The sequence below is a fragment of the Microcoleus sp. MON1_C5 genome (assembly GCF_036701875.1).
GTDB lineage: Bacteria > Cyanobacteriota > Cyanobacteriia > Cyanobacteriales > Microcoleaceae > Microcoleus.
Genome location: NZ_JAUBRN010000022.1, coordinates 1 through 57,671 on the forward strand (window position 1 = coordinate 1; position 57,671 = coordinate 57,671).

Here is a 57,671-nt window from a genome sequence, read left to right on the forward strand (position 1 = left end):
GAGACATAGCAGCTCCCGGGCATGAGTACGATACTTTACTACTATATCCACTACTCAAATAGAATGAAATAGCCCTGTGATAAAGTTGGGGAATTCTCTTAAGTAATATTGGGGATGAGCAATCGCGAGGTTGCTTATATAACACAAAAAGAATTCAATCGCAAGTGTAATGAAACTGAAATATTAAGAGCGGGATTTTTGATATATATGTGCGATCCGGTTCCGCCGTTCGTTTCAACCCCTGGCGGACTTTCGGGCAAGGGTGGGAGCGGGTTTACGAGATAATTGGTTTTAGGCAATTATTTCTCGTAAAACAGCCCCTACAAGTTATTCGTTAGAATCTTTAAGGGCGATTCCCTACGGGATAGCTTCGCTTCACGTACTTACTTCAAACTCTCACAGAAGAAGTGCTTGAATTCAAATCGCTCTCAGAGCAATGCGAATTTAACCGCACTAATATTGCTAGCAGAAACTCCCGCCAGAGAAGCTAAAATCTCCCCTGTTTGGGCAAACCGGATTAAAGTTGAACCGCTATCTTCGGCAATTGCCAATTGCGAGAAACTCAACCCATTACCCAATACTAATAAGTCTTGACCGACTTCAAAGTCAGCAACAGTATCAGTACCGGAATAGGTAGAGAGTAAGAATTTATCATTGCCTACCTCCCCTACTAAGGTATCATCGCCCAAATCGCCACTGAGGAAATCGTTACCCTGACCTCCTAGCAGAATATCATTGCCTTGACCGCCGTAGAGGGTATCGTCGCCCTTTTCACCAATTACGATGTCTTCACCTCGATTGCCAGAAATAAAGTCACTGCTGGCACCACCAGTCAAAGTATCAAAACCCTTTCCGCCATAAAGCGTATCGTCCCCAATTCCACCATCTGTTAAGTCGTTCCCCTGATTGCCATTCATCCAATCATTGCCATCAAGGCTAAACAGCAAGTCATTTCCTTTTTTACCGCGCAATATATCATCGCTAGCACTGCCCGTCAGGGTATCATCGCCATCCGTGCTGTCGCTAGTATTTTCCCCATCTTTAACGAATTCAATACCGCTGCTGGGGAAGGGTTCATCGGGCGTAGATGGTGCGCTAGAGTCATCAGTATCTAAGGTATTGCGGACTGTTGGGTTGTTAGCTGTCGCAGCCTGAATTTTGGTATTTAGAGATCCACCAGTATTTTCGGAAATCGCCGACTGAATCGTCTTATTTCCGGCTGCGACTTGCAGTAAATCTTGGGCTACTTCTCCTTGTGCGACTTTTTGTATGCGGGCGATTTCTGTCGCGGCATCTGAGGGCGAGGAATTGCTGGATGCGATCGCACCAATTCGCTGATTTCCCTCGGCAATAATAGAGGCAGCATCCGAAGCAATACTAGATACTTGCGGTACTTGCAGTTGACTCGTCGCCGACTGAATAATCGCCTGCAATTGCGTTGAATTGCTTAAATCGACAGTGCCAGATTTAATTTGATCGGCAACGGCGGAAATTACGCTAGAGGCAATCTCATTTTTCGCGGTATTTGAAGCACCGCTAATTAAATCAGTTATCAAAACAATGGTATTTTGCACCTGAGCGTGTGCTGCATAAACCGCCAAAGCGTTCGGGTCGTTTTGAGTAATTGCCTGTAGCGGATCGTAGCTAGTCAAGTCAATTGCTGACGACAGTCCCAGTGCAGATTTTACCTGAATTTGCGCCTGATTTTGGTCAGTCCCTTGCTCGACCAACTCGGTCATTAGGGTAGTTAACGGAGTGACGACAATAGCATCAGGTGTGGCAAAGAGGGGCGTTTGCTGCGGCAAATAAGTAGAGGTATTGATGCCGTCTCTAAGTACAATTTTGCCTTCATCCGGTTCGAGGTCGCCACTGTTATTTGTGTCGAACTTGTCAAGAGAGACATCTAAGTCAAAGCTGCCATCCGCGTTAGTAATTGAGAACGGTTCGCTGTCATCTTTGATTCCATTAAAGTTGGCATCGAAGAAGACAGTCGCCCCGGCCATGTAACCGTTAATTGCTCTGCCCCTAGTGCTAGAACTCGGCCCCAAACTAAAGCTAGCTAACTCAAATGTGGCCAAGTTATTATCGTAGACTGTTTTGTAATCAAATCCACAAGGATAAGGTATGTTGATTTCAGGGGTGATCTTTTTGCGACCCCAGGGCGTCCAAACTTTTACTGCGGGAATGGTTTTCTCACAGAATTTAACTGAAATTACCTTAGCTTCAGCAGCCAAGAAAGCATTAACTTGTCCTGCTACATCAAACAGTTCTGAGGGCTGGCTGATGCGGGAAGTAATTTCCGATGTTCTGATTTTGCCGTCGCCGCCTTGTTTGGGCTGGAATTCTCCAATATCTATCAAATCGATGCCGACTTTTCCTTGAATTCCACCTTTGACATAACCCTCGACAATTTTCGCATCTATCCCAGCACCCACCGCAATACTAGCGTCCAGACTGAGTTCGTCAACATCTGGCCCTGTACCGTCAGCATTTTCGCGATCGCTCACATAAAATCCATCCAAAACTTTGTCAGCAGAACCCGCATCAAAATTTGAGTTTTTCCACTCATTTAATCCGTAGGTATCGTACCCAAATCCTAGATGAGCTGAAGCACTAAAATTCCCTTCCAGTAAACCCTCGATCGGCCCCCAGATTGGAAATTTTTGATCGATATTAAAGTCAAATCCCAGTTTGGGCATCTGATAGCTGAAGACCGGAACATCCGGTTTACCTATCAACAATTGAATTGCGGTTTCTGGTTTGGTCAATAGTGGCAAATCAAAGCCATCAATATCTTGTAAAGCATTTAAGAAGTCCTTGACCGTGGCGCTTGTTTTGGAGTTAATTTGTTGCTTTGCGGTTTGCTGTACAGCATTTGTTGGAACGGGTAAAGCATTCTGAAGATTAGCACTTGGGTCGGCAACATCTATATTACCCAGAGTGTAGGAACCCAAGTCGATTTTATCTGGAGAATTTGCTATTTGGTTTGCCAAATCCACAACTTTATCAACCTTGGCCACCGCATCTAAAAAGCGAGTATCGATATCGCGACCAGATATTTTTGCTGCCAGCTCTAGTACACTGACTATGCCATCCCCATTTTTATCAAAGGGCCCCGCTAGACCGATTTTAGACAGTAACTTGGTGTCGGCATTGAGGAAGTTGATAACTGGTCGAAATGGTTTAATGACATCGGAAATTTTACCGATAATTGGTTTGGCAAAATTATTGACAAATGTTCCCAAATCTAGTTGCATATTGTTAAATGCAACTGCGGGCTTTTGCGGCCCGGTGAATTGACCGTTAGCGTAATTTAGGATGGGCCAATCAACTGCTAAGTCGAAGTTATAGGAGGGGAATGCAGCATTGCCGTTGATGCTGGTTTTTGCTGTGAGACCGAGATTAGCATTGCTCGTTAAGTTGGCATTGAATAAGTCTTTAAACTGATAGTTGCCTTGCAGTTCTGGCAAGGTGAGGCGAGATCCATCATTGGGGCCGCCGAGATTGTCTAAGTCATTGAGCTTAACTTCGAGGTTGGCATCGACTTTAGTAGGGTTGTTGGTATCGTTTGCCAGGTCAACTTGGAAAAAGCCTAAGTTCCCTTTAGCCTTGAATTGGTCATCTAGGTTCAAGTCAATGTTGGCGGTTAACTTGGTTTTGTCAGTATCTATGTAGCAGCCCAAATCTTTACTAACACCAACTCCTAGGGACAAGTTGTAGTTGTATTTTGATTTGGCTTTTCCATCTACATCTAAGCTTAATGCCGGTACTCCTAAATTTTGCGAGAGATTGATCTCGGGAAACTGATATTGCTTGCTAAGAGTAATTAGCAAGGTACTTTCATCAGCACTAGAATTCTCAGTTAGAGCAACATTGAAGTCAGAGCCCAGTGCAGTGCGGAGGCTACGTTCTAACTGACTCAGACTTTGATTTCCATGATTTTTAATAGTATCGACTAACTTAGTCTTGAAGTTGCCAATAAAATCTGGGGAAATGTCCTTGAGGGGGCCGACAATCGGTAGGTTAACTGCCTGTAATTGGTCGTCAAGAATTTTCTCAAGTTTATCCAATCCAGCTTCTACGCCGCACCAATTCTTCTGTGTGTCGATGGTACCAACAGGCGTTGGCGGTGTCGGAGTGACTGGTGTCGGTGTCGGTGTCGGAGTGACTGGTGTCGGTGTCGGTGTCGGAGTGACTGGTGTCGGTGTCGGAGTGACTGGTGTCGGTGTCGGAGTGACTGGTGTCGGTGTCGGCGTCGGAGTGACTGGTGTCGGCGTCGGCGTCGGAGTGACTGGTGTCGGCGTCGGCGTTGGAGTGACTGGTGTCGGTGTCGGCGTCGGCGGTTCTGGTGTCGGTGTCGGCGGTTCTGGTGTCGGTGTCGGCGGTTCTGGTGTCGGTGTGGGTGTAGTGTCGTTATCCGCGATCGCCACTGTCACCCCTGGAACCACAATCCCACTATTATACTTAGCATCCGTGCTAGTCACAGTGTGAGTGATATTAACGCTCTGCGCCCCTTCCACCACCGTATCGTCAACAGCTTTCACTGTAACGGTTTGAGCCTTATTCCAATTATCCGCCGTGAAAGTCAGAGGCGCGATCGCCTGAATCTGCTCACCTGTTGTGAGAGTGATCGTTACAGGGGCGATCGGCTGCGAGGTTAATTTGATCCCATAACTGCCATTCGCACCGCCTTCTGTAGCAGTTGTTTGCGTGGGAGTAACAGAAATACCAGCGGTATCATTGTCCTTATTGGTAATGCTAACATCCGCTACATCTCGGTTGTTATAATTCACATCTGTACTAACAGCAGCAGCCGTGACTATTTTGTAGTCAATATCCCCGTCAACAATGCTATCGTTAACCCCTGTTACTGTCAACGGCTGCGGTGTATTCCAGTTAGCCGGAGTGAAAGTTAAACTATTAGTCGAAACAGTTCCCTCGGCAACATTATCCGTGTTCAAACCGATAGTAACATCAGCGAGCGGCTGAGTATTCAGAACCACAGCAAAGTTAGCTTTGGTGCCATCTTCACCAGTAGTTAATCCCGCCGTCGGATTAATTGTAATTCCCGGAGAGTCATTGTCAGTGTTGGTGACGGTGACATCATCAGGATCGAGGTTATTGTAATTAGCATCGGTACTCACAGCAGCAGCCGTGACAATTTTGTAAGGTAGAGGGCCATCAGCTACTAAATCGTCAACACCACTCACTGTTATTGTTTGCGGTTGATTGTAGTTAGCCGGAGTGAAAGTTAAGCTATTAGTTGAAACTGTTCCTTCTGCAACAGTGTCACTCCTCAAACCGATGGTAACGTCAGCAGTTGGTTGAGCGTTGAGTTTGACAGTGAAGGTAGCAGTGCCACCAACTTCACTTGTAGTTAATCCCGATATTGGGTTAACTGTGAAACCGGCTTTGTCATCATTAGTAATAGTTGTGGTAGCGGTAGCAGTGGTAATTGTCGGTGTGGAGCCCGAGCTTGTGGGACTTGAAAGGGTGACGGCAATGGTTTCGTCGGGTTCAACTAGGGTGTCGCCTAATACATCCAGAGTAATAGTTTTGGATGTTTCATTGGCGGCAAAATTAATGGTGCCAGTAACAGCAGTTGCGCCAGAAAAGCCGCCGATGTTGTTGTAATCGCTGACGTTTGTAGCTGTTCCTCCAATGGTATAATTGACGCTACTTGCCCCGCCTGTGTTGCCGCTGCGAGTCGCAGTGAAAGTCAGAGGTTTTGTGCCGGTATTACCTTCGTCCATGCTTGCAATATCGGCGGCAATGGCATAAGAAACAGTACCGTTAGCAGCAATAGTTAATGTTGTTTGTTTGGTTGTACCTGCAACGCTACTGGTGATTGTGCCAAAGTTGAGAATTGCGGTTTCGGCGTTTTCAGGGAGATTGTCAGGTTTGATAGTAACTGCAACATTCTGAGTGAGAGTAGTAGTGCCGGCGGGGAAAGTAACAGTAGTAGGCGAAAAGGTGTAGTCTGAATTTTCGGTGGCTGTGCTAGTGGGGTCGATGACAATTGGGACTGTTACAGCAGCGTCAGGAGTAGCGCTGATAGTAACGCGAATATTGACTACTGTATCCGCAGTTCCTTCAGTGCCACTGTAAGTTGCAGCACCGAAATTTACCGCCGGGGATGTATTCAGCAGAATCGAGGTGTTTTGAGAGGCAAAGTTCGCCGTAGCTAAATCGGATAAGCCATCTTTGTTAAAATCGCCTACAACAATACCTTGGGGACTGGCTGCCACAAGAAAAGTAGTGGCAGTCCCAAAGCTGCCATTGCCACTTCCAAACAAGACGGAGACATCGCCCGCTCCATTGTCGGCTGTAGCTAAATCGACTTTTCCATCGGCATTGAAGTCACCACTAGCAATAGCAAGGGGTTGTGTTCCAACGCTAAAGTTGTTAGCTGCACTAAAGCTTCCTGTGCCATTTCCTAACAGTATTGATACGTTGCTTGAGATTTGATTGCTGGTTGCTAAGTCAGGATTGTTGTCCCCATTAAAGTCTCCTAAAGCAATGTAATTAGGGCTATTTCCAACGGTAAAGTTAGCGGCGGCGCCGAAAGTGCCATCGCCATTCCCTAACAGGATGGATACGCTGTTAGAACCAAAGTTCGCTGTCGCTAAGTCGGGCTTGCCATCTTTGTTAAAGTCGCCGACAAGCACAAAATAGGGAGTTGACCCCACGCTCAAAGTAGTAGCTGTGCCAAAAGTACCATTACCATTACCCGGCAAGATGGAGACGTTGTTAGAGGTTTGATTGGCTGTAGCTAAATCTGAATTGCCGTCCCCGTTGAAGTCTCCCACAGCGACGGTATAGGGCCTTGACCCCACACCAAAGTAGGTGGCTGCACCAAAAGTGCCATCGCCATTCCCTAACAGGAGAGAAACGTTGTTAGTCGCATTATTAGCCGTAACCAGGTCAGAATTACCGTCTTTGTTAAAGTCGCCTACAGCGACAGAGTAGGTAGAGAGATCGCTTGGCGGGCTGGTGTTAAGATTAGTGGCAGCGCCAAATTTGCCAGTGCCATCTCCCAGTGCGATCGAGACGTTGCGAGCCTCTCCAGTGGTTGCAAAGGCTAGGTCAAGATTGCCGTCTTTGTTAAAATCGCCAGTGGCAACTTTACGGAGACTGTATGTTATGGGAAAATTAGTCGCAGCACCAAAACTATTCAAAACATACTCGTAAGCTGCTAATACTTCGGCTTCAAATACCAGCGGCGTTTCAATTTTCCCGGTTCTGACTTCGAGTTCCCAGTCGCCGCCCTTTGCTACACTTCCCGTGAGGTTTTGGGAGGCCGCAACTCTTGCCCCGGTTAACTCACTCAAACGTTTGACAAATGCTTTACCGGTCTCGCCTGCTGCTACACAGCACCCGTACAAGAGGATATTAGGTCGAGTGTCGCTGATTGAGTCGGTTAGTGGCGAAAACCACTGCTGTAGATCCTGCCGATCGCACTCTATATCATCTAAACTCAAGCGAACGTCGCCGAGTTGCAAGCTGCCCGGAGCACCGTGAGAAACAATGTGAATGCTGTCAATATTGGTACGATGACCTAAAATTTCAGTAATTTGGTCGATCGCATCCCGGTTCCCATCCAAAACGACTACTTCCGTACCCGGTTTTACCCCGGCAATCAAACTTTGATAATCTTCAACTTGAGTGTCGATAAAGGCGATCGACCTTACTGAAACTGGAATATTTAAATTGGGCATAATCCACCTGACTGGGGTTTCAAAAAAATACAAAAATTCCGCAATTTCGTGACTGGCGTCCGAAACCATCTATCAATTTTTATTTAGACTGACACACCCTTTCTCCGTAAAAACCCGGTGAGTCCTCATCTTTTGTCCTAAAAATAACAGTTTTTTTACAGAAAATATGTAAATTTTTCTTAAAAAATACCTAGTTAATTAAATTTTTGGTAAAAATGGGGAAAATACTTAAGTATTATTACTGCAACGAATGCGAGATTAATTTATCACAAATATTTATGAAACGTAAGTGCAATTGTACAGAAATTTCAAACTCCGCAAATTTGATACATACTTTAGGGTGCGTAAGCAATTAGTCGTGCAGAAAATACAGTCTTCTAACGCACCCTACTAAACTTTTGATTACTTCAAACCCCCATCTATCCCCGCTAAAATCTGCTCGGCTTGCCCGCACAAAGCAGCGTGACAGCAACCGTTACTCGCCAACAATCCCCCCCACTGACTCACATCTCCCCGGTTATATTGCAAAGTAGAACCGTCAAAACGAGTAAATTGACCGCCCGCTTCAGTCAAAATTAATTCCGGTGCCGCTAAATCCCAATCTTTCGGTGCAGACTTTCCCGAAAGCGCAATATAAACATCAGCCTTTTGTTCGACAATTGTCGCAATTTTACAGCCGATACTGCCGACAGCTATTTGATTTTGACAAGGCAGTTTTTGTAACAATTGATTAAAGCGATCGCCCCGGTGACTGCGGCTAGTTACTATAGATAAATCTGCTACTATATTTCGCGCCGAAACCTGCAATTTGACTGCAGAACCGTCCCGACTTTCCATAAAAGCACCCGCATCGCGGATTGCGTAATAAATCTTTTGCTGTTGAGGCCAAGCCACAACTGCCAATACCGGTCTTCCCTCGAAGGCTAAAGCAATGTGAACCGCAAATTCACCTGTCCTGTCAATAAAATCTCGCGTTCCATCCAAAGGGTCAATAATCCAAACCCAACTTTGAGGTAAGGGAATTTGACCGTTTTTTTCTAAATAAGATTTGTAAGTTTCTTCGCTGAGATAGCCAAATTCTGCATTTCCTAAAGCCGACTGCAATTCGTCGAGAATGTAAGAATTGACTGCGACATCGGCGGCGGTGACGGGGCCATCTTTTTTTTCTTGGATGTCGAGGTTAGGAGTGTTGGAATCCTGGCGATAATAGGATTGTAGGATATCTGATGCACTCCAGGCGATCGATCGGGCAATTTCGCTGATTTCTTCGAGATTTTTCATCCTCAAATTTCCCCTATATTAGCTTGATAATACTCGTTCCCAGGCTCTGCCTGGGAATGCCTACTCGGAGGCTCTGCCTCCTGCTTCCTGTTCCTAGAATCAGCCGCAGAGCGTTCCTTTTCCTATTAGTAAATCGGAGGCAGAGCCTATGGATATGCGTTACCAGGCAGAGCCTAGTAACGAGAGAGCGAAACATCTTTTATTCTCTTAGTCCGCGTACGCGGACTTTGTATGTGTAGCAGCGAATTATATTCGCCCGGTTGATAATTACCAATTAATATGAGGATATTTCCATTCATAATAATTGGGAAACACAAAATTAGTAAACGAAACCGAAATACTAACCTCCAAGGATTTTACATGATGCCACCAACCGACAGGAATAAAGATAGCTTCTCCCGGTTCCAAAATCACTTCAATAATTTTTGCATCTCTGTAAAGCGGGTATTTGTCATAATCGGGATTTTCGCCGTCCACCTTGCTGAAAACTCCGACGTGATTGTAAAGCAGAGGTGTTTGTTGCGGAGAAATCAATTTAATTAGTTTGCGACCCGACACTTGAGCTAAAATTAAATTAACTGGGTCATGGTGCAGCGGTGTAATCGTGCCTTTGGGACCGAACCAAAAGAAAACTCTGCCTTTTGTGTCCGTTGGATTTAGGTATTCTGGGAAAATTTCAATGTCATCGAAGAGGGGTTTAAATTCCTCTCTTTCCAGAGTTTGGTTGTTAGCAACCATGTAGTAGTCGTTGCTAGGCCCGCCCTTGACCACCATCTCTACATATTTGCGGAACAAAACAATTTTTTTGTGATTTTCTATCTTAATTTCGTAATTCGGGTCGGAATTGCGGTTAGCTTGAATTTGTACCTCTGCATCGCCATATTTTTGCTGCAAATACTCCGGCGTCCACAACTGCAACGCTTTCCAGTTGTGCATAATATTGGTAATAATTACTGGAGTATTTTTGGCGTAGTAATTTTCGAGAAAATACTCTCTAGAAAGGCTGCTTTTGCGTTCGATTGTGCCAAACTTGGAAGACAATGCAGCTAATTGATTGCTAATCCTGAGATGCGATTCTAATTTCTGCAATAACTGCACGTACTGACTACCTGCTTGAAAGTAAGGATGAGATGATATTTCCCTAACTTCTGCGGTGGCTGTTTCCGCATCTATGCCGGTATTTATTAGTGCTTGAATGATTTCTGCATCGGGTTGATTTAATAACTTGTTAGCCGCCACCCACTGTTTCATATTGTCTGGGACTTCTTGTTTGCTTGGGGTGAGGAGATTGGGCAAGTTTTGTGTCAGCCATTCTAGGTTAACTTGCTGTTGTTCTGTGAGGGTAATCCGCAAAGGGGGAAGGGTGATACTTAGAGGTTGGGTGTCAGGCATGATTCGGGTATGTTGTTTTGGGAGTGTTTTGTGTGACTTTAACTTGTCTTACTAATATAGCAATTTTGTTAACGAACCGCGAAGGCGCTAAGGGCGCGAAGGAAGAGAAGAGGGAAGTTCACAAATTTTGACGAGGTTGCTGTCAGGATTTTAACTCAACAAGTGTTGCCAGTTCAAGTTTTCTAGCTGTGAGCGGTTTTAACCGGATAGTTGGGTTAATTTTAATTTTAAATTAACCCTTATTCATCCAGGCGCGGGTTCCGAAGTTTTTGCAGGAATGGGAAGCGATTTTAGCCGCTGCGGTGAGAGTATCGGTAAAGTTATTTTGCAAAATGTAGTGACAGAAAGCCCCGTGAAAAATGTCGCCAGCGCCTAAAGTGTCTGTGGCTTGAATTTGAGGTACTTCTATAGTGCCATAAATGCCATTGCTGAGGTATAAAATTGATTTTTCGCCGCGAGTGATGGCAATATGGGAAATTCCGGCTGCTGACAGGTAAGTAAAGACTTGTTCTGAATTGTCGCAGTCTGGCGGATGAAAGTTATCCGAACATACGGCCCATTCTATAAAAGGCAATATTTCCTCTAATCCGGGTTTCCAACTGCCACCGTCGAGGAGAAGGGGAATGTTTTTTGACTTGGCAAGTTGAGCAATTTCTTTGCTGGCTGCGATTTGATGTCCGTCAACAAGTACAATACTAACTGATGTTAAAATATCCTCGTTAATGGTTTGACTGTCAACTTGCGATTTCGTAGCATTGATGGAAATTACCGATCGATCGCCCGTTGCTTCAGTTACAATAATTGAGGAAACTGGCGGCGAGTGCGATCGCCCGGGTTCTAAATCGATTATCCTGACATTATACTCCGCTAAGTCTGCACGAATTAATTGGGCGATCGCGTGAGTACCCAAAACCCCAGCCCATACCGCCGCATTCCCCAAATAGCTAAAAGTTACCGCCGCATTAGCCGCGGGCCCGCCCGCAGCAATGGTACAATCAGAAGCAACAACTTTCTGATTTTCACCCGGAGGCTTCTGGGCCAAATAAATTAAATCTAAAGTCGCTAATCCCAAAAACAATCCGGTTTTCATATCTTCTTAAATATGTGGCATGGGCGTATGGCATGGGTGTCCCGCCCGTGTCCCATCTGCGGTTAAAAACTTCAAAATATCAAAATGCAGCCAAATCCCAATACAGGAACACTTTACATCGTAGGAACCCCGATCGGCAACCTCGAAGACATGACATTTCGCGGCATCCGAATCTTACAAACAGTAGACTTCATCGCCGCCGAAGATACCCGCCATACCGGCAAACTTTTGCACCACTTTCAAATCCAAACGCCCCAAATCAGCTATCACGAACACAACCAACACCAGCGACTTCCCGAACTCATCGACAAACTGCATTTAGGCAAAGATATCGCCCTCGTCACCGATGCCGGAATGCCGGGAATTTCTGACCCCGGATACGAGTTAGTCAAAGCTTGCGCCGATGCTAATATTAACATTATTCCGATTCCCGGCCCGACCGCCTGCATTGTTGGCATAACTGCATCAGGATTACCCACAGAAAGATTTGTATTTGAAGGTTTCTTACCCGTGAAAGGTCAAGAACGACAACAAAGTTTACAAGCTTTGCAAATAGAATCCCGCACTATAATATTATACGAATCTCCGCACCGATTGCGGCAAACTTTACAAGATTTAGCAAATACTTTGGGAAGCGACAGACAGATTGTTCTGGCGAGAGAGTTAACTAAAATGCACGAAGAGTTTTGGCGTGGTAGTATGGAAAGTGCGATCGAGCTTTACACCAATCGCGAACCCCAGGGAGAATTTACCCTCGTAATTGCCGGCATCCAAACAGCAGCCCCAATATTTTCCGAAGACGCCATTAAAGCAGAATTGCAAACATTAATTTCCGAAGGCATAAGTCGTTCCCAAGCCAGCCGCCAGCTAGCGCAACAAACATCCCTCCCCCGCCGCCAAATCTACCAACTCGCCCTCACAATTGGCGACAATGAATCGCTAGAACAACCCTTAGATGACTTGTGAATATCTCTCTTCTCTTCTCCTCTGCGCCCTCTGCGGCCTCTGCGGTTAAATAAAAAAAGCTAGATACTCACACTCAGAATTATATGGTACGCGGAAACTACGATCGACAAAAACCATATTTACGCAACCCCCACATCAACAAACCAATCGCCGAAATTTATGCAGACTTAGACGCCTTTAGCTGGGAGATATTTGAAGACCAACCCCACCGCTTCGATACCGTCAGTTTCTACGTCTTGCTTCCCCCACTGTTTTACGAAGGGCGTTTCATCAAAGGAATTTACTTCAGCGAAGCAGTCGAACTCATCAACAAACTATTTCCCCAACTTTCCTCAGTATTTTTCTCCTTCGCCTATTCCCCCGGAATCTCCTACTCCTGGGCCCCCATAGCTGACGCCTACTCTAGTTTATACAAAAACCCGCAGCGGGATAAATGGTTTCGCGAAACTTATCCCGATCGCGCTCACAAACCAATCATACCACTGCAAGACACCGACTTCATCAACGAATACTTAATTTCCCCGCGCAACGTCCCCGCCAAAGACATAGACTTGCTAGCCGTCGCCCGAATTTCCGAAGAAAAAAATTTGCCAATCATAGCCAAAGCCTTACAAGTTTACCGCCAAAAATATCCGCAAAAACCGATAAAATTAACAGTAGTCACGGGTCACGAATTTGATGCTAGCAACCTGAAAACTCTCGACCAGTACGCCTTAAAAGAATGGCAACAAATAGAGACAATTTTAACCAATCCCTCCGACTACATTAACTTAGTGCCGAGAGTTGACTACTACAGCGAAATCCCCACATATTATTCGCGAGCCCAAGCATTCGTCCTCGGTTCCCTCCTCGAAGGAAAAAACCGGGGAATTACCGAAGCCATGAGTTGCAACGTACCAGTAATTTGTTTTGAAGAATTCAACCAATACGCCAGAGGCCACTCGCCAGTTTTCCCGGAAGGTGCGGGTCTTTACGCCAAGTTTGACCCGGAATCTCTCGCTGATACTATATATACAGTATTGGAAAATCAAACAGAATTTAAACCGCGATACCAGTATTTAAAGCATTGCGGGCGCAAGAACTTTTTCAATACTTGCATAGACAGTTTTCCTTACTATCAGCACAACATTCCCGACTACAAGCCCGGAGATGCGATTAACAATTTGTGGCTGGATTTAGCAGTTCAGCAAAATTATCAAGTTAGTTTGAATAGCTTTTTGTACGGAGGTTCTCCCTTGTCTCATATTCGCGGGACAAATGCGATTCAGCACAACCTCGGCCAGTTAACAAAATTTCAATGACAGATAATTCGGAATGATGAAACCACAGAGGGCACAGAGGACACAGAGGAAGAGAAGAGAGAGATGAATAATTCTGATGTCAACGGATTTGAGATTAGTCTTCATAGCGAGGAGTTTCGCTAAAAGTCCCGTGGAATTCATTTTCTAGCGACTGGTAGATGGTCGGTTTCAGTTGACACCAATGCCCTATTCCCTATGCCCTATGACAATATCCTCAAAAATCTTACTTGCCAAAACTCTTGCTAAATTCACAGGAACAGCATTGCCGACCATTTTGTATCCATCAGCAATATACTTGTACTTAAAAATAAACTCATCCGGGAAAGTCTGAACTCTCGCGCACTCTCGCACAGAAAGCCGACGGTAAGGCAGAGGCGAATTGGGGTCAAAAATGCGTTTGTCTTTGCCAACCAAAATCATTTTACTAGCTTGAGGATGTAGAGGCGCGTGTCTGCCGCTTGCCTGAATTGTAAAAGAAGGTTCTGACCAACTTCGCACTCGATTGCGCGACATATAAATGCTGGAAAACCCCAAATCCGCACATTCGTGATTTGGGACAGAATCGTGATAATTATCTAATTTAGCCTTAACTGACATAGGGGCGGCCTGCAAATCAAAAATCGCATCTTTCAGCGTCAAAACATCGGTTCCAGGTTCGGGAAACTCAAAACCAAAACCCAGAGTTTCCCGATAGCCAACAACAATCACCCTTTGCCTATCTTGCGGAACACCAAAATTTCTAGCATTCAACAACTTGTACGAAACCCGATACCCGATGTCCTCAAACTGCGATAATATATAAGTGAAAGCATCCTTGTTTCTGGGAGCTAAGATTCCGCTAACATTCTCAGCTAAAAAAAACAAAGGCTGCTTGTCCCGCACAATTCTGATATACTCCCAGAAAAGTTGACCCCGACTGTCATCAATTCCGCGTTTCGCCCCCGCTTCACTCCAACTCTGACAAGGAGGGCCGCCGATTATCCCAATACACTTGGGAATTTCATCCGATTTGATTTTTCTGATATCTCTGCGATCTAAAATAGTTTCAGGATGGTTAAACTCGTAGGTATCCCAAATAGACTTATCATATTCATTCGCCCAAACCGGATTAAACCCAGCCAAGCGAAAACCCAAATCCAACCCGCCACAACCCGAAAACAGAGAAATAATATTCATACCTATCGACATCTATCTCCTCTCTTCCTTCGCGCCCTTCGCGCCTTCGCGGTTCGTTAAAAAATCCAATAATCCTCAATGAATGCACAATCCATCCTTCAATCTTACCAACACTTCGGCGTCCACCTCGGCTTAGAAAGAATTCACCAACTTCTCGAAAAACTAGACAACCCTCACAAACAAGTACCCATTATCCACGTTGCCGGCACAAATGGTAAAGGTTCCGTTTGCGCTTATCTCTCTTCCGTACTAGCAGAAGCAGGCTATCGAGTTGGGCGCTACACATCCCCGCACCTAATCGATTGGACAGAAAGAATTTGCATCAACCAACAACCGATTTCCCCAACAGAATTGCAACAGTGTCTCGAACGAGTTGTCGCCGCCACCGAAAACAACACCGAAACCCCTACTCAATTTGAAATAATCACCGCCGCAGCTTGGCTGTATTTCGCCGAACAAAAAAGCGAGATCGCAGTCATAGAAACGGGATTGGGCGGTAGATTAGACGCGACTAACGTTTGCGAAACACCTCTCGCTAGCGTCATCACTTCTATCAGTCTCGAACACTGGCAAATACTCGGCCCCACGGTGGCCGATATTGCTGGAGAAAAAGCGGGAATTCTCAAAGCAAAATGTCCGGCAGTGATCGGAGAATTGCCAGAATCAGCTAGAATAGTAGTAGATAAACGCATTCAAGAATTAGACTGTCCGGCAACTTGGGTAAAACCAGCAATAGATTTAGGACAAGGATTCGCAGAATATCAGTTAAATCAAAATGCGGTTAAAATAAAATATCAATTGCCGCTGCTGGGAAAAATTCAATTAATGAATTCAGCAATTGCGATCGCAACTTTGCAAACTCTCCAAAACCAAAAATGGCAAATTTCCCCAACCGCCATCGAAAACGGTATCGCCAAAACCCAATGGCCCGGAAGACTTCAGCAAACAACTTGGAAAAACCGCAATATATTAATTGACGGCGCGCACAACCCCGCCGCAGCGCTCGCCCTGCGCGAATATGTCGATAATCTTAACAGTTCCCAACCGATTAACTGGGTAATTGGGATTCTGGCTACCAAAGACTGCGACGATATTTTGAAAGCATTACTCAAAAAGGGCGATCGACTTTACTTAGTACCCGTACCAGATCAAAACTCATCATCCCCCGCAGAATTAGCCACCCTAGCTCAAATTATCTGCCCCGAATTAACTCTCTGTCAAGCCTTCCCCGACTTAACCACAGCTTTAGATGCTGCTGTTACAGGTGACAACCTAACAATCCTTTGCGGTTCTCTTTATCTCGTCGGCTATTTTCTGCAACAACAACAATCCCAAGCTTAAACGCATCAGAATTGTGTTTCTTCCTCCGTAAAGATAGGAGGCCACAATTCCGAAACGGGCAATTCCCAACCCGGAAAAAGTTCTGCTACTGTTAAGATATCGCCATTTCCTAAAACAGTCGGTTCACCTGTAGAGCGATAAATAGTCACTGTCTCTTCATCAGGATCGATCAGTATTCCGACGCTCGCACCCAATTCAATAAACTTCAAAACCTTGGTTTCTATAGGCTTAATGCGATCGCTCTGAGATTTAATCTCAACCACCAAATCGGGGACAAGTTCTCCAAAATAACGCGGACTTTGGCGCAAGCGGGCGGCGCGCACAAAAGAAACATCCGGTGCTTTGACATTCGTATCCGGCATGATGAAACCGCCTGCGGAGTCAAAGACTCTCCCCAAGCGACGGGGATTTATCCAAGCGAAAAGAAAGGCGATGAGACGGCTACTGATTTCACTGGATACGATGTCTGATGGCCCCATAACTGAAATTATCCCGTCTTCTAGTTCAATTTGGTAATCTAAACCCGCTTCGGAAAAAAGGGTTTGAACTTGGTTTAAATCTTTGAGTGTCATCGCTGGCATAAGAATTTTCTCCTATTCCGATCTGAGCTTGGATTTTAACACGAGTCAAATTTCTGAATATTTGAGGAATTCAGGCTATATTCCTACAACTCATCAATCAAGCTGAATTGAGAAAGGCGATCGCACGCGAGCAATAAACCCGGTTTCTGGGATGAGCGATCGTTCTTATCAACAAACATTTCCCTCTAAAATAGTCGAGTTTGACTTATCCAGAGTTTTCCTCCGACTCCGCCTTGTTAAGAGGCGGTAATTTCATCATTGGATAATAACTTAAAAGCTTATATAGGGGTTTATATATGGCGGCACAGATTCCCATTATTTAATAATACGTCAAATCACCGAAAAAAGCAAGGGGCGATCTCAAATAAAATTCCGCCCCTGCTGCAATTAAAAACTACCTTTGATCCCAAGCCTTAGCCGCATCAGCCACAGCCTGTTCTACCGATTTCTCCTCCAACATTGCAGCCTGCAAATTGTCATAAATCGCCTTTTGCAACTTCTTAACATCCTTGAGAGGCGGAATCAATAGCTCGGCGGAACTCAAGCCAGAAGCACTAACAACCCGAGCTCGATCGGCAGCAGGAGCATCAGCGGGAACGCTCTTAAAATAACCGTCCTGTAAAGCCTCAACCGTAGAAGGCAAAACATTAGCAGCCTTAGCAAAAGCCAACTGATTTTGAGAATTAGTCACGTACAAAGCAAACTTGACAGCATCATCAGGGCGCTTGCTGTCGCGGGGCACAACCAAATTCATCACCGCCACAGTCTTCTTGCCTGTTTCCCCCGTAATTTGAGGCGCAGCAGCCGAAACAGCACCAATACTCGGAGCATTCTCAGCAATCGCTTTCAAAAACTGAGGCCCCGAAGCTAACAAAGTAGTTTCCCCAGCTTGATAAAGCTCGATCGCCCTGCGATGTCCCTGCACCAAAACATCCTGCGGCAAAAGTCCGTTTTTGTACAAATCTACCCAATACTGAAAAACAGCTTTGCCCTTAGCAGTATTAAAAGCCGCCTTGCCTTTAGCGTCAACCAAAGGCACACCCATCTGCACGAAAGATTGCAAAACCTCCGCCGAATCTTCCGGCACAAAAGTCACAAAAAAAGCAAACTTACCAGTCTTTTCCTTCACCTGCTTGGCAACAGTTGCCAACTCGGCATAGGTAGCCGGAGGCTTAGCAATTCCAGCCTTCTTCAACAACTCCGTATTGTAAATAGTTACCCCAGTCGTGAGATACCAAGGAATGCCAAAACTCTTGCCGTCGAGTACGCCAGCTTTCCAGATATTTGGCAGATAGGTCGATCGAACTTGCTGCGGAATCCGAGAATCCAAATCCAGCCAAGCATTGCGTCCCGCCAACAGGGAAGCAAAATCGGGATTTAGGTTCACTACATCCGGCGCAGTTTTAGCCGAAACCGCCCCCAAAATCTTGCTTTCCATCGCCGACCAAGGAACGTCCACCCAGCGCACCTTCACCCCCGGATTTTCCGCTTCAAAACCGGCGATCGTCTTGTTGAAATACTCAGTAAACTGAGGTTGAAGCTGCATAGTCCAGAACTCGATTTCCTGCGTATTATTTGCCTGGGAATTAACAGCAGGCTTGCCGCAACTCACCACTGCAGCCAGCAGCAGCCCCACCAGTCCAAAAACAGCAAACAGTTGCCAAGATTTACGTTTCATAGAATAAAATTTGAGAGTTATGGGAACCGTCAGACAAAAAAGCGTGAAACGAAGCTATCCCGTTCCCCGCAGGGGTTCCCGAAGGGTAGGGAATCGCCCCAATCAAGCGCGATCGAGTCAGTAACAGAGTTTTGTACCTGGGCCTAGGAGCGAGATAGTCTGTTTTTGTGCAGAATCGGCAGGTTTTCGGTCGATCGAGCTGGAATTTATTGACATTCGCAGCAGAATAGCTATTGTCAAGTAAATTGGATAGCATAAAATCGGAACTAGCGATCGCGCAACACAGACAGAGCGGCGTAGCTACGGCGGGATACCGAGATTACAGCACTCTTTCGGCAGTTGGAAACCAACCCTCCAACACCGGGCGCGCTTAATCAGGCTGGCCAACTACAAAAGAAAAAAATAGCAATTACCGGCGACCCAATCACATGGTTAACTTTTTCAAAGGTCTACTTTCCCAACGCCAGCCAGGAATCGGGATCGAAATAGCCCCAGACCGCATCAACATCATTCAGCTCGAAAAGAAAGCTCAGACATTAAAATTAGCCACCCTAGCCTCAATAGAAGTTCCCGAAGACATAGTACAAGAAGGACAAATAGTCGATCCGCCAGGAATGGCAGAACTCATACGCGCCGTCCTTGCCGACAACAAAATTAAAGCCAAGCGAGTAGCCACAGCCATTCCCGGCCGCGAAGCTGTCATCCGCTTAATCCCTGTTCCCGCAGAACTCAACGAAGAAGAACTGCGGGATTACATGAACGCAGAAGCAGGACTGTACTTGCCGTTTCCCAGAGAAGACGCCGACGTAGACTATCAAAAAATAGGCCTATTTGTAGATGACGACGGAGTAGAAAAAGTGCAAGTTGTGTTAGTAGCCACCCGCAGAGAAGTTACCGACACATACATCGAAACCTTCAAAGAAGCCGGACTGATTATAGACGTACTAGAAGTAACCAGCTTTGCCCTGATCCGCACCCTCAAAGACCAACTGCAACAATTTTCCTCCCAAGAAGCCGCCGTCCTGACCGCCATAGAATTTGACAGTACCGAGTTAGCTATAGTAGTGGACGGTATACCTCAGTTCAACCGTACCATCCCGATCGGCACCTACCAAATCCAGACCGCCCTCAACCAAGCCATGAACCTGCCGCCAACCAGAGACACCAGCGAACTGCAAGGCATGACCCTGCCAGTCACAGATACAATGGGCGCATCGGGAGACGCCAATCCGGGAACAAATGCGATGATAAAAGTATTGGGAGAACTAGCAGACGAACTGCGCCGCTCAGTAGACTTTTACCTCAACCAGAGCGAAGAACTCGAAGTAGCGCAACTGCTGCTAGCGGGTCCAGGGGCTGCGATCGGCAAACTAGACGAATTTTTTATGCAAAGATTAAGCTTGCCCGCATCTCAAGTCGATCCCATCGAAACCCTAGGACTCGAAATCAGCCAAGAAATTACCCCAGAACAGCGAGCAGGTTTAGGAGTCGCCCTAGGTTTAGGACTGAGGGAGGTTATGTGAACTAACAGTTTTAGATGAGAGAAAAACCGATTTGAGAATTTTAGGTAAAAACCCCTTCCAAAAGAAGAAGGCAGAAAGCAGAAGGTAGAATATTGGAGGTAGAAGGTAGAAGGTAAAAGGTAGAATATATCTGAGGTAGAAGCAGCCCCTTCCTTCAGTAGAAGGCAGAAAGTTGTTTCTTTCTTCCCTAAATAAATCCTTCACTTGTACCAGCAATCTTGGGTTCTGTCTAAAATCTAAAATTTCAAATTTAAATCTATAGCAACAGCCAAGACTGTTAGGACCTTCTTAATTGCTGAAACATAAGCGCTAGATCACTTTTTCCTTCTACCTTCTACCTTCTACCTCGTGCCTTCTACCTTGTGCCTTCTACCTTCTTCCTTCTGCTATAAAATCGAGTGAAGCCATGTACAGCCTAGATATTAATTTTCTCAACGACCGTCCGGACTACAAACCCGTTGCAGCAGCCAAAAGCTCAACTAAAAAAAGTTCCGGTGGAGCCAAAGACCAACTGCCCATATATGGGGCGGTACTGTTTGCCTTTGGGATCAACGCCGCAGTCATGGGCGCCTGGTGGTGGGCGACTAACGAAAATACCAACTTGGCCGCACAACAAGCCACCATCGACCAAGAACTGGCAACGTTAAACACTCAAGCCAACGTCATAAAAGCCATCAATGCCGAAACCGACCAAGTTACCGCCGAATACAAAGCATTAGCCGGAGTATTCGACCAAATTAAACCTTGGTCGGCGATGCTGCAAGACCTAAGTGCCCGTACTCCGGCGGGAGTGCAAATTGGCAAAATCGAGCAAATAGACCCGAGTCCCTCCCCCGTTGCAGCAGCACCCCCACCCCCCGCAGCCACCCCCGCAGCTAGCCCGTCCCCAGGGGCGAGTCCGTCCCCAGCCAGCCCCCCCCCGGCAGCAGCTCCCCCCCCCGTCGTCCCGCAGCAGGCAGCAAAAGTACAAATTTCAGGGATAGCCAGTACCTTTGCCCAAGTTAACGACTTTATGCTGCTAGTCCAGCGCTCTCCTTTCTTCCTCAACACCGATACCAAACTGGTAGCGGCCACATTAAAGAACAACCCCGCACAATTACAAGTACGCAACCAAAACGCAGCACCACCAGAACTTCCTAAACTGCGACCGGTGGTGGAATATAAAATTGAAACGACGCTCAGCCCGACGGGGGCCTCCGAGTTGCTCCCCGAGCTCCGCAGCAAGCAAGCAGACGGGCTAGCAATACGGATAGAAACACTTCAAGAAAAAGGAGTGCTAGAACCACAAAAACCAGAGGTGAAAAAACAATGACAGCAAATCAGTTTATTCCCAGCGGCGCACAAGCCGAAGAGACAGGGGCTCAGGAAATATTCGGCATTAAGCTGACACCCCAAGTCCAAGCAATCGGCATCGCCGTTCTCGGCCTCCTCATTGCCGGTGGCCTCGGCTACCAGTTCGTACTTCCCGAATTCCAAAAAAGCGGCGAATTCAAGCAAAAACTTAGCGAAAGCCAGCAAACGCAACTGCAATTGCAAACTCAAATTCAAAAAAAGGCAGAAGCAGAAGCAAAGCAAGAAGAAGCAAAACAGCGTCGGGCAAACGTGACGGCAATGTTTGCCAGCGACGCCAGCGCCAACACGCTTTTGCTTGACATGACCCAACTGGTTAATAGAATCAACGCCGGCGTGCAAGGAGATGACCTCAAGGCTAAAATTACCAAATTTGAGCCGGATATGCCCCCAGCGGCAGCAACCGCCGCGCCCGGAGCTCCAGACCCTGATATTCTGGCGGATACCTCCTTCGGGCCGTCCCTGGCTGGCAAGCTCAGACGCAAAAAATTTAAGGTAGAGTTTGAAGGCACTTTCGCTCAAACCCGCAATTTTATGCGTAACTTAGAGTTGATGCAGTCGCTGTTGGTAGTTAGGAATTTGAAATCTGAATTGCTAGCATCAAATCAGCCAATTGAAGTTGATTTTTTGAAAGGGAAAATAGTTCCTGTGGAGCAGCCACCAACTAAAATTAAAACGGCTTTTGACTTGCACGCGCTGCTACCGTTAAAGCAAGAAGAAAAACCGCCAACTCCGGCTCCAAGTCCTGGTGCTAAGTAGCTGTAGTTGGGCGGAGATTAGCTATTGTTCCAAACTCGCTCTTTCACAAGAAGGGAGAAGGCAGAAGGTTGAAATTGGATGATTGAAGGTAGAAGTCAAAAAAATATGAATGCCAAAAAATTATTTTTATATGGCAATCAACAATTTGCTCTAAAACCTAATTTCTTCTAATACCAGTTTCAAAAAGTAATGGAACTGTATAGCAATCCTTGCAGGAGTCGTAAATTTTTTACCCCACCCCAACCCTCCGCTTACAAAGGGGAGGGAGTAAGAAATTCACAAATGATGCGAGGATTGCTGTAGGATAGCTTCTAACCCTGATGTCATCAGTTATTCCCAATCAAAAATCGCAAATCGAAAAGGGCATAACTTCTTCCTTAAAAAAGGCTCGAAGCGAGAATATTTTAGTCAGTTTAGCAGCTAGCGACAAAAGACTGCGAACAACAAATAACACAGTGTAGTTGAGGAGAGAACATGAAACAGCATCTACGGTTAAGTGGAGGACTCTTATGCAGCGCTGCAGGAGTTCTGATCGCCCAAGCCCCCGTCTGGGCAGCGCCGACTCAAGTCACAGGAGTGCAAGTAAGTCAAGGCAATAATGGCGTAAATATTGTGCTGGCGACAGAAAAGGGCGATCGCCCGCAAGTTTTCGCCATCAATAACGGCAATACTTACCAAGCCACAATTGTTAACACCCAGCTTCGCTTGCCACAAGGCAACAGCTTCCGTCAAGATAACCCCGCTCCGGGAATTTCTTCAGTAGAAATCAGCCAGGTAGAGGCTAACAGCATCCGCGTTGTGGTAGCCGGCACCAACGGAGTTCCCAACGGACAAATTGTGCCGGGACAAGGCCAAAGCATCGTCCTCAGCGTTGCCGGACAGGGCGGTACAGTACAGTCTGCCCAAACAGCACCTCCGCCGCCTCCAGGCCTGCCACTGAGCCAAACAGCTCCCCCGCCGGCTCCCCAAGTCCGCACCTCGCAAACCCCAGGCGTGCTGCTGCCAAATCCCGAAGTTACTGTTACCAGGAACGATCGCCCGCCCCTCCCCAGCGAAATTCAATCCCAGAGCAATCAGGCTGCGCCTTTCCAACCCAGGGCAGTTGCTCCGCCCTTGGGAGATATCGCAGTGTCTAACATCGCCCCGGGCGCGGGAAATATTGAACTGAGTTCGGGAGAACGCATCCCCCGCTTGGTGCTGCGGGATGCCCCAGTCCGGGACGTTTTGGCTCTGCTGGCTCGCGCTGCGGGCTTGAACATTGCTTTTACAGGCGGCGGTGCCCCTGCTCAACCGGGCCAGCCCGCAGTGCCTGGTCAGCCGGGAGCCACCGGTTCAGATGAAGGGCCAAAGATTTCTTTGGACATCGAAAATGAGTCGGTGCAAGATGTCTTTAATTACGTGCTGCGGCTCAGCGGGTTGCAAGCTAACCGCCAGGGGCGGACGATTTTTGTAGGGACTAGCTTGCCGATCGACTCGCGCAATATTATCATTCGGACTTTGCGGCTCAATCAAGTTCGCTCTACGGATGCGGCTAACTTTTTGAGCGCTCAAGGTGCGGAAAGTCAACTGCCGATTACTCGGGTGACGATTCAAAGCGTAGGCCAGGGAAATGCGGCGCGGGATGTGGAAATTAGGGAACCGGACATTAAGGCGATCGGCGCTACCCAAGGCACCGGGCCGCTCTTGCTGAGGGGACTGTCGGTGCTGGCGGATGCGAGGCTCAATTCCATCACTTTGGTGGGCGACCCGCGCAAAGTTGACATGGCTGTGGCTTTCTTGACGCAGCTAGATTTGCGGCGCCGTCAAGTCGCTGTCAACGTCAAGGTGATCGATATCAACTTGTTGGGAGACAACAGAACCAACAGCAGTTTCTCTTTTGGAATTAATAACAATTTCTTCGTCAATGACGGCGGGGTGGCCAGTCTCAATTTTGGTGGCATCAATCCGCCCGCTGGCCTTGGAGATCCCATCGCTAGACCCATCATCGGCAACCCCCTAGGAACCCCAGATGTTTTCTACGATGCGAACGGCCGGCTTATCGTGCCGTCTACAGGTCAAGCTCTAGGTCCAGGTCTCCCCCCCACCAAAGGTGTGTTCCTCCAGCCGACAGCCCCTGTTACTAATGACCCCACGCGAGTTGGAATTACGGATTACGAGCCAGGCTCGGCGACCGCCTCAGGAAGTGCAACTTTCGGCCTGTTCCCGCTGTTCCAGTATCCGAGGAGATTCCTGTCGGCGTTGCAGGCAACTATTCAGAGCCAGAATGCCAAAATCCTGACCGATCCGACTCTGGTGGTTCAAGAAGGAGAAACGGCGAATGTGAATATTACTGATGAGGTGATCACTAACATCACGTCCCAAACCCAGAGTACCGGCAATACAAGTACCACAACGGTGACGGCCGTCAAAGACAGGGCTGGTTTGCAGTTGGGGGTGGCGATCGACCGGATTGACGATAATGGCTTTGTGTCTCTACGGGTGAACCCGATTATCAGGACACCTGGCGGCGAGCAAAACCTGGCCACAGGCGCGAACACCAATACTATCAGGCTGCTGGGCGAGCGATCCTTGCAATCGGGCCTAATTCGCCTGCGGGACGGTCAGACTTTGATTGTTTCGGGGATTATCCGCGATGAAGAACGGGTTACAGCGAACAAGATTCCGATCTTGGGAGATTTGCCGATTATCGGTTCGCTGTTCAGGAGAACCAGTAAGGCCAACCAGCGGGCGGAGTTGATTGTATTGCTGACTCCGCAGATTTTGGATGATAGCGATCGATCGAACTTTGGCTACCAAAACAGCATCAGTCCCGACGCGCGCCAACTGTTGCAGCGCAGTCAGCCAGTCCAGCCGAGACAGTAGGAAGTAAGGAAAAATTCCTTGCTGTCAACTTTCCACGCTCTTTACCCTGAGTCCCACAGTCCGACAGGGGTTGAAACCCCTGCCTCAAAGCTAAAGTCCTCTAAAAGAAGACTAAAAATTAGTATTTGAGTCGGTTTTAACCGACTTCAGCTATGAGACAGGGACTTCAGTCCCTGGCGGGTTTCGGGAGAATGAAACAGCCCTGCCCCACGGGAGAAAGAAAGAAGGTAGAAGGAAAAAAGTTTTCCTTTAGCCCTTGACAAATGACATTTTATTCCTTCTATTTCTCCTTTTTTTCTGCTCAGAAATCCACCGAGGCGAGAAATCTTGTCTCCAAGGTGGTATTTTTTTACCTAAATTTTGGGATTAATTAAAAAAATTGTCCAAATCCATATAAATTAAAGGTTCCACCGATCCATAACGGTCGGCAAGACTTTAGAATAATGCAGTGAAAATTAGATGCTGTGGGGTTTTCAGCAATTAGAAACAAAAATTCCTTTTCTGACCAATTACCCTAGGGTAATTAGTATTCAGCAGGAGTTGTGATTCGGGGAAGCGGACGGGAGCAATCGGGAACCACCCAAACCTCCCAAGCCACACCTCAATCCAGTTGATAACTCACGGCTAATAGTTGAACTAACTCTGTTTAACGTAATTTTGCAAATCCAGAAGGAGTTCGCAATGAACAAAGGTGAATTGGTTGATGCAGTCGCGGAAAAGGCTAGCGTGACGAAAAAACAGGCAGATGCTGTTTTGAGTGCCGCCCTTGAAGCAATCATGGAAGCTGTCTCCGATGGCGACAAAGTGACGCTGGTCGGTTTTGGCTCGTTTGAGTCGCGGGAACGCAAGGCCCGCGAGGGTCGCAATCCCAAAACTGGCGACAAGATGGAAATCCCGGCAACCAGAGTTCCTGCATTTTCCGCAGGGAAGTTGTTTAAGGACAGAGTTGCACCCCCGAAAAACGCGGAATAGCTGGCGAACTGAGTCTTGATTAGACCTGTACACGGTGGGAATTTAGCTTGGGCAGCCGCACTGGCAGGCTGCCCTGCCTCTGCTATTCTCGATTTTTCTGCGAGTATCAGTCCTTTGGGCCCTCCTGAGTCGGCCCTGGCTGCGATTCAAGCACACTTGAGCAGTCTGACGGCTTACCCCGATCCGGATTATGGGGAGCTCAGGACTGCTTTGGGGGAGGCTTTGAATGTTGACCGAGATTGGATTTTGCCGGGGAATGGTTCGGCGGAATTGTTGACTTGGGCGGCTTGGGATTTGTCGAAGCTGGAGGCGACTTATGTGGTGACTCCGGCTTTTGGCGATTACTCGCGGGCTCTTTCGGCTTTCGGCGCGCAGGTGCTGAAATGCCCTTTGGAACTCCAATCGTTGGACGCGGAGGCTGGAAGCCGGTTAGTAACGGATGATTTGTCGGTTTCTAACCGTTCCCTTGTCTCCCCTTCTCTCTGTCTCCCAGTTCCTCTTGCTATCGATGCCCATCGACGAGGTTTGCTCCTGAACAATCCGCACAATCCTACGGGTTTGCTGTTTGGTAGAGAGGCGATTTTGCCTTATGTGAAGCAGTTAGGTATGGTGGTGGTGGATGAGGCCTTTATGGACTTTCTACCGCCTTCTGAGCAGGAAACTTTGATCGATGCTGTTGAGGAGTTTCCCAATTTGGTGATTTTACGATCGCTCACTAAATTCTATTCTCTGCCGGGACTGCGCTTGGGCTGTGCGATCGCCCATCCCGATATTCTCCGCCGGTGGCAGTTGCAGCGCGATCCTTGGCCTGTGAATGCTTTGGCTGCTGCTGCTGCTGCTGCTGTGGTGCGAGATACTGTGTTTGAGCAGCAAACTTGGGATTGGCTGCCTGTTGCTCGCCGAGAGCTATTTGAGGGTTTGGCTAATTTACCGGGTTTGCAGCCTTTTGCAGGGGCGGCTAATTTCTTATTGGTTGAGTCGTCGATGTCGGTTTCTTCTATTCAAAAAAGTCTGTTGGAACGACACCGGATTTTGATTCGGGATTGTTTAAGTTTTCCTGAGTTGGGCGATAGATTTTTTCGGGTGGCTGTGCGCTCAAGGGCGGACAATCTGCAGCTAATTGCTGGACTTTCCGAAGTTATTCGTCAGTTGACGGTTGTCAGTTGACTGTTGACTGTTAACAACCAATAAAAGTTGACAAACCGATTTTATTGGTCGTTTGAGCGGACATCCCCAAGAAACCCGGTTTCTCTGATAAATATTGGGTTTTGCAGCGAAGTATCTAGGAAGAAACCGGGTTTCTGACCGGGCGCGCGGATCGTCCTAAACTAATGACTAATGACTACTGACTTTTTTATTTATGCTTGACTATGATTTAGTGATTATTGGTGGAACTCCGGCCGGACGTTATGCTGCTTTGACTGCAACTAATTTCCCGGCTCGCGTTGCTTTGGTGGAACCGCTAAGTAATTCGCAAGATTTGCCGACAAGGGGTAAAGAGTCGATCGACCTTGGTTTGAGATACAGCCAAACTTTGAGGGAGGCTGCTCGTTTTGCCCAGCAGATAACCCGCCAGCAGTTGGGGGTTCGCTGGGAAGTCGCTAATTCCTCTATGCCGATAAAATTGGGGTTTGACGGGGTTCTAAAGTGGGCCGAGGGTGTTGTTTCTAATTTGTCAGAAATTGATGATCTCGGCGTTTTGGCTGCTCGCGGGGTCGATGTTATTTTTGGCAGCGGCGAGTTTGTGGCGAAACCGGATTTGGCTTTTGTCGCGGGCGATAGGAAATTGCGATCGCTCTGTTATTTGCTGGCTTGTCCTACTCTGCCGACGATTCCCAATATAGAAGGACTTTCATCTGCTGGCTTTTTTACTTCCGAAACTGTCGGGGAATTAGCAAAACTTCCACAGTTGCCTAAAAGTTTAGCTGTAATCGGCGCCGATCCCAGCGGTGTCGAAGTAGCTCAGACTTTTGCTCGGCTGGGGGTTGCTGTCACTTTGGTGGTGAAAAGTTCGCACATTTTGGCTAAAGAAGACCGGGAGGCTGCTGGTTTGGTTCAAGCTGCAATGGAAGCTGAAGGAGTGCGAATTCTGACTGCTACTGAGGTGACTCAAGCGAGGGTGATTGAGGGTAAAAAGTGGATTCAAGCTGGGCCAAGGGCGATCGAAGCTGAGGAGATTTTTCTGGCCACGGGCCGCCAGCATCATTTTGCATGGTTAAATCTCGAAGCCGCTGGGGTTAAATTCAGCGATCGGGGGGTGATTTTAAATGAAAAGCTGCAAACAACTAATCGCCGCATTTACGCGATCGGCGATCTTGCTGGGGGTTATCCGTTCCCTCACATCGCTAATTGCGAAGCTGCGGTTGCTGTGAAAAATGCTTTGTTTTTGCCGATGTTTCAAATTGATTATCGCGGGATTCCTTGGGCGATTTTTTCTGATCCGCAATTGGCGAGGGTTGGCTTGACTGAAGCGCAAGCAAGGCGCCGTTTTGGAGACGATCTCATTATTGGTCGGGAATATTTCAAGAATGTTGAAAGAGCTCAAATGTCCGGCGATACAACTGGTTTTTGTAAGATTGTCGGGCATCGCAACGGGGAGATTTTGGGAGCGAGTATTGTGGGGCCACAAGCTGCTGAGTTGATTCACGCGATCGCCTTGGCTGTGCGTCACGGGATGAAGGTTGAGGCGATCGCCGAACTTCCTTATATTTGGTCGAGTTTTTCGGCAATTAACGGTCAAACTGCCTCTCTTTGGGAGTCGCAGCGCTTGGGCAGCAATACTTTTATCCAGAATTTGTGGGAGAATTTGTTTCACTGGCGCAGGTATTGGAATAAGTAAAGAAATCCAATGTTTGTAGTAGGATTTTTTGAAATTTTTATGATGAGCGCAGAGTTAAAAAGTAACTTGCTAATAAGCTCACTCAGCATTAAAATTGTATGTCACTAAATAATCAAACCATAAGTGTGTAGTTGCTCGGGCGCCGCCAGAAATATGCAATTTTAATGTACCACAACTTAACTAATAACTGATGACTACTCACTGATAACTAATGACTACTGATATCGTTTCCGGTTGCATCGGAATAATAAAATCGAGTCAACAGTTAACACTCAACCATGCAGTTTTTCGACCCGCCCGTCAACAGTCAACAATCATGTATGGGTGCAACCGGAATTGATATGACTAATTATTGCTGGCGAGAGTGCAATGCTGGATTTGACGATCGCCGGTACAATGCGATCGCAAGCCATTCTCGCCCCAGAAAGGTTTCTTGCGACTGGCCCCACTTGCAGCGCTGCTAAACCACCGGTCAAAAATAATTCGCATCCGGGCCAACGCAGGTGTTTGTCTAAGACTGGCAAACCTTTAACTATTTCAATGGGATGCGTTTCTAGCATTTCTTTGAACATGGGCTCGGCTGCAATGTCTAGTTTGGTGCCGGTTGCTAGCCAAATTCGATCGACCAATAACGTCTCCCCACTGCTGCAATCAACAGTCCATCTGTTATTTTCCCACCGAACGCCAACAACTTCGCACTGTTCGTGAAATGTCAGTTTTTCGCTGCGGGAGAACCTCCGCAACTGTGTCATAATTTCCGGTGTCATCGAGCCGCCGTTGCGGGCTTGTTGAATGATTTCCCACCGCGAATGCCAATCTGGTTCGGCGGCGAATCCTTTGAGGTATTTTGGCCCCAACCAACCGGGTTCGGCATCAAATAGTTTTTCTTGGAAATAGCGCCTAGTCATTAACAGGACTTTTGCTCCTCTGGCGGTTGCTCCTACTGCTAAATGTCCGCTGGTTAGTCCGCCGCCGACAATTAATATTTGTTCTCCTTGCAATTGCAAATTTCGCAAATCTATTTGATGGGAGTGGCGAATTCTTTCGGCGGGATGCTGTGTTTGAATTTGATTTGCCCACGCTGGTAAATGCGGTTTTCCACTTCCGGCGGCGACAATTACTCGGCGGGCGATCGCACTTTTTCCGTCTTCAAACCACAGGCGGAAACGGCCAGATTTCGGCTGAATGCGGGTAACTTTTGCTTTGATAACTCGATCGCCCAATTCCCACCTTTTTATTGTGTCCCCGCAAAATTCCTCAAATAACCGACTTCCAGGCAAATCGTAGGGGGGAAACAATTCGCAGGAGCGATTTTGGGCAAACCTCCGCAATTCGTAAGGGTTGGGATCTGGGTGGTGCACTGCGGGCGATCGCAAATGCCCAATTTCTAAAGCGGCAAATTGCCTCCGCCACTGGGTCAGCCATTCGCCGCTCGGATCGAATGCTAAAACTTTATCCCGGATGCTGTTGCGTTTTTTCAATATGTGTGGTATTAGAGTCAGAGCGTGGGGCCCAGCGCCGATTACAGCTAAATCAATTTGGGGCGGCGTGGCTTCTGAGTTCGCTTGCATGAGAAGTGAAATTTGCGAATGATAACAATTCTCATTTTAGGTTAATCGAGCATCAAGTTTACGCCTTTCGAGAGCAAGGAGGATGGATGTTCCGCAGAAAGAGACAGGATACGCAAAAGCTCAGAAACCGGTTTTCTGAGAGATTTCTGCCCATCCTGAGCGCCCTGGGGCGCTCAGAAACCGAGTTTTTTAGCCCACCGGAATGAAAACCGATCTCGGAAAGCGTCGGGACGATCGTCGGTGGGCGTTACGATAAAAGTAAAAAAAACTTGTAAAAAAAACTTAGCCGACTGCCTGTGGCGCTGCCTCAATTGCCAGAGCCGGCAAGCATCGCTGACGGGCGCTAATTTCTGCTTGGAGTGCCTGATTGACTTGGGCTAGTTTCATTCTCCGCTTCGGAACTTTGGCATTTAATACGTGATTCACTTCTGAGAATTGGGCAGCTTGTTATTGAATCTTGACAAATAATTCAGCTTGCGATCCGATGACTCCTAAGTGATCGGCAATTTTCTGGCGCACAAACTCGATTTCCTCTGCTTCCTGCTGTAAATGCAGAATCGCTCGAATTGTAATGATGAGATTAAATTATGAGCTAAACTAGACATTAGATTGAATAGGCGATCGCATTCCAGCATCGGTTTCAAAAATACTATTAAGTATCTGATTAGCCTCTTAAATTCCTCTTCTATCAACTGCTGTCGTTTAATCAGCCTTAACCTTCTTCATTTTCTACTTAGTCTTAACTCAAGTATAAACAGCTCTTACATAAAATCTTCCACTATTGTTTTAAACTGGCACTTTCATAAGTTGAGCCACAAAGTATATTAAGAAAAATGTACTTGACTGAATAGCACAGCAGAGCGAGCGAAAATAGTAGATAGTAACTCTAAGAAGCTTCGGGCTTGACAGAAGCCGTAGGAATACGTAGATATGATTAACCTTACAAAACTTTTCCTAGGATATCACATTAACGAGGAAATTTACGCAGGCAATCGAACTCTAGTTTATCGCGGCATTCGCTCTTCAAATGGGCAACCCGTCGCGATCAAACTGCTGCGAAATGAGTTTCCCAGCTTCAACGAACTCGTTCACTTCCGCAACCAATACGTCATTGCTAAAAACTTAAATATCCCCGGCACTGTCAAGGTATACAGCCTGGAGAGCTATCATAACCGCTATGCTCTGGTGATGGAAGACTTTGGCGGAATTTCCTTAAGTAACTACCTTGCTAGTCTAGCATCCGATAGCAACGAAACCCCAGAAGGCTTGCCCGTTAACGAGTTTCTTCCTATGGCGATTCAAATTGCCAACGCCCTTGACGGACTTCATCGCCACCACGTCATCCATAAAGACCTCAAGCCCGCCAATATTCTAATTAACCCCACCAGCAAAGAAGTGAAGGTGATTGACTTCAGCATCGCTTCCATGCTGCCGCGCGAAACCCAAGAAATTCAAAATCCCAACGTCCTTGAAGGCACTTTACCTTATATATCTCCCGAACAAACGGGGCGAATGAATCGAGGCATTGATTACCGCACAGATTTCTACTCGCTAGGAGTAACATTCTACGAATTACTAACAGGAAAGTTACCATTCCAAACGGATGACCCCATGGATTTGGTACACTGCCACCTCGCCAAACAGCCGCTCCCAGTCTCAAGTGTCAACAAAAGCGTTCCATGGGTGCTGTCGGAGATTGTCAGCAAACTGATGGCGAAGAATGCTGAAGCTCGCTATCAAAGTGCCCTAGGACTCAAGTTTGATTGGGAAACTTGTTTATCCCAGTCGCAAGGGACAGGGGCGCTGACTAAATTTACCATAGGGGAGCGAGATTTGTGCGATCGCTTTACTATCCCCGAAAAATTGTACGGTCGAGAAAGCGAAGTATTTTCGTTGCTAGCCGCCTTTGACCGGGTGAGTGCAGGTAGCACTGAAATGATGCTCGTTTCGGGTTTTTCTGGTATTGGTAAAACCGCTGTCGTCAACGAAGTTCACAAACCTATTGTCCGGCAGCGTGGCTACTTTATTAAAGGCAAATTTGACCAATTCCAACGCAACCTTCCCTTTAGTGCCTTTGTCCAAGCTTTTCGCGACTTTATGGGACAATTGCTATCTGAAACAGATGCGAAAGTTGAACAATGGAAATCGGAAATTTTGACTGCTTTGGGCGATAGTGCTGGGGCGATAGTTGAAATCATTCCCGAACTAGAACGTATTATCGGGCCGCAACTGCCAGTCCCCGAACTTTCTGGCAGTGCCGCGCAAAATCGCTTTAACTTGTTGTTTGAAAAATTCATTCAAATCTTCACCACAAAAGAACATCCTTTAGTAATTTTCTTGGACGATTTGCAATGGGCCGACTCAGCATCATTGAAATTGATGCAACTGCTGATGAGCGACCTGGATAACTGCTATCTATTTTTAATTGGAGCTTATCGAGATAACGAAGTTTTTCCAGCGCATCCCTTGATGCTGACTTTATCGGAAATTGAAAAGGCGGGAGCAAAGAAGCATACTATTACTTTAGCTCCTTTACAACAGTCACATATTAATTATCTGATTGCAGATACTTTAGTTTGCTCGACAGAGTTAGCAACACCTTTGACACAATTGGTGTATCAAAAAACGCAAGGTAATCCCTTCTTTAGCACTCAATTTCTCAAGTCATTATATGAAGATGGACTGATTGAGTTTAATTTTGAGGTTCGTTATTGGCAGTGCGATATCTCTAGAGTGCGATCGCTAGCCATCACCGATGATGTAGTAGAATTCATGGCGCTTCAGTTGCAAAAGTTGCCAAGTCAAACCCAAGAAGTTTTGAAGTTCGCAGCCTGTATTGGCAATCAGTTCGATTTAGGGACTTTAGCAATTGTTGATGAAAATTCGCCAGTAGAAACCGCAACATCTTTATGGAAGGCACTACAAGACGGGCTAATTTTACCCGTTACCGAAGTTTATAAGTTTTATCAATCACAGGGAGATAGCGAATCGGTAATCGGTAATGGAAAGGAATCTCAGCAATTATCAATTACCCCTGACCAATTACCCAAATATAAGTTTTTACACGATCGCATTCAACAAGCTGCTTATTCCCTCATTCCTGACAACCAAAAGCGTTCGACTCACTTAAAAATCGGTCAACTGTTATTACAGAATACGTCAGAAGCCGAACGAGAAGAAAGAATATTTGATATTGTCAACCACTTAAATGTGGGAGTTGAACTAATTACCCAAGAGGCAGAACGGGAGCAATTAGCACGGTTAAATCTGGTTGCCGGAAAGAAAGCCAAAGCTGCGACTGCCTATTCTGCTGCGGTTGAATATTTCAATATTGGCAGAGAATTACTGGCAGCAAATAGTTGGCATAATCAATACGAACTAACATTAGCGCTGTATACAGAAGCAGCAGAGGTGGCATATCTAAGCGGTGACTTTGACCAGAGGGAAAAATTAGCATCTGTCGTGGAAAACTGCGCCAAAACGCTACTGGACAAAGTGAAGCTATATGAAGTCCAGATGCAAGCTTATATAACGCAAAATAAGCTACAGGAAGCTGTGAATACGGGACTACAAGTTTTAAAGCAGTTGGGGGTAGAGTTTCCTTCCGAACCCAATCCGGCTGATATTGGACAGGCATTAGGGGAAACAGCGTCTATTTTGAGCGGCAAGCCAACTGAGGACTTAATCGATCTCCCTCAAATGACAGATCCTCATCAACTGGCCACTATAAAGATGCTGTTAAGTGTATTTGTTTCTGCCTACATAGTGCTGCCGCCACTGGTGCCTTTAATAGTGAGCAAACAGGTCAATTTATCCGTCCAACATGGGAATGCTTCTGTGTCTCCCTATGCTTATACCTTATATGCTTTTTTTCTGTGCGGAGCGGGAGATATTGAGCGGGGCTATCAGTTCGGTCAACTGGCTTTACGTCTATTGTCAAAGTTGAATGCCAAAGAAATCCAAGCCAAGACATCCGCAATGGTGCATTCTAGTATTCAACCTTGGAAAGAACACATCAGAAATACTTTAAAACCTTTGCTGTCTGATTATTCTTGTGGGCTGGAAACCGGAGAGTTAGAATTTGCTGGTTATGCTATCTTTCAATACAGTTGTTACGCGTATTTTGTGGGCAAGCAACTAACGCATCTCGAACGAGAAATGGCAACCTACGCAGATGCGATTAGTAAAATTAACCAACAAGCAGCACTTAATTATCAGAAAATCTATTGGCAAGCTGTCTTAAACTTGATAGGAAGAAGCGAAAACCCATGCCATTTAAAAGGAGAAGTCTACGACGCAGACACAATGCTGCCACTGTATCAGCAAACCAAGAATTACGTGGGAATTTTTTACGTATACCTAAACAAACTTTTGCTTTGTTATGTATTTGAAAATTACCCAGAAGCGTTGAAAAGTATCACTGAAATAGAAACTTATTTGAGCGCAGGTACAGGGCAGATAATTATTGCCATCTTCTATTTTTACGATTCTCTAGTGCGGCTAGCCGTGTATGCCGATACTCCACAGTCTGAGCAACAGGAACTTCTCGACCGAGTACAAGCTAATCAAGAAAAAATGCACAAATGGGCGGATCATGCCCCAATGAATTTTTTGCACAAATTATACCTAGTTGAGGCAGAAAAAAATCGGGTTTTAAACCAAAAAGTAGCAGCGATCGAGATGTACGACAAAGCGATTGCCCTCGCCCAAGAAAACGAATACATTAACGAAGAAGCACTAGCTCACGAACTCGCTGCCAAATTCTATTTGGAATGGGGGAAAGAAAAACTCGCAAAACCCTATCTAATTGATGCTTACTATGCCTACGCTCGTTGGGGAGCAAAAGCAAAGATTGATTATCTAGAACAGCGCTATCCCCAATTGCTTGCTCCTATCCTGCAACAGGCTCGAAGTCGCCAGTATCCGAGCGAAACAATTCACACCTCCACCAATAGTGAATCCTCCCTATCTAACAGCAATAGAACAATTATCGGTAGCACCAGCAGCAGTTCGGAATTAGTAGATTTGCCGACAGTTATCAAAGCTTCTCAAGCTCTCTCCAGTGAAATAGAACTAGAGCAATTGTTGACTACTTTGATGGAAGTAGCAGTTCAAAATGCCGGAGCACAAAGCGGAGCATTAATTTTGGATGAAGCGGGAAAGTGGAGAGTTGCCGTACAGTGTATAAATCGCCACGATTGTCATTTGGAAGCGCTTCTAGTTGAAGAAAGCAAAGCAATTCCTCTGAGCATAATTAACTACGTCAAACGTACAAAAGAAATTCTGGTATTCGATCGGGCCAGCACTCAAACTACGTGGGCTGGCGATCCTTACATCATTGAGCAGCAACCCAAGAGCGTTTTATGCACTCCGATTCTCCATCAAGGCAAAGTAATGGGGATTCTGTATTTAGAGAATAATCTCACAACGGGGGCGTTTACGCGCGATCGCGTCGCCATCCTCAACATCCTCTGCTCCCAAGCTGCCATTTCCTTACAGAACGCCCGACTGTATCAACAATCTCAGGAATATGCCCAAAAACTAGAGCAATCTATCCAGGATCTCAAACAGATGCAACTGCAATTGGTGCAAGGTGAGAAGATGTCTGCTCTCGGAAATTTAGTCGCAGGGGTAGCCCACGAAATTAACAATCCCGTAGGCTTTATAGCCGGCAACTTGCAACCCGCTCAAGAATACGTCGGGGATTTATTCAACTTGATTGATTTGTATCAAGAAAGATTTCCCAATCCGGGAGGGGAAATTGAAACAGAAATTGAGGATATAGACTTGGAGTATTTGCGAGAAGATTTGCCCAAATTGATTGGCTCGATGAAGGAGGGAGTTGAGCGCATTCGCAATATCAGTACGAGTTTGAGAACGTTTTCCAGAGCAGATAGCGATCGACCCGTTTCTTTCAATATTCACGATGGGCTCGAAAGCACTCTGCTAATTCTCAAGCACCGTTTAAAAGCCAGCGAGTTCCGCCCTGCCATTGAAGTTGTGAAAGAGTATGGTAACTTGCCCCTAGTGAAATGCTTTCCCGGACAGTTAAACCAGGTATTTATGAACGTACTGGCAAATGCCATTGACGCTCTGGAGGAGTCAAATAAGGAGCGCACTTTTAAGGAAATTAAAGCCAGACCTAATCAAATAACGGTTGAAACTGCTCTGAGCGAATCCAAAAATCACGTTTTGATTCGCATTAAGGATAATGGAGTGGGGATGTCGAACGAAGTCAAGGAAAACATCTTTAACCACTTATTCACAACTAAGTCTGTGGGTCAAGGAACTGGATTAGGATTGTCTATAGCCCACCAAATTGTTGGGGAAAAACATGGAGGTACATTAGTGGTGAATTCCTCCCTCGGTCAGGGTTCGGAGTTTGTGATTTCTATTCCGGTGTGAGCAGTTCGTAGTAGGTCTTTAGCGCAATTAGCAGCGCCACCTCGCAATTATCAAGCCCCCTTATTAGAAGAAAGAGGGAAGGGAGAGCGGGGAACGAGCAACAGGCTAAGGGTTCTTTTGCTAGGAACTAGCGACCTACGGACTAAGGAAAGAAAGAATCTAGACTAATTCCCCCATCCTCCGCCCGCATTTTATTCGTGATTGAGACAGCGGTTTGGAATCGCCCGCTTTACCAATACTCTTCCCTTTTTTTGTGCCCTGTTTTGAGTTAAGAGTTTCCTTGAGATTTTAAGCCTCTACCTTCCCGAAATGAAAGCAGCTATCATGCTACTGAGATTGTGGAGTTAAATTTCATAAATTTCATAATATGATAAGGCGCGCACCCTAGGTTAATAAGGTGCGCGCTTGACGCTTGACGCTGAGATGTACGGAGAGGGTGGGATTTGAACCCACGTTAGAGTTACCCCTAAAGTAGATTTCGAGTCTACCGCATTCAACCGCTCTGCCACCTCTCCAATTGATTTGAGATGTGAGCTAAAAGTATTTTACCGCACAGTGCGCCAGATTGTAAATCTTTATAAAAAAGAAGTTTGATTTTCTTCAGATTCCAAAGTGGTCTTAAATCCCCCTGCTGGGGTCCACTGGAGGGCTCCGTCGCGCCCTGTCCAGAATATCTGAGTTTTGCTTTGGCGCAGTTGGGCTGCGGTTTCTGGGTCGATTTCGTCAGCAGATGCGATCGCCACTTGCGGCCCCACTGCGCCCAATAACTCGGCCGTCAAGGCTTTTCCTGACCACCACAGCACTTGAGCCGGCTTCAAGGTTCCCGTTGCTGCCAATTTTTTTTGCGCTTCCGGTGTCATGTCACCGACGAGCAACCAAGTTCGATTTCCCACCAGGAATTCTACCACCGGAATCTCCGCATTCACCAACTGCAACCGCGTCGAACCCAGATCAACTGTACTGTTAGTTTCTAAAGGAAAGTAAACGCCTTGGCGAGATTGCACAGCCGTCATAAATTCCTGACTGTTGCCACGGTGAATTTGTTTCGGAGCATTATTATCATAAAATGTTTTAATTGGCAAGCGTTGTAGTAATTTTCCCCAACCACTGCTCAAACCTAAATGACCGTGAGTGGCGATCGCAAAATTCACAGAATTAACTCCTTGCTGCTGCAAAAAAGGCAACACTGTAAACCTTACGGTATTTTCATCACCGCTATTAATTAGCGCCACTTTTCCCCTATCTTGAATTACTAAAACTGGATCGCCAGATGTCGCCAGCAAAGTAACTTGAAATAAAGATGATTGAACCTGCCAAGCTGGCAAAACTATGATACTTATTCCCGCCACAAGCGCCAGCGGTAAAATCCAAGCCGATGAAAAACTCGGCAGCGAAATAACTCTACTTTTCCCCTTCTTCTTTCTTCCTTCTTCCTTCTTCCTTCTTCCCTCTTCCTTCTTCCTTCTTCCCTCTTCCTTCTTCCTTCTTTCCCCGATCCAAACCCAGCAAATTAAACTGTAAAGCGCTATTAGCTGAAAGACCGATACTTGACCGACAGCTACCGAATTACCCGGTAATTGCGAGAAATATTGGGCGATCGCAATTAACCCCTTTGCCGGATAATCGAGCAGTTGCGCTAAAACACTGCCAGCGGGCGGAAAAATCAATCCAGCTAAAGCGCTAACCATCCCCCCAATACTCAAAATCCACAGCAAAGGAGCCGCAATAATATTAACTAAAATGCTGTAAGGTGATACCACACTAAAAACATAAAGTAACAGCGGCAGCACCCAAACTGAAGCGGCGATCGGAACCACAACAATCGAAGCGATCGCGGGAGGCATCCAGTCCAACTTTGCCATCAGCGGGGGCGTTGTCACGATTAACCCCAAAGTCGCCAAAAAACTCAGTTGAAAACCTAAATCCCAAATCCACAAAGGGTTAACCAGCAGTAAAATAGTAGCAGCGATTAACAGCAACCCCAGCGGCTTAACTTGGCGGTTCAGCACCAAAGCAAATAAGGTTCCAAATCCCATCAAAGCAGCGCGGCATACTGAAGCTTCAAAGCCAGTTAACGCCACTAGCAAAAATAAAGCACCGACGCCAAAACTAAATTGTAATTGTTTGGAAAAACGTCTGGTTAAACCTAGAACTAAAGCCAAAACCATTGAAACTTGAGTGCCGGAAGCTGCGATCGCGTGGGCCAATCCAGCCTGCACAAAATAGTCGCGGATATTGTAAGGTAAATCTACTGCTTGTTTGCCGAGGGCGATCGCACTGATCAGCGGCCCTTCGGGAACATTTAACTGCGATAGTTGCGATCGCACGATCCGTTGCCGCATCGCTTGAATTTTCGATGGCTGCATCCCGCTGGGCTCCAAGAAAGCAGCCGTTTGGCTGTTAACTCGATTTACATCCGCAATCGCCTTTTCTCTCGTCCAGTCAATTTGACGACCTTTGAGTCCGACAAAAGCCCCTTCTCTGGCTAAATATGCTTGAAAATCAAAAGCCCCTGGATTCGACGGCGGCTGCGGTTTGTACAAGGAACCCACAACTGCGATCGTATTGTCGGCGTACAAACCCGTTGCTTGCAGCAGGGGAACTGTAACGTAGAGTTTGCCGGATACTGGGCGGTTGACGACTGCTCCTCCCTCGCCGCCGTTGATTTCGCTAACTAAATCTGTTTCTAGCCAAAATTGCGATCGGCCCGATCGAGTCAATCGAGGCGTACTGACAACTCTACCGCGAACTGTCACTGCCACTTCTTGAGTGTTCCCGCCAGCCGGAATCAGTTTGCTGATGTCATCTACTGCCGGTTGGGGCGATCGAACTGCAAAATAAACGCTCGCTAGAAATGCCACCAAACCCGCAACTGCCCACACCCATTTCGCTCTCGGCAGCATCTCCAACAAACTCAATTCTTCCCTCGTATCTAAGGGTTCTTCAAGAGCATTTTCTTTTTGCCGGGTGCGTCTTTTCTTGGTGACTTTGACAGAATTTTTAGTAAATTTTCGCAACAATTTTGGCATGGCGATCGCCACCGCTATTCCCAAAGCAAGTATCCCGTATCTACCCCAAGAAACCGCTGTAGAAATCAATCCCAAAATGTAGGCAAGACAGAAAATGGCACCCGTTGCTTGATTCATTAATTAGTAATTTAGAGGGGGAATATTTCAGGTAAACCGATGCAAGAATTATGCACTCCTTACCAAATAAACCGGGTTTTTCAATCGGAGTAAAAAGCTAAACGCCGTGTATTTAGATAAAAAACCCAGTTTCTGGCTACCCCTGCGTAAGTTATGGGAAAATTTCTTTCCTTACATTCTTTCCCTTCCCCTTCCCCTTCCTCTTCCTCTTCTAAATAGACAGCCCCAATTTTAAACCGAAAGCCGCGTGCAGCACCATAAGTGCAAGGGCTGTCGTGCCTAAATAAGCGTGAACCGCGCGCAGTGCCAGCTTATTGCCCCCAAAACCAGTTAGCGAAATCAAGCTGCCAACAGCCAGTAAAACCAGCACTGCCGAACCTGTCCAAAAATGCGGACTTTCCATAACTGGCTGGTGCTGCATCACCAGCGACAGCAAGCCGCCTGTATAGCCCAAAGCTAGAAACAGAAACATCCACGGTGCAAGCTTGCGGTGATCCGAGCGACTTTTGAGTGCGACATCTTTATCGGCGGCCAAACGTCCCTGCCATCCCGTATACCCGACAAAACTGCCCATCGCCACCACCACTATCCCCATCATTACAGGGTGTCCCCAATGGGTAATTGGTTCGGGAATTCCCATACTGCGAAATTGACTGGCGATGGGTTCTAGTAGTTCGCTGAGATTTATCATTTGCTTGAGATTCCTAACTTTGCGATCGCTAATTTTGATTTAACCAACAACTTGCTCTAAATAGCAATATATCGATCGCGATTTTCAATCACTGTTTCCAGCCAGAAGTCTGTATAAAATAAAAGAGCCGGACACAGGAGAAGTGTATTCCCTAGCCTCAGCCGGGGAGCGGCCATTTCAGTTAATTTGAGGTGAGCAGTATCCAGTTTTTTGTCCCCACACCCGTAAGAGGATGCTATTGCAGACGGCGCTATGATTAAGCCTTACCGATTTTTGCAGCGAATTGCTCAACTGCTCGCCTACGCTTACTCAGCACTGATTGTCAGCTACCTGATTCTGAGACTGATCTTTTGGGACAGGCTGTGGCCGATTGCCTTGATGGGGGATTTTGTTCCTTGGATTTTCTTGCCAATCTTCCTGCTGCCAATTCTAGGGTTTTTTATCATAAAGAAACGCTGGTTCGCGATTGTTTCCTCTGTCGCTGGCATCTGTTTGCTGGGTTGGCTGCACGTCACCTACTTTTCTCCCCAGTCGGCGAACATCAGTGACTCCCAGCCAACCCTCAAGATTTTTTCTCTCAACCTCGGCTGGCATCACAAATCCCCACAAGCTTTGGTCAACCTAATTGAGGAAGAAAAACCAGACCTCATTTGTTTGCAAGAAATTAAGGAGGATTACGCCAAAGAAGTATTCTCTAAATTGGCGGCATTATACCCGCACCACTTGGGGCGCGGATACCATGTGATTCTCAGCAGATATCCCATTCGCTCTTTTCAAAAGTTAAAGCTAGCCGGTGGGAACGAACCACAGGAACGAGCTATTATCGGAATGAACCAGCAAGATGTAGTTCTTTATAACATTTCAACAACCCCACCTTGGTTTCGCCAGCATAAAATTTTGCCTTTCCTCAAAATCCCAGTTTACGAGTACGGCGACCGACCGGCACAAATTCAAGATTTAGTGCGGCGACTCCAGAAAGAAACGCTGCCGACTATTGCTGCCGGGGACTTTAATCTGACTGACCAGTCTCAAGACTACTATTATTTGAGAGCGGTTATGCAAGATGCTTTCCGAACAGCAGGACTGGGTTTTGGCTTTACTTTTCCTCACGGGTGGGATCTGAATTTACTGGTTAAACAGTTAAACTGGAAATTAACTTTTCCCCTGGTGAGGCTTGACTATGTTTGGTATTCTCAGCACTGGGGGGCGAAATCAGCCAAGGTTTTACCGCCAATTGGTTCAGAGCATCTGCCGCTGTCGGTCCAACTGCGGATGCAACCGGAATTGGGACGAGTGTAGGGGGTACGCAACACTTTGGTGGGGCTACCACAATGGAATGGGTGTCAATTAAAGCTCCGGGCGAAGATCCTGATGCTGTTGGCGAATCCGTGAAGCGTGACACCCCACATTTGCTCCCGTCGCACCCCTGTTAGATCATTTCCGGTAATTACCCGCAATTAATTTTTATTTCCCTGTTTCTCTTTCTTCTTTCTTCTTGGCGTACTTGCCATCTTGGCAGCTCATTATTAAACCCCCCAAGGAAACAAAGTATTGATTCGCCAACAGTCTCATGGAATTCGCGGCTATCCAAACAAGGAATTTTAGACAAATGAAGATGTTTTCCATCAAGCACACACTAATTGCTCGAATTAAGCCTTACCGACTTTGCAGTTGACTGCTGAATCGCCCCTAGGCGATAGCCCCCGGTATGCGCTTCACCCAATCTTCACAGCCTCATCCTCACTCTGGATGTTAAATTCTACCTGCCTGCTCAAAGTTAATTTCAATTCCTTGACTTTGTGAATGCCAAAGGGAGAAATATTAACTTCGCAGCCGACGAGCACTCGCACTTCTACATTTTGCTAATCGCTCTCAAGGGAGAATCAACTTCTGGAAAAAAAACTAGAGGTTCCAAGTTTGAGACTTCTGGCATAAGGTATGCCGTCTGCCCAGGCTCACTTCGATCGACTGAGCGCTAACCCGTCTAGAAGGCACCCTGATAGCACCCTTGTCTGTTGAGCAGCCATCGGTGTGCACCTAAATGAACCCTCTCAACTAACTCGCTGGGGATTCGGTTTTAGCAGACAAGCACCCACTTTCTTGCGTCGCCTTCCTCGGAACCGTGCAATCGCTAAAATCACTGCGCCGTCGCTAAAGTAGCTTCCGAAGGTTGGATTTGATACTTTACGAGATTTGCCAGTTCTTGTAACTGACTAATAGCTTCTGCACCTTCTAGTTTCATGAGTTCGCGGTCGTCCCGCATCTCAGTCCAAGTGATACCGTAATCTGACACTAAAAATCGAATCAGATGGTTGTCCGTCAAACTGACCATAAATGAGGCACTGTTCATCTGACCCCCGCAAGTGTAGCAGGATGCCAGATAACCCCGATGCTCTAGCACGATCGCTAAAGCTTGGAGGTTCATTACCAGATCTTGAACGAATTTACGGTGTTGTTCTGCAAGTCTCAGAAACACAGTTCTCCTCCTATCACCACACCGTGTATTTTACATCCCATTTAATAATTTCTTAATAAATGGGTATTTAGGTGCTGGTTCAGTATACGTTTAGTATGCTCAAAAAAAATCGGATTAGCGACCTCTTCAGCCTACCTATACTAGATTAACCGAGTTGTGGTCGAAACGAAGTATCAGCAGCGACATTCAGCCAAAACAGGCTCTCGCGGGGGACTCCAGCCGGAAAATTTGCCTGCTGTCAGGGCTGATTCAGCCGTCGGAGAACCCAAAGATACAAATAACTAATGATAGTGATGAAATTAGTTAAGCATAAGAGTTCAATCGCCTTGGGGATACTCGTCCCAAAGCGTCGTCGTCTGCCGCAAGCTCCGAAAATCGCCATTCCCCAAAATCAAGTGATCCAGCAGCGGAATCGACAAAAACTGCGCTCCCGCCAGCAACTGTCGCGTCAAAGCAATATCCTCCGGGCTTGGCTCCACAATCCCCGAGGGGTGATTGTGCGAGATAATCGCCCGCGTCGCCCCCTGGCGGATCACCTCGCGAAAAATATCCCGTGGGTGAGCCAAAGTTTCCGTTGCTGTGCCGATCGTAATTACCTGAGTACCCAGCAGGCGATTTTTCACATCCAGCAGCACCACAGCAAAACGTTCCTGAGACTGCCACATCAAATCCTGACTCAGGGCGTCCGCCGCCGCTTGGGGAGAGTCAACCACAGCCATTTCCGGTGGCCGCGACTGAAACACCCGCTTCCCCAACTCCACCGCAGCCAAAATCGAAGTTGCCTTGGCAGGGCCAATCCCGTGAATCTGCGTCAACTCCTGAACGCTAATAGTGCGTAGCACAGCCAGAGGATCGCGGTGGTGCAAACTCAACTGATTTAAAATATACTGTCCGAGCCCGACGGCGGAAAGTTTGCCTTGTCCCTGACCAGTACCCAGGAGAATCGCAATCAATTCTGCAGTCGCCAAACTTTTCGGGCCACCCGCCATCAACCGTTCCCGTGGCCGTTCACTCGTTGGCAAATCGACAATTCTCAAGCTGTAAGTCATAGCTGCACCCGCACCGCAAGCTCAACAATTGCACCATTTTAGCCGATCGATTTGCGTTCTTCAATTCGTACAATCACCCAAAAAAGCCTCGATCGTTAACCGAGGCTGTTGGCAGAGTAAATCTAACCTAGCGTTTCGCAAGCGATCGAGTCTCGATCTCGATCGAGCTTAAACGGATCGCCCGGATATGCCTCTAACACTCGCTGCGCTTCGGCTTGACTCGCAAAGTCAGAACAGTCGCAATCCGAGTTAACGCAACTCGGAAAATCGGCACTTTTAACCTTCTGTTTAGAAGACTCGTAAATAACTTTCTTGGTATCTCCCTTTGGCTGCTTTGCATCAATAGCAATCTCTGCGGTTCGCTCAACAGATTTGACTGAAGATGGCAATTTGCGATCGGGCCCTGGTTTGGCAAGTGCAGGTACCTTCGCAGAAATGGCAGGTTTCGGTGTTGGTGTCGGCGTTTTCACAGTCTCCGGCTTGGGTGTCGAAAGCAGTGACGGCTTAGCGGTTTGAGATGATACTAGCGGATCGCTTGGGGCCGTAAGCGCCACTGAAACTTCCTGAGACGGAGGGGGTGCGGTGACGCCAGCAAGCACAAACGAAGCCGCCATCAACCCGCCGTACATCGCGATCGATCGCTTGCGGGTTGGTGCGCCCACCCATTTCGGATTAACAATACCCAGAAACAAGGCAGGGATAGACAAGAGAAAGCTTAAGACGAAAAAATTAAACATAGCGATTTTTAGCAGTAAAAAAGAGAAGTCATCCAGGACGCAGAAACCGGGTTTCTTTTACCCAAATCCGAGGTGAAGCACGAAGGATATCTGTTTAAACCACCTGAGTTCTTTAATCCCTGTGCGTAAGTCCTGAGAAGTTAACTTGCTTATTTATCTACCGATCAACTCAAAAATCCCTATGATTTACGAAGTAAACTAGAACGTTGGACACCTGACCCTAGTGCAACCCCGTTTCTGAGTCAGTCCTGGACGCACTCAAAGACCAAAAACCCGGTTTCTGCGTCAATATTTATCGAAAAAGCGACGAGTTGTGGAATAAACCGGGTTTTTTGCGTAAGTCCTGTTAGGGTATTTCTCCTTACTAAAGCCCCGATTTTTCCCTACAGTTGGCGATCGCACTCCGACGCCTATAAACCGGGGTTTTTAATTGCAGTAAATGAGTAGAACCAAGTATTTTTCTTAAAAAACTACGTTTTTGGCCCCAACCGGCCGTAAGTCCTGGTAAAATTTCTTGTAATGCTGCCAAAAAAGTGAAATGCATACCCAGCTACCTTCAGCGCAAAGGTGCGCTTACCCTAAATTCTAGCGATTCAGTTGAGGCCAGCAGCCCCGATGAAACTGGTTGTGGCGCCTTGGGTGCTGTAACCCCAAGCAAAACGAACGAAACTGCCATCAAGCCGCCGTACAAGGCACTCGATCGCTTGCGAGTTGCCAGTCCCACCCATTGAGGATTTAGCAGACCCAGACAAAAAGCCGGTGTGGAAAACATGAAAGTTAATACAAACAAGCTGGACATCACGCACCTCCGACTACCGAATTGCAGCGATTAATTACTTTTCTCTCCAATTAATAGCTCACAAATCCGCTTAAAAAAGTGGTAATTTAGGATTTATAACTTGAGAATTATTCATGTTTATCAAACAATAATATTTTTTTTTAAATCTCTTACTTTAGGTAGTGGCTAAAAAAATAAGAGCTTTCTAAAGAGGTCAAAATTTTAGCTTAAAATAGAAACTAAATTCCTTACTCAAAATATGAAAGTCCGCTTTAACGTAGTGCGCCAAAATCAAAACGAGGCTCCTCGGGTTCACACTTACACCCTAGATGTGGAAGAGAGCAATACCATCCTAGACTGCCTCAACAGTATTAAGTGGGAACACGACGGCACTTTAGCTTTTCGCAAAAATTGTCGCAATACAATTTGCGGCAGTTGTTCTATGCGAATTAACGGTCGCTCAGCATTAGCTTGCAAAGAAAATGTAGCCAGCGAACTGGCAAGACTGCAAAAAATAGCCGATTCCAGCTCAGCAGAAAGGCCTACCGATTTCATCCCAGAAATCACCGTCGCCCCAATGGGAAATATGCCGGTTATTAAAGATTTGGTTGTTGACATGACCAGCTTTTGGGACAACCTAGAAGCAGTTGAACCCTATATCAGCAGCGCCTCGCGAGCAATTCCAGAACGCGAATTTCTGCAAACTCCAGAAGAGCGATCGAAACTCGACCAAACCGGCAACTGCATCCTCTGCGGCGCGTGCTATTCTGAGTGCAACGCCCGCGAAGTCAACCCGGAATTTGTCGGCCCCCACGCCCTCGCCAAAGCTTACCGCACGATCGCCGACTCCCGCGACAGCGAAACGGAAAATCGACTGGAAAAATACAACGAAGGCACCGCAGGCGTCTGGGGATGCACCCGCTGTTACTTCTGCAACTCGGTTTGCCCGATGGAAGTCGCGCCGATGGATCAAATTGGTAAGATTAAACAAGAGATTCTCGATCGCAAAGACGACCAAGCGAGTCGATCGATCCGCCACCGCAAAGTTTTAATCGATCTCGTCAAAGAAGGTGGCTGGATAGATGAGCGCAAATTTGGGATCGAAGTAGTAGGAAACTACTTCCGCGACGTTAAAGGTTTGCTGAGTCTGGGCCCGTTGGGTTTGAGAATGATCGCTCGGGGCAAGTTCCCGCTGTTTTTTGAGCCTTCTGAAGGTACCGAAACCGTGCGAAATCTGATCGAATCGGTTCAAAGTTTAGAAAAGTCAGCAGATTAGCCATGGGCTGTCATTTTCCTGGTAAATTACAAGTTGTGCGATCGCCAAGCTTCCGAAAATTCATCACTCAAAACTCAAAACTCAAAACTTTTAAATGACTGCTCAAACTCCTCCCTCCCCAAAACCGACAACCTCAAATACCCCAAAACCAGAACCAGCCTTTGGGTGGAATGCCTATGCAGAACAAATCAACGGACGATTTGCGATGGTGGGATTTGTGGGACTTTTGCTGCTAGAATTCTTCACCCGCCAGGATTTTTTCACCTGGCTGGGGCTGCGTTAAATTAATCTAAATCAATCTAGAATGGAAGTTGAAAAATTATCGATGTTTCAGCTTCCATTCTACTTTTAAGAGTTATTTAAAATACAGTTTCTCAAATTATAAATGCAAAATTATGACTTTTCTAGTTTCAGATAACACATGAATGTACCAAAGTCGATCGCAGTTGCTTGTAGTGCGATCGTCCTAGAATTATAGGGACACGGCAAGGCCGTGCCCTGACTCCCAAGTTTCGTTCAAACTAATTTCCAGTTGTTTCGCGGACGGTCAAACTGTACTTGCCTCTACCTTTTGGAGGCGGATCGTAAGCATTGACAATGACGCGGTAGCGACCGTTCGCAGACAAGGTAACAGTAAGCTCAGAATTGGAATTTTGCTGCGTCGCATCATCATTTTCTGCAAGTAACTCGCCCTGGGAGTTGAAAATAGCCAGGTAAGTATCAAACTCGGTACTTTCTACGGTAACAACCACTTTCTGACCCTGAGTGCCTTCAAAGGTATACTCGTCGTACAAACTGCTGTCCGAGGGCAGTACAGAAGACTTAGCCGGGGTGAGTTCTCCGTTTTGCTCTAAAATGACCTTAGATGACCCCGCATCAGGACTCGACCGAGGTTCTACCGTTGGACTCTGAGTTGGCGAACTCTGTGGTGATGGCGACTGGTTGGGGCTGGCTTGAGCTAAAACCGCCTTTTCAGCAGGCTTTGCATCAGTTAAATTTTGAGGAAGTTTTGCTGAAAGGAGGGTGGAACTACTGTTAGCAACTCCACCTAAATTTGAAACTGGTAGGGAGACAGTCGGCTTACCAGAAAAAGTAGCTAATAGAGCAATTGGCGCGATCGCCCAAAATCTAACTTGACGCATGAATTACCTCGGTTTGCAACGAAGAAGGAAGTTCGGCAACGGATTTTGTAACGGATTTAACGGATGGAATAAGGAAGTTCGGCACCGGATTCTGTAACGAATTTAATGGATGCACGGAAGCAGGAAGCAGAATAATTCGACCAATTACCAATTCCCGATTACCCATTACCTTTTTCCCCATTTTCACCGGACAGTTAGAGTGTAACGACCCCGGCCAGAAGCATCGTAAGCATTGACAATTACGCGATAGCGACCCGTAGCGGGCAAAGTAACGGTCAGAAACGCATTTTTAGTCGAATCGCTCCCATCGTCATTTTCTGCCACTAATCGACCGTTAGGGCCAAAGATCGCCACATAGGGATCGAAATCTGTACTTTCGAGGGAAATGGTTACAGCCTGACCCGATCGACCTTCAAAAGTATACTCGCGATACAGACTGTTGTCAGACGGCAATACTGGGCCGCCTGCGGCTAAAGCGCCTTCTTCTTGCAAAATCGCCCGAGAAGGCGCGGTAGGAGCACTCGCTTTCAGTTCTAACGTATAAGCCCCTGACTGCCTAGCTTGGTAGGAATTTGCCACTAACGTGTAAGTCCCGTCTGCTGGCAGCCTGACTGTAATTCTGGCGTCTTTACTGCCTGCCCCGTCATCGTCTTGCGCGATTTCGCGCTGGTTGGGCCCGAGCAAAATTAAATAAGGGTCAATTTCTTGACTTTTCATTTCTATGGTGATTTGCTGGCCCGCTTTTCCCTCAAAGGAGTAGAGGTCAAAAAAGCTGTTGTCGGTGGGCAGAACGCTAGACTTGTCGGTGAGGATGCCGCTGACGGCGGGCCCGTTTAACGGAACTTTTTGAGGTGATTTGTTGCCAAAGGGCGATCGGGCTTGAGCCACGCGGGGAGCTCGCCCTTCTCGCACCGCTGTCAGGAAAGCGGGTATTTTGTCTGCTGAAATTGCAAAACCGATACCGATACTGCCACCGCCCCGACCGCGAGTAAAAATAGAAGTATTGACGCCGATTAATTCTCCTGAACTGTTGAGCAAGGGCCCTCCAGAATTGCCGGGATTGATGGCGGCGTCGGTTTGAATTAAGCCCCGCTGCTGGTCGATGCGGCTGACGATTCCGACTGTAAAAGTACCTTGAAATTGACCGAATGGATTGCCGATCGCAAATGCTTGTTGCCCGACTTTCACCGAACCGGGACGGGCTAAAGGAATGGTGGGCAAATTGTTTTGACCGCGAATCTTCACCACGGCTAAGTCTAGACCTTCTTCGCCGAATCCGATGACATCGGCGACAAGTTTTCTGCCGTCTGACAAAATGATATTGACGGTACCGCCTGCCGAAACAACGTGGGCGTTAGTTAACACCATGCCGTCGGGGCTGATAATTGTGCCGCTGCCGTTAGATTTATCTGTATCGACGGTAACAACCGCCGGACTAGCCTTTTCGTAGACTCGAATATTGGTTTGTTCTTCAACATTTTGGGCGATCGCACCCTGGGAATGCACCGAGTTAAATTCCGTTAAATCTGTTGATTGCCGCACAGGGGATGTCGTAATAACCGCAGTAGCGCTGGTTGCAACCCCAACCGTTAAAATTCCCGATACTGCTAAAGTTAGAAGTTTGAAATTCATGGCGATCGATTATTATTTAGCGATCGGTAGCTAGGAATTAGGTTTTGTGGCTAACCGCTAACTACCTTCTGTAATTATTTTAGGACTTGCACCACGGTAGTGACCTTCCTCACGCCGGTTCTCCAATTTGGGAATCTGAATCAGCAGCTAAATACTTAAAATTAGCTTCTCGTACCGCAGCGTCCTCATTGCCGTAGAAAAAAGACAGCAAAGCAAAGCGCTGACCACTAATCACGGTAGTGGCTTCATGCAGCAAAGAACACGAAAAAATAATCGCCGTGCCAGAATCGCCTTTATAACCGTGCGGCGCGTACTCTGGAAACCGTAAAAATCCCCCCGTGTACTCTCCCACATTCAAGTTTAGCGTCATCGCAAACCTGCGGTGCAGCGTAGCTTTGCTAGTGTTGTCGCGGTGCGACCGAAAATAACCGCCGCTGTCAGCATCGTAACAACCTATCAAATACCGTTCAAACCTAGTGATTGTAAACTGAAAAGCTTTCTCTACTTCCGGTCGCACCCGGCGTAGAATAATCGCATTCAATTGTTGCTGGAAATCCTCGTCTTGAATAAAGAAATCTCGGCGCTTCTTAAAAGTGTCGTCGTGCAAGCCAACTGTTTTCCCGCCTATTTGCCTCATAAAGCCCGAGGGACTGCCACCATTAGCTTTGTACATATCGATCAAACTGCGGCACAAAGCTTTGTCCAAAACGTTAGGAATTACCAACACCGGGGCGTGGCGAGTGGCTGCTCGGGCTTCCTCAATAGGGGGCAAAGTTTTGAGAAAATCTAATACTTGTTGGGCGTGTTGGTGCGGTTCGCCCATCGGCAAAATATTAATTACCTGAAGGTTTTCGTTGAGTACAAAAGTTTGGGGTGCATAGTGAACTCCGGCAAATCCATTTTCTTCGACCTCTCGGAAAACACCGTACTGCTGACTGACTGTTTTATGCAAGTCCCAGAAAAATAGGAATGACGGAGCAATTGTTGTCGGTCTGTTTTGTTCTTTGTCTGCTGGGTCAACGCTCACTCCGAACCGCGCTACTTGCAAGCTTTGGAATTCTTCTGAAAGCTCTTGAAAGCTTTTGAGGATAACTTGGATTTGTTGAAAAGCTGCGCTGGCAAAGAAAAACAGCACGACTCGTCGGCCGGCAACCGTTGAGAAATAAAATAAGGGGTTATTTGTAGAAGGAATGGAAAACCAGGGAGCCGGATCTCCTATTTCGAGTAATGGCATCTTGCTGATTTAATAAGTGGTATTTTATATTAAGATTATTATGCTGTCGATTAGTTCCACAGGTTCGGTAGGTCAAAATAATTTTTAAAAAAATTAGCTTTTATTTGTGTATATCTGTGTTGGTCTGGGTTTCACACTCACAATTTACTGGCTTTTTAATCACTTTAATATCTGAGAATAAGTAGATGGGGCTCAATAAACGCAACTTATTTTTTTGCCTGCGGGCACGAGAAAAGTTTAGTTTCACCCATCTACTTAGTGTTTGCCTATTTGTCGAAACTGGGGGAATTATCCGGTTGGTCTTCCGGGTATTCTACAGGTCGATACTCCACGTAGTCTGACGGCGGTGCTTCCACGTCGCGGTTGCTGGGGCGAGACCTGGATGATTCCGTAGGACGGGTTTTTTTGGTTCTCGGCGGCGTATCGGAACTGCGGTTTTCCGAAGCAGGGGGGCGACCGCTGCGGCTGCGGGTCGGTCTTTCTTCGGGGTTGTCTGAAACGTCCCAGTTGTCAGACTCTTGGGCCGGGGGGGCTTCTGGGCGAGAGGGACGTTTGCGCGACGATCGCTCGGGCGACTCAGGCCTGGAGGTGTTAACGCTGCCGTTGCGATTCGAGGGGCGGCGGCGGGGTTCGTCCTCGTAGGCTTCGCGAGAGGAACGGTAGTCTTGGCTGCCTCTGATCCGGGGACGCTGCGGATAGTCTTCCTCTGGTTCTAGCTGTTCCATTTCGCCATCGTAGCCCTCGTAACCGTAGGCGTTGCTGACCGGTCGCTCTTCATCTACGTATTGGGCGCGAGTTTTGGCTTGGGCTGTGGTCGCTCCTCGCAGTTTAATGCTTTCTGCTGCAAAAAATATGGCCGAACCGGTGAGCAGAAATTGACCGAATGCCAGAATTGGGTCAAGCCGCCATCCTTGAAATAACAGAATACCGCCGCACAGCAGGCCGACTGCTGCAAAAAAAATATCGTGGTCTCGGGCTAGTTTGGGACGCCACGATCGCAGAAAATACAGTCCTGCCCCTGCTACTGCTAGGATAATCCCTAACAGGCTGCTCCAGTTCAATCCTAAATTGACCATTAGCCTATCTCCTATGTCTTTCCTATGTTAGCGAGTTAGATTTTACATCTATCATTAAGTGTGTCAGCCCGACTGTGCTTTCTGGGGCAGCGTCCGGTCAGGGTTTCAGCTTGGGAAGTGAGTATAATAATGAGTTTAACGGGAAAAAACCTCAGCTTGGCAGTCAACTGAAGGTTTTGCCTTGACAGTTGCTGGCAGCCGAGGTTTCTCGGATCGGGGAAATGCCGGACTTGTAGCCCACAATTGACTTGCAGCGCCGGACTTAGAAACCCGCTGACTTTTTAGGTGCGCTTGATTTTGTCTTTTTGGCTGATGAAGATCAGGCCGATCGTTGCTGGAAGCACTACAACCACCACGCCCACCAAGAGGCTGTACAAAAAGTTCGCGAGAGAAGGAGTCATAGATTCAAAGCCTTTGTTACAACAATTTGATTTTTATTAATTTTATACTTTCGATCGCACCTGTCAAACGGTTAAAATTATGAAGAGCAGACTTAACAAAACTTAAAATTTCGAGATAAGACCCATGACTGGTATTACCGTTGCAAGTTGGATTCTGGGCTCTGTCCTAGTTGTGATGACCTTGCTGTTTATTTTTCGGATCGTCTTGACTTGGTATCCCGAGGTGAACCTGAGCAAATTTCCGTTGAGTCTGATTGCTTGGCCGACGGAACCTTTTTTAGCCGTAACGAGAAAGATTGTACCGCCGATCGGCGGGGTGGACATTACGCCGATTATTTGGGTGGGTATCTGTAGCTTGCTGCGAGAAATGATTCTCGGTCAGCAAGGAATCCTGACAATGATGATGTAATAGTCAGTTGGCGGGCATCGGGCATCGGGCATCGGGCATCGGGCATGGATGAGTTGCCACCAACTGCTAACTGCCAACTGACTACTGACTACTGACTATTGTTCAAGAACTGTTCGACGAAATTGGTGTAAACTTCGCCGCTGAGAAACTCAGGGGAATCGAGGATTTTTTGGTGAAAGCCCAGGGTGGTGGGGACGCCGGTGATAGCGCACTCCCGCAGGGCGCGTTTCATGCGCCGGATGGCTGAGGGTCGATCGCGCCCCCATACAATTACTTTACCGATTAAAGAATCGTAGTAAGCGGGTATTTCGTAATCGGTGTAAACGTGAGAGTCCATCCGCACGCCGGGGCCGCCGGGAGGCAAATAACCGCTGATTCTGCCGGGATGCGGTCGGAAATTGCGATCGGGATCTTCGGCATTGATGCGGCACTCGATGGCGTGGCCGTTGAGAATTACTTGGTTTTGCTTGATTTGCAGTTTTTCTCCTTGAGCGATGCGAATTTGTTCGGCTATCAAGTCGAGGCCTGTAATCATCTCGGTGACAGGATGTTCTACTTGGATGCGGGTGTTCATTTCCATGAAGTAGAACTTGCCCGATTTGTCAAGCAAAAATTCGACAGTACCCGCACCCGTGTAGTTGATGGATTTGGCGGCGGCAATGGCGGCGTGACCCATTTGATCTCGCAGTTTCTGGCTGAGGGCTGGGCTGGGGGCTTCTTCGAGGAGTTTCTGATGTCGGCGCTGAATCGAACAATCTCTCTCGCCGAGGTGGATGACGTTACCGTAGTTGTCGGCGAGGATTTGGATTTCGATGTGCCGGGGTTTTTCGATGAATTTTTCGAGGTAAAGTCCCGGATTGCCGAAGGCTGCATCGGCTTCGCCTTGGGCTGCGGAGAATAGTTTGGGGAGTTCGGATGCTTCTCTGACTAGCCTCATGCCGCGGCCACCACCGCCGGCTGTGGCTTTGATCATCACAGGATAGCCGATGTCGCGGGCGATCGACAAAGCTTCGTGTTCGTCCGCCAGCAATCCGTCGCTACCGGGAACTGTGGGGACTTTCACCCGCTGCATAGTTTCTTTGGCGGTGGATTTGTCGCCCATCGCCCGCATCGCGGCAGCAGAAGGGCCGATGAAGGTAATTTGATGGTCGGCGCAGATTTCCGCAAATCGGGCATTTTCCGAGAGGAAGCCGTAACCGGGGTGAATGGCTGCGGCGTTGCGCGTCAGGGCTGCCGCGATGATGTTGGGGATGTTTAAATAGCTTTTGCTGCTGGTGGGGGGGCCGATGCAAACGGCTTCGTCTGCCAACTGGACGTGCAAGGCGTGTTTATCTACGGTGGAGTGAACGGCGACCGTGGCAATCCCCATTTCCTCGCAGGTCCGCAATATGCGGAGAGCTATTTCTCCCCGATTAGCGATTAAAATTTTCGAGAACCCCATCTTCGCTGCTTAATTCACTCAATATTCTGTACAATAATGCCTTTCGGTATGTTCTGGATAATGGTTTTGCAGAAATTGTTCATAAAAATTTATTTTACATTTTGCTGGTAGTGGTGCTATGATTGTAAATCGGCGGTGCAAAAGGGCAAGTCACAAGTTAAATGTCAGGAACCTCAACCTGTGAATCTTTAACTCGTAACGCAAAAATCCCGGAGATTGCCAGAAAGAGCGGATGTGGCGGAATTGGTATACGCGCACGCTTGAGGTGCGTGTGGCATTATGTCCTTGCGAGTTCGAGTCTCGCCATCCGCATTGAATATATAAAACAACTGTTGACAGTTTTGGCTGTTGGCAGTTGTTTTGTATTTGATGGGTGAGTGGCGAGAAACCGGGTTTTTGCGATCGGACTTCGTTACAGCCCCTAGACTCGGGAAAAAACCCGGTTTATGAAAGTCCTAGTGCGTAAGTCGAGATTAATTGAGGTAAAAAGTCGATCGTCCTTTGGTGTTTTAGAGAAGGGGCGATCGACTTTTTTACAAGCAGGTATCAATTCTTAGGAATTACGCAACACTCCTTAGAGATATTGCGCTAAGATGAAAACTAAAGTTTTTCCAAGATTTGAAAAATTTAGACACTGTTAAACTCAACCACCGCCCCATCTGCAATTCAATTAGCACACGGAAGTTATATCAATGACATCCTACGCCTTAAACTTACCCGTTCAGTTACAGCAAGAAGCTGAAAAATTGGCAACACTCCAAGGCATTTCCTTCGATCAGTTTATCCTGTGGGCTGTAGCAGAAAAAGTCGCTACTCTCAACCAGCGGAATGACGATCCGGCTTTTCCTGAAATCACCTATGTGCGCGGCGCTAGCGGCGAACTCGTTCCGGTTTTGCGCGGCACTGGGTTGCGGGTGCAAACAGTAGTCATCGCAGCGCAGAAATGGGGTTTTTCTCCCAACGAAATTGCCACTGAGTATGACTTAAGTGAAGATCGAGTGAACGATGTTCTCGCTTTTTATGCGGCTCACCATCAAGAAATAGACGCATCTATTGCCGCTGAGCAAATTATCGAAGCTGCTAATGTCTAAACCGCTATTGCATCTAGATGCCGATACCTCTATTAAAGCTTTGCAAGCCGCCCTTTTATCTCGCAGTCACGATGTCACTCGTACACCGACTGAGTGGATGGCTTTAGATGCTAGCGATGAGGCTCAATTGCTAGAAGCAACAGCGCGAGGGCGGTGTATTTTTACGTTTAATATCCGGGATTTTCAGGTTTTAGCTCAGCGTTATCCCGAACATGGTGGCATCATTTTGGCTGCTCAAAACAGTTGGACATTATCTAGTCTCATTGCTTCGCTCGATCGCCTGCTTTCAGAAACACAAGCTGCTGACTGGAAAGGGCAAGTCCGCTGGCTTAATCAGTGGCGAACCTAATTAGGACTTACGCAAGCACACTATATACATTTATCCACCCAATGGCGAAATAGTTCGACAATAATGCGCCACTTGCCATCTCTTTCCCAAACTACATCGTGACGTATCAAAGAGTTAAGTGCTGGCTGTAAATTTGTCTCGTTCATGCCAGTAATTTCAGCTAGCGTGTTGATATCGACTCCTTCTGGGTGAGGTGCGATCGCTCTTAATACCTCTTGTTGTCCGGGAGCACCCCGCGCCGCCTGACCCCAAACGCCATCGAAGTAGTAGCTTCCCCGCTGAAAGAATTCAGGGTTATTAATGACTGCCCTCACATCTTCTACTGTAAAGACCGGATCGCGAGAATTTCCCATGTCAAAAACTTGCTCATTGTAGCGGCGAACTAGCTGAAATCCCACTAGCTGAACTAAATAAGGCTGTCCAGTAGTCAAACTATAGATTTCAGATAACGCTTCTGGCGCGTAGTCAAGAAGGAAATCTTCATCGGGATTAGCAAGAATCTGGCGGGTAGCTGCACTGTCCATGAAGCTAACCTTGATATTAATAAAACTAGCAAAGAAAGGGTGAGAGTAATCCCCAGTCATCTCGTCTAAAGTATGCAAACCAGCCAAAGCAAAAGCTACTTTAGGACTCCATTGTACCATCCCGCGCAGAACCTCCATAAAATCACTGTCAATCTTTCCATTCTCAATTAGTTTTTCAATCTTCTCAAACTCATCTAAAGCAATAATCAAACCCGTTTCACTCAGATTGGCCTCTACTTGTTTCAAATAGCGCTCAAAAGTACGGTAGGGAAGATTCAGCAAATCCGCATCGGCAGGAGGTGGAATGTTGACAGCATCAGAAATTTCATCGCTAATTGCCATCAGCACCTCTCCAACTCCTTGACGAATGTTTCCCAATCGCAATAGATTGACATAGGCTACTTTTACCTGTGACCCTAGGGACTGGGCCGCGTTAAGCAGAATAGAAGTTTTGCCCATGCGTCGATGACCGTAGATAACCACAGACTGAAGTTGGTGACTCAATATCCACACTTCTTTGAGATCTTTGAGTATATCCTCTCGTCCAACAAACAGGTTGCCCTCAACAGGGTCGCCAACCACGTAGGGATTACGCACTCGCTCAGTAATAGAAACGTTCCCAACCTCACTAGCTACATCTAATATCGCTTGCGACCAATTCCAGGCTATTTTTCTAACTCTTTCTCGCTCGGGTTGAGGTACATCATCAACTCGATCCCGCAAATTTTTTAGTTCTCCTAAAGCATGGCTAAGAGCGAAGGCTCTGGCAGAACGAGACGAACTATTCTGAATTATTTGGATATCCCTTATAATCTCATAGAAACTAGCCAGCGCTCTCCAAGTATCGCAACGCAGCCAAGGTTTTTTAGGAAAAAAATTATATATCGATAGCTCAGCAATACCATTCAAACTTTTAGCATTCTGACAGATATACATAATTACACTTATCATAAACATTTCTTCTCCATAAGGTAGAGACAGCACCGAATGAAATGCTTTCATTGCAGCGCTGGACTGTTCATGTAAATGCAAGAAACCACTGGCAACAGCACGAACCCGAGGCTCAAAGTGAAAATATTTTGTATCAGCCATAGAACCTGAAATCAAACGCACCAATTCCCATTTGTAAGGGTGATCTGTTAAATGCGCTATACGAGCGACAACTTGTTCTGGTTCCTCAGCAAGAACTTGGTTTAAAGCTTGAATTACAGGAAGGAACTGGAGAGTATAAGTATAAATTTGATAAGCATTATGTATTCCTGTCTCCCAATCTTGTCGCAGCCATTCTTTTAATTGCTCTGTGAGATAGGGATTAGGCAGGATAGTTACACGAGGAAACAGCAACTCTAGATTATTTCTACAGGATTTACGAATTTCAAATACCGAACCCGATGGCAACTCTTGAGATAGGGGA

General features: G+C 46.9%; 41 protein-coding genes and 2 tRNA genes (1 of these 43 running past the window's edge). 19 read left to right on the plus strand and 24 right to left on the minus strand.

Annotated features, from left to right (window positions below):
• Window positions 1–428: 428 nt before the first annotated feature.
• From QUA71_RS12945 to QUA71_RS12960, 4 genes are all read right to left on the minus strand, one after another.
• A complete protein-coding gene (locus QUA71_RS12945) occupies window positions 429–7,718 on the minus strand; it encodes a DUF4347 domain-containing protein (protein WP_333285446.1) in 7,290 nt (2,429 codons plus the stop codon).
• A gap of 402 nt (window positions 7,719–8,120) precedes the next feature.
• Window positions 8,121–8,999 (minus strand): inositol monophosphatase family protein, encoded by an 879-nt coding sequence (locus tag QUA71_RS12950; RefSeq protein WP_333285448.1) that lies wholly within the window; start codon window positions 8,997–8,999, stop codon window positions 8,121–8,123.
• Between the two features lie 267 nt (window positions 9,000–9,266).
• Window positions 9,267–10,391 (minus strand): cupin-like domain-containing protein, encoded by a 1,125-nt coding sequence (locus QUA71_RS12955; protein WP_333285450.1) that lies wholly within the window; start codon window positions 10,389–10,391, stop codon window positions 9,267–9,269.
• 232 nt (window positions 10,392–10,623) lie between these two features.
• The gene (locus tag QUA71_RS12960) at window positions 10,624–11,481 is read right to left on the minus strand and encodes a PfkB family carbohydrate kinase (RefSeq protein WP_333285452.1); all 858 of its coding nucleotides are present in this window, start codon (window positions 11,479–11,481) and stop codon (window positions 10,624–10,626) included.
• A gap of 84 nt (window positions 11,482–11,565) precedes the next feature.
• Here QUA71_RS12960 and rsmI point away from each other — a divergent pair, with 84 nt between their 5' ends.
• Window positions 11,566–12,447, plus strand: coding sequence for a 16S rRNA (cytidine(1402)-2'-O)-methyltransferase (rsmI, locus tag QUA71_RS12965; protein ID WP_333285454.1), 882 nt, complete (start codon window positions 11,566–11,568; stop codon window positions 12,445–12,447).
• 83 nt (window positions 12,448–12,530) lie between these two features.
• Window positions 12,531–13,748, plus strand: a complete 1,218-nt coding sequence (locus QUA71_RS12970; protein ID WP_333285456.1) for a glycosyltransferase — start codon at window positions 12,531–12,533, stop codon at window positions 13,746–13,748.
• 186 nt (window positions 13,749–13,934) lie between these two features.
• On the opposite strand, the gene QUA71_RS12975 is transcribed toward QUA71_RS12970, so the two are convergent.
• Window positions 13,935–14,924 (minus strand): DNA cytosine methyltransferase, encoded by a 990-nt coding sequence (locus QUA71_RS12975; RefSeq protein ID WP_333285458.1) that lies wholly within the window; start codon window positions 14,922–14,924, stop codon window positions 13,935–13,937.
• A gap of 78 nt (window positions 14,925–15,002) precedes the next feature.
• Between QUA71_RS12975 and QUA71_RS12980 the strand changes: the two genes are divergently transcribed.
• Window positions 15,003–16,265: a folylpolyglutamate synthase/dihydrofolate synthase family protein gene (locus tag QUA71_RS12980; protein WP_333285459.1), complete on the plus strand. Its 1,263-nt coding sequence runs from the start codon at window positions 15,003–15,005 to the stop codon at window positions 16,263–16,265.
• Window positions 16,266–16,270: 5 nt separating this feature from the next.
• Here the strand turns inward: QUA71_RS12980 and QUA71_RS12985 are convergent, their stop codons facing one another.
• The 3 genes from QUA71_RS12985 to QUA71_RS12995 form a co-directional block, all read right to left on the minus strand.
• Entirely contained in the window at window positions 16,271–16,846 is a 576-nt protein-coding gene (locus QUA71_RS12985) for a Uma2 family endonuclease (protein ID WP_333285461.1), read from the minus strand.
• 394 nt (window positions 16,847–17,240) lie between these two features.
• Complete coding sequence (locus tag QUA71_RS12990) at window positions 17,241–18,524, minus strand: sugar ABC transporter substrate-binding protein (protein WP_333285463.1); 1,284 nt, start codon at window positions 18,522–18,524, stop codon at window positions 17,241–17,243.
• Entirely contained in the window at window positions 18,514–18,780 is a 267-nt protein-coding gene (locus tag QUA71_RS12995; RefSeq protein ID WP_333285465.1) for a hypothetical protein, read from the minus strand. The genes QUA71_RS12990 and QUA71_RS12995 overlap by 11 nt, the downstream gene beginning before the upstream one ends.
• Before the next feature lie 172 nt (window positions 18,781–18,952).
• Between QUA71_RS12995 and pilM the strand changes: the two genes are divergently transcribed.
• The 7 genes from pilM (at window position 18,953) to QUA71_RS13030 (ending at window position 28,829) form a co-directional block, all read left to right on the plus strand.
• Window positions 18,953–20,047: a type IV pilus assembly protein PilM gene (gene pilM, locus QUA71_RS13000; RefSeq protein ID WP_333285467.1), complete on the plus strand. Its 1,095-nt coding sequence runs from the start codon at window positions 18,953–18,955 to the stop codon at window positions 20,045–20,047.
• Between the two features lie 406 nt (window positions 20,048–20,453).
• Window positions 20,454–21,359, plus strand: a complete 906-nt coding sequence (locus QUA71_RS13005; protein WP_190655758.1) for a PilN domain-containing protein — start codon at window positions 20,454–20,456, stop codon at window positions 21,357–21,359.
• Entirely contained in the window at window positions 21,356–22,156 is an 801-nt protein-coding gene (locus tag QUA71_RS13010) for a pilus assembly protein PilO (RefSeq protein WP_333216346.1), read from the plus strand. Before QUA71_RS13005 ends, QUA71_RS13010 begins: the two co-directional genes overlap by 4 nt.
• A 474-nt stretch (window positions 22,157–22,630) precedes the next feature.
• Window positions 22,631–25,018 (plus strand): AMIN domain-containing protein, encoded by a 2,388-nt coding sequence (locus QUA71_RS13015; protein WP_333285472.1) that lies wholly within the window; start codon window positions 22,631–22,633, stop codon window positions 25,016–25,018.
• 663 nt (window positions 25,019–25,681) lie between these two features.
• The gene (locus tag QUA71_RS13020) at window positions 25,682–25,990 is read left to right on the plus strand and encodes an HU family DNA-binding protein (protein WP_278187376.1); all 309 of its coding nucleotides are present in this window, start codon (window positions 25,682–25,684) and stop codon (window positions 25,988–25,990) included.
• Window positions 25,991–26,005: 15 nt separating this feature from the next.
• A complete protein-coding gene (cobD, locus tag QUA71_RS13025) occupies window positions 26,006–27,157 on the plus strand; it encodes a threonine-phosphate decarboxylase CobD (RefSeq protein ID WP_333285474.1) in 1,152 nt (383 codons plus the stop codon).
• A gap of 193 nt (window positions 27,158–27,350) precedes the next feature.
• On the plus strand, window positions 27,351–28,829 hold the full coding sequence (locus QUA71_RS13030) for an NAD(P)/FAD-dependent oxidoreductase (RefSeq protein ID WP_333285476.1): 1,479 nt from the start codon (window positions 27,351–27,353) through the stop codon (window positions 28,827–28,829).
• A 314-nt stretch (window positions 28,830–29,143) separates the two neighbouring features.
• Here QUA71_RS13030 and QUA71_RS13035 read toward each other — a convergent pair whose 3' ends face one another.
• Window positions 29,144–30,400, minus strand: coding sequence for an FAD/NAD(P)-binding protein (locus tag QUA71_RS13035; RefSeq protein ID WP_333285478.1), 1,257 nt, complete (start codon window positions 30,398–30,400; stop codon window positions 29,144–29,146).
• 930 nt (window positions 30,401–31,330) lie between these two features.
• Between QUA71_RS13035 and QUA71_RS13040 the strand changes: the two genes are divergently transcribed.
• Window positions 31,331–36,805 carry an AAA family ATPase gene (locus QUA71_RS13040; protein ID WP_333285480.1) on the plus strand — a complete coding sequence of 1,825 codons (5,475 nt, stop codon included), beginning with the start codon at window positions 31,331–31,333 and terminating at the stop codon, window positions 36,803–36,805.
• A 428-nt stretch (window positions 36,806–37,233) separates the two neighbouring features.
• Here QUA71_RS13040 and QUA71_RS13045 read toward each other — a convergent pair.
• The 3 genes from QUA71_RS13045 to QUA71_RS13055 all read right to left on the minus strand — a co-directional run bounded on the left by QUA71_RS13045 (window position 37,234) and on the right by QUA71_RS13055 (window position 40,642).
• Window positions 37,234–37,320 (minus strand) — tRNA-Ser (locus tag QUA71_RS13045).
• Between the two features lie 60 nt (window positions 37,321–37,380).
• Window positions 37,381–39,951: a ComEC/Rec2 family competence protein gene (locus QUA71_RS13050; RefSeq protein ID WP_333285482.1), complete on the minus strand. Its 2,571-nt coding sequence runs from the start codon at window positions 39,949–39,951 to the stop codon at window positions 37,381–37,383.
• A 211-nt stretch (window positions 39,952–40,162) separates the two neighbouring features.
• Window positions 40,163–40,642, minus strand: a complete 480-nt coding sequence (locus tag QUA71_RS13055; protein ID WP_333285484.1) for a DUF4079 domain-containing protein — start codon at window positions 40,640–40,642, stop codon at window positions 40,163–40,165.
• A gap of 252 nt (window positions 40,643–40,894) precedes the next feature.
• Here QUA71_RS13055 and QUA71_RS13060 point away from each other — a divergent pair, with 252 nt between their 5' ends.
• Window positions 40,895–41,941: an endonuclease/exonuclease/phosphatase family protein gene (locus tag QUA71_RS13060; protein ID WP_333285486.1), complete on the plus strand. Its 1,047-nt coding sequence runs from the start codon at window positions 40,895–40,897 to the stop codon at window positions 41,939–41,941.
• A gap of 416 nt (window positions 41,942–42,357) precedes the next feature.
• Here the strand turns inward: QUA71_RS13060 and QUA71_RS13065 are convergent, their stop codons facing one another.
• Together QUA71_RS13065 and QUA71_RS13070 are read right to left on the minus strand one after the other, a co-directional pair.
• Window positions 42,358–42,492 carry a hypothetical protein gene (locus QUA71_RS13065; protein WP_333285488.1) on the minus strand — a complete coding sequence of 45 codons (135 nt, stop codon included), beginning with the start codon at window positions 42,490–42,492 and terminating at the stop codon, window positions 42,358–42,360.
• 287 nt (window positions 42,493–42,779) lie between these two features.
• Window positions 42,780–43,118 carry a DUF1815 family protein gene (locus QUA71_RS13070; RefSeq protein WP_006634844.1) on the minus strand — a complete coding sequence of 113 codons (339 nt, stop codon included), beginning with the start codon at window positions 43,116–43,118 and terminating at the stop codon, window positions 42,780–42,782.
• 156 nt (window positions 43,119–43,274) lie between these two features.
• Here QUA71_RS13070 and QUA71_RS13075 point away from each other — a divergent pair, with 156 nt between their 5' ends.
• Entirely contained in the window at window positions 43,275–43,403 is a 129-nt protein-coding gene (locus tag QUA71_RS13075) for a hypothetical protein (RefSeq protein ID WP_333285491.1), read from the plus strand.
• Between the two features lie 32 nt (window positions 43,404–43,435).
• Here QUA71_RS13075 and radC read toward each other — a convergent pair whose 3' ends face one another.
• The 3 genes from radC to QUA71_RS13090 form a co-directional block, all read right to left on the minus strand.
• Window positions 43,436–44,167: a RadC family protein gene (radC, locus tag QUA71_RS13080; protein ID WP_006634845.1), complete on the minus strand. Its 732-nt coding sequence runs from the start codon at window positions 44,165–44,167 to the stop codon at window positions 43,436–43,438.
• A 122-nt stretch (window positions 44,168–44,289) separates the two neighbouring features.
• On the minus strand, window positions 44,290–44,904 hold the full coding sequence (locus QUA71_RS13085; RefSeq protein ID WP_333285493.1) for an excalibur calcium-binding domain-containing protein: 615 nt from the start codon (window positions 44,902–44,904) through the stop codon (window positions 44,290–44,292).
• 556 nt (window positions 44,905–45,460) lie between these two features.
• Window positions 45,461–45,703 (minus strand): hypothetical protein, encoded by a 243-nt coding sequence (locus QUA71_RS13090; protein WP_190736146.1) that lies wholly within the window; start codon window positions 45,701–45,703, stop codon window positions 45,461–45,463.
• Window positions 45,704–45,941: 238 nt separating this feature from the next.
• On the opposite strand from QUA71_RS13090, the gene QUA71_RS13095 reads away from it, so the two are divergent.
• Together QUA71_RS13095 and QUA71_RS13100 are read left to right on the plus strand one after the other, a co-directional pair.
• Window positions 45,942–46,958 carry a succinate dehydrogenase/fumarate reductase iron-sulfur subunit gene (locus tag QUA71_RS13095; RefSeq protein WP_333285495.1) on the plus strand — a complete coding sequence of 339 codons (1,017 nt, stop codon included), beginning with the start codon at window positions 45,942–45,944 and terminating at the stop codon, window positions 46,956–46,958.
• 94 nt (window positions 46,959–47,052) lie between these two features.
• Window positions 47,053–47,241, plus strand: a complete 189-nt coding sequence (locus QUA71_RS13100; protein WP_190655732.1) for a chlorophyll a/b-binding protein — start codon at window positions 47,053–47,055, stop codon at window positions 47,239–47,241.
• A gap of 238 nt (window positions 47,242–47,479) precedes the next feature.
• On the opposite strand, the gene QUA71_RS13105 is transcribed toward QUA71_RS13100, so the two are convergent.
• From QUA71_RS13105 to psbX, 5 genes are all read right to left on the minus strand, one after another.
• A complete protein-coding gene (locus QUA71_RS13105; RefSeq protein WP_333285497.1) occupies window positions 47,480–48,100 on the minus strand; it encodes a pre-peptidase C-terminal domain-containing protein in 621 nt (206 codons plus the stop codon).
• Between the two features lie 183 nt (window positions 48,101–48,283).
• Window positions 48,284–49,732: a trypsin-like peptidase domain-containing protein gene (locus tag QUA71_RS13110; protein ID WP_333285499.1), complete on the minus strand. Its 1,449-nt coding sequence runs from the start codon at window positions 49,730–49,732 to the stop codon at window positions 48,284–48,286.
• Window positions 49,733–49,841: 109 nt separating this feature from the next.
• Window positions 49,842–50,966 (minus strand): redoxin domain-containing protein, encoded by a 1,125-nt coding sequence (locus QUA71_RS13115; RefSeq protein ID WP_333285501.1) that lies wholly within the window; start codon window positions 50,964–50,966, stop codon window positions 49,842–49,844.
• 266 nt (window positions 50,967–51,232) lie between these two features.
• Window positions 51,233–52,042, minus strand: coding sequence for a Ycf66 family protein (locus QUA71_RS13120; RefSeq protein WP_333285503.1), 810 nt, complete (start codon window positions 52,040–52,042; stop codon window positions 51,233–51,235).
• A gap of 281 nt (window positions 52,043–52,323) precedes the next feature.
• Window positions 52,324–52,443: a photosystem II reaction center X protein gene (gene psbX / locus QUA71_RS13125; protein ID WP_006634855.1), complete on the minus strand. Its 120-nt coding sequence runs from the start codon at window positions 52,441–52,443 to the stop codon at window positions 52,324–52,326.
• A 124-nt stretch (window positions 52,444–52,567) separates the two neighbouring features.
• Here psbX and QUA71_RS13130 point away from each other — a divergent pair, with 124 nt between their 5' ends.
• Window positions 52,568–52,852 carry a YggT family protein gene (locus QUA71_RS13130; RefSeq protein ID WP_333285505.1) on the plus strand — a complete coding sequence of 95 codons (285 nt, stop codon included), beginning with the start codon at window positions 52,568–52,570 and terminating at the stop codon, window positions 52,850–52,852.
• An 88-nt stretch (window positions 52,853–52,940) separates the two neighbouring features.
• On the opposite strand, the gene accC is transcribed toward QUA71_RS13130, so the two are convergent.
• Window positions 52,941–54,293, minus strand: coding sequence for an acetyl-CoA carboxylase biotin carboxylase subunit (accC, locus tag QUA71_RS13135; RefSeq protein WP_333285507.1), 1,353 nt, complete (start codon window positions 54,291–54,293; stop codon window positions 52,941–52,943).
• Between the two features lie 228 nt (window positions 54,294–54,521).
• On the opposite strand from accC, the gene QUA71_RS13140 reads away from it, so the two are divergent.
• The 3 genes from QUA71_RS13140 to QUA71_RS13150 all read left to right on the plus strand — a co-directional run bounded on the left by QUA71_RS13140 (window position 54,522) and on the right by QUA71_RS13150 (window position 55,733).
• Window positions 54,522–54,605: transfer RNA gene (locus QUA71_RS13140), tRNA-Leu, on the plus strand.
• A 380-nt stretch (window positions 54,606–54,985) separates the two neighbouring features.
• Window positions 54,986–55,384, plus strand: a complete 399-nt coding sequence (locus QUA71_RS13145; protein ID WP_333285509.1) for a DUF433 domain-containing protein — start codon at window positions 54,986–54,988, stop codon at window positions 55,382–55,384.
• Window positions 55,377–55,733, plus strand: coding sequence for a DUF5615 family PIN-like protein (locus tag QUA71_RS13150; protein ID WP_333127850.1), 357 nt, complete (start codon window positions 55,377–55,379; stop codon window positions 55,731–55,733). Before QUA71_RS13145 ends, QUA71_RS13150 begins: the two co-directional genes overlap by 8 nt.
• Window positions 55,734–55,753: 20 nt before the next feature.
• Here the strand turns inward: QUA71_RS13150 and QUA71_RS13155 are convergent, their stop codons facing one another.
• On the minus strand, window positions 55,754–57,671 hold the 3' portion of the coding sequence (locus QUA71_RS13155) for an ATP-binding protein (protein ID WP_333285511.1). It continues 449 nt past the right edge of the window; only the last 1,918 of its 2,367 coding nucleotides appear in the window; the start codon falls outside the window, past its right edge; it ends in the stop codon at window positions 55,754–55,756.

Coding starts and splice junctions, on each gene's coding strand:
- QUA71_RS12945 (WP_333285446.1), bottom strand. CDS start 7,718: ATGCCCAATTTAAATATTCCAGTTTCAGTAAGGTCGATCGCCTTTATC.
- QUA71_RS12950 (WP_333285448.1), bottom strand. CDS start 8,999: ATGAAAAATCTCGAAGAAATCAGCGAAATTGCCCGATCGATCGCCTGG.
- QUA71_RS12955 (WP_333285450.1), bottom strand. CDS start 10,391: ATGCCTGACACCCAACCTCTAAGTATCACCCTTCCCCCTTTGCGGATT.
- QUA71_RS12960 (WP_333285452.1), bottom strand. CDS start 11,481: ATGAAAACCGGATTGTTTTTGGGATTAGCGACTTTAGATTTAATTTAT.
- rsmI (WP_333285454.1), top strand. CDS start 11,566: ATGCAGCCAAATCCCAATACAGGAACACTTTACATCGTAGGAACCCCG.
- QUA71_RS12970 (WP_333285456.1), top strand. CDS start 12,531: ATGGTACGCGGAAACTACGATCGACAAAAACCATATTTACGCAACCCC.
- QUA71_RS12975 (WP_333285458.1), bottom strand. CDS start 14,924: ATGAATATTATTTCTCTGTTTTCGGGTTGTGGCGGGTTGGATTTGGGT.
- QUA71_RS12980 (WP_333285459.1), top strand. CDS start 15,003: ATGAATGCACAATCCATCCTTCAATCTTACCAACACTTCGGCGTCCAC.
- QUA71_RS12985 (WP_333285461.1), bottom strand. CDS start 16,846: ATGCCAGCGATGACACTCAAAGATTTAAACCAAGTTCAAACCCTTTTT.
- QUA71_RS12990 (WP_333285463.1), bottom strand. CDS start 18,524: ATGAAACGTAAATCTTGGCAACTGTTTGCTGTTTTTGGACTGGTGGGG.
- QUA71_RS12995 (WP_333285465.1), bottom strand. CDS start 18,780: ATGCTATCCAATTTACTTGACAATAGCTATTCTGCTGCGAATGTCAAT.
- pilM (WP_333285467.1), top strand. CDS start 18,953: ATGGTTAACTTTTTCAAAGGTCTACTTTCCCAACGCCAGCCAGGAATC.
- QUA71_RS13005 (WP_190655758.1), top strand. CDS start 20,454: ATGTACAGCCTAGATATTAATTTTCTCAACGACCGTCCGGACTACAAA.
- QUA71_RS13010 (WP_333216346.1), top strand. CDS start 21,356: ATGACAGCAAATCAGTTTATTCCCAGCGGCGCACAAGCCGAAGAGACA.
- QUA71_RS13015 (WP_333285472.1), top strand. CDS start 22,631: ATGAAACAGCATCTACGGTTAAGTGGAGGACTCTTATGCAGCGCTGCA.
- QUA71_RS13030 (WP_333285476.1), top strand. CDS start 27,351: ATGCTTGACTATGATTTAGTGATTATTGGTGGAACTCCGGCCGGACGT.
- QUA71_RS13035 (WP_333285478.1), bottom strand. CDS start 30,400: ATGCAAGCGAACTCAGAAGCCACGCCGCCCCAAATTGATTTAGCTGTA.
- QUA71_RS13040 (WP_333285480.1), top strand. CDS start 31,331: ATGATTAACCTTACAAAACTTTTCCTAGGATATCACATTAACGAGGAA.
- QUA71_RS13050 (WP_333285482.1), bottom strand. CDS start 39,951: ATGAATCAAGCAACGGGTGCCATTTTCTGTCTTGCCTACATTTTGGGA.
- QUA71_RS13055 (WP_333285484.1), bottom strand. CDS start 40,642: ATGATAAATCTCAGCGAACTACTAGAACCCATCGCCAGTCAATTTCGC.
- QUA71_RS13060 (WP_333285486.1), top strand. CDS start 40,895: ATGATTAAGCCTTACCGATTTTTGCAGCGAATTGCTCAACTGCTCGCC.
- radC (WP_006634845.1), bottom strand. CDS start 44,167: ATGACTTACAGCTTGAGAATTGTCGATTTGCCAACGAGTGAACGGCCA.
- QUA71_RS13085 (WP_333285493.1), bottom strand. CDS start 44,904: ATGTTTAATTTTTTCGTCTTAAGCTTTCTCTTGTCTATCCCTGCCTTG.
- QUA71_RS13090 (WP_190736146.1), bottom strand. CDS start 45,703: ATGTCCAGCTTGTTTGTATTAACTTTCATGTTTTCCACACCGGCTTTT.
- QUA71_RS13095 (WP_333285495.1), top strand. CDS start 45,942: ATGAAAGTCCGCTTTAACGTAGTGCGCCAAAATCAAAACGAGGCTCCT.
- QUA71_RS13100 (WP_190655732.1), top strand. CDS start 47,053: ATGACTGCTCAAACTCCTCCCTCCCCAAAACCGACAACCTCAAATACC.
- QUA71_RS13105 (WP_333285497.1), bottom strand. CDS start 48,100: ATGCGTCAAGTTAGATTTTGGGCGATCGCGCCAATTGCTCTATTAGCT.
- QUA71_RS13110 (WP_333285499.1), bottom strand. CDS start 49,732: ATGAATTTCAAACTTCTAACTTTAGCAGTATCGGGAATTTTAACGGTT.
- QUA71_RS13115 (WP_333285501.1), bottom strand. CDS start 50,966: ATGCCATTACTCGAAATAGGAGATCCGGCTCCCTGGTTTTCCATTCCT.
- QUA71_RS13120 (WP_333285503.1), bottom strand. CDS start 52,042: ATGGTCAATTTAGGATTGAACTGGAGCAGCCTGTTAGGGATTATCCTA.
- psbX (WP_006634855.1), bottom strand. CDS start 52,443: ATGACTCCTTCTCTCGCGAACTTTTTGTACAGCCTCTTGGTGGGCGTG.
- QUA71_RS13130 (WP_333285505.1), top strand. CDS start 52,568: ATGACTGGTATTACCGTTGCAAGTTGGATTCTGGGCTCTGTCCTAGTT.
- accC (WP_333285507.1), bottom strand. CDS start 54,293: ATGGGGTTCTCGAAAATTTTAATCGCTAATCGGGGAGAAATAGCTCTC.
- QUA71_RS13145 (WP_333285509.1), top strand. CDS start 54,986: ATGACATCCTACGCCTTAAACTTACCCGTTCAGTTACAGCAAGAAGCT.
- QUA71_RS13150 (WP_333127850.1), top strand. CDS start 55,377: ATGTCTAAACCGCTATTGCATCTAGATGCCGATACCTCTATTAAAGCT.